This is a genomic window from Shewanella sp. QJM3NY_23 (assembly GCF_056173105.1).
The window spans coordinates 3402615-3460285 of sequence record NZ_CM149657.1; the positions used below are offsets into that span (position 1 = coordinate 3402615).

Sequence of the window (57671 nt, forward strand, 5' to 3'; positions counted from 1 at the left end):
TAACTTTTCATTGACGTATAACTCACATTTATCGGCTGTGCTGCTCTTTGAAGACTGCACCACACTTGCGATAGCACCAAAGGCGCCGCCTTGATTACCTAACACCGAGCCAAAGTAGCAATGACTGCGTACCGCGAAGTCTTGATAATTGGCTTTTAAATTTTGAGTCGGTGTGTAGGGAGGGAAACGGCCTTGCATGATGGGATCGCCGTTCACTGTTAGGATCAAAATGTTTTTCTTGTCGTGATAGCTACCGTTAAACTTCAGTACTTTACCATCGACTTCAACGGTTTTTTCCAGTGCCATACGTGGCCCAGGATCTGAAGCACAACCAGTAAGAACAGCGGCAAGTGTTAACGCAGCAAGTGAAGCATATTTCATTAAAACAATCCTTTATCAAGAGTAATTAATCCCAAGTGCAAGATAGTAATCTAGACAAAATAGCAGCACAACGAGATGTAACAATGAGCAGCGCGAAATGATACTTTTGTTTTACAAGCGCAATCAAAAAGTAACGATTTCAAAGCGAAAATAGTGTTTGTCAAAAATATTTTTACTCCTCGTTAGGCTTGCCTGCCCTTACTTTATCAACCCTATTGCCTATTACATACGTTGCTAAAAGGCGGTTTTACAACGGCCCCATTACCCCTTATCGACATCAACTAGGCAAAAAAAGGGGCTTAAGTGATGACTTAAGCCCCTTTTTCGGTGGCGTGGCGTATTAATCGCGCTGGGTTAATCGCCGGTAATTAATGCACAATTTCCATCTCTTCTAGCAGGTTATCGGCATTATCTAAGTATTTCATGACCCACAGCATATAACGGCTATCGACTTGGATAGAACGGTTGGTGTCAGGATCGTAGCCCCAGTCACCAATGATGCTCTCATACACACCGTCAAACAGCAGACCCACAAGCTCGGCGCGGCCATTTAAGGTTGGCGAGCCAGAGTTGCCGCCAGTGGTGTCTAAGGTCGAAAGGAAGTTAACCGGCACTGAGTCGATAGACTTCATATAGAAATCACCATACTGCTTTTGCTTAATCAGCTCTAACTGCTTTTTAGGGGCGTCAAATGGCGACACGCCAGTGTCTTTAGCTAAGATCCCTTCGAGACGAGTAAAAGGCACCGCCTGTAAACCATCTTGTGGTGAATAGCCCTTCACATGGCCCACGGTAACACGCAAGCTTGAGTTGGCATCGGCGTAAACTGGCTTACCTAACTGCTTGTTATAAGCGATGATGGCGTCCATATATTGTGGGCGCACCTTCATAAGCTTACCAGCCAGCTGCTTCGATTTTTGCTCTTCAGCCATGTCGGTGTCATACATAGCCACCGCAAACTGAATAAAGGGATCGTTGGAGGCTTTAAAGTCGCTTACCGATTTGTCCATCCAGGCCAAACGCGTGGCTTGGTCGTCCAGTTGCGTGTTGGCGTACATCTTGTCTAACGTCTTGCTGAGCTTGGCGGCATCAAAGTTTTTATCGATACCAAAGGCTTTATCGAGTGCGGCAATATGCTCACTCTCTGGCAACGCGGCGTAACGTTTAAGCAGGTCAAATACCACGGCTTTATCGACACTGGCAGCGTAACGTCTGTCGATACGCTCCATGCCTGACTTAAAGCGGGTCATATCACGCTCTTGGTAACCTGGCTCACGTGCCATATCGTCAAGCTGCTTCTCATTGGCTAGGCGATAGAGTTGGCGCGCGGTGGGCAACATAGTGGTGTAACCTAAGTAACCCAAGATGATGTTACGCGCTTGGTGCTCTTGGCTTTGGGCGATCAGGCTGTCTAGCTCGGCAAGGGTCTTACCGTATTTGGCCTGACGCTCGCTATCTTGTGCAATCCACTTCCCGAGTTCGGCCTCACCGACTTGGCGATCGGCCAGCATGGTCGACTTACCGTAAAACTCGATCATTGAGGTGAAGTTTTTCGCGTAGTTGGCCAATCCTGCAATCAGGCTTTCATACTTGATGCGCTCATCGCTGCCCTCTGGCGCAGTCTCTTTGATGATCTCGATAAAGCGCTCACGCAGCATTTTGCCTTCTGGGTATGCCCATTCAAACTGATTTTGGACTTCGTTGGCGGTGCGGTAGCGATTGGTACGACCCGGATAACCGGCCACCATCACAAAATCACCGTCACTGACGCCTTTGGCCGACACTTTCAAGAAGCTCTTTGGCTCGTAAGGCACGTTGTCTTGGCTAAAATCGGCTGGCTTGCCATCTTTAGCCACATAACCACGGTAGAAAGAGAAATCACCCGTATGACGTGGCCACATCCAGTTGTCGATATCGCCGCCATACTTACCCACGCTTGCCGCTGGGTTATAGACTAAGCGTACGTCGCGGATCTCCAGTTGCTTAACCAGGTAATATTCTAGCCCGCCATGAAAACTGTATACCTGACAGCGATAGCCCCCTTCGGCCTCACACTCGGCCACTAAGGCTTTTTCTTTGGCTTCAATCCCTTGATAGAAGTCGTTACCCTCTTTATCCGCCAAGCCCGCTTTAACCTTGTCAGTCACATCGGTCACGGCTTCAGTAACATAGATGCGTGAGCCAGGTGTTGCAGGTAATTCATCGGCAAAGGTTTTGGCTAAAAAGCCATCTTCGAGGAGGTTGTTCTCAGGAGTAGAGTTGTACTGAATCGAGCCATAGGCACAGTGATGGTTCGTCACCACCAGCCCTTTAGGAGACACAAATGACGCCGTACAACCACCAAGACTTATCACGGCATTCATCGGAAATTCGGTCAGTTTAGAGATTGATTTGGCATCAATCTCAAGCCCTTTGGCTTTTAACTCATCCGCCATCGCGGGCAGCTGATGTGGCTGCCACATGCCCTCATCGGCTTGCGCGCCAAAGGCAGCGGCAAACGCCACTGTCATTAATAGTTTTTTCATTTTTTAAGTCCATTTTATCGTTATAGATATCGAGTGATTCAATTGTTGAGCAATACCCAGACAATAAAAAAGTCGGGCAATTACCCGACTTTATCACAAATGGCTAGTATACAAATAGCTTAGAAAATGACTAAAAAAGTAACGAGGTGTGTCGCTAAATAGGTCGTATAACACCCTTAAAAATAACCCACTTGGGCGGCGTCTAAGACTCATTTACCATGAGTTAAGTTATGCCGCCTTAAAGTGATGCTACAAGGTCACCCATAATTGCGAAGCAATGATCATCACCCCTAGCGCGCCCGCCACATATAAGGCTGGCGTACCGCCCATCACTTGGTAACCTCCCAATGCTAGCTTACGCTGACGCATGGCCATCAAGATGGGTAAAATAATGATCATCATCACCAATGGGATAGCCGCAAAGCCCAGTACTTTGACGAAGCCGTCGGGGTAGAAGATCGCACACAACAAAGGCGGAATAAAAGTTAATAACCAAGTCTGTAAGCGGCCACTCGCATTGCTTTTGGCCCGAGTTAACTCGGCAATAAAATCAAACAGGCTCATGGTGACCCCAAGGAACGAGGTGATCAGCGCCAAGTCGGCAAAGAAGGCGATGCTTTGGCTGACAATCGATGATTGCGCCAAGGCTTGCAGCGCATTGATCAGCTGAGGTAACGAGCCATCAAACCCACTAATTCTATCGCCACCCACGGTACCTAAGGTAACCGTCAGCCAAAATATATAGCAGGCCAGTGGAATGGTTGAGCCAATCAACAATACCTTACGCAGTTTAACGCTGTCGCCATCAAGGTAACCCACTAAAGTGGCAATACAGACGTGGAAACCAAACGAGGTAAACACCACAGGCACCGCCGCCATTAAGTAACCAGAAAAACTGCCCTGCTCGACGCCTTCAATAACGGCTGTTGCCGCCATGCTCGACAACGACACATCGGGCAACAAAAACAACACCACCAGCACTAATAACAGCACCATGGCAGAAAAAAGTACCCGCGAGATCTTATCGATCCAGGCGATCCCCACCGCAATCAGACCACCAAAAAACAGGGTAAACAGCATAATCGCAGTGTGTGAGTCGAGCTGTACGCCGAACAAACCATCGAGCTTAGAGACTAATAAGGAGGAGCCACCGAGCAAATAGACCATGGTCAACGCATAAAGCAGGCTTAAAAATGAGCCCCCTTGAACAAGTTGACCCACTTTACCTAAGGTTTTACCTGTGATGGCATGCACATTGTCACCCACCCCAGAGCGAAGATTAATTTCTAACATCAACAGCGATGTATAAGCCGATACGCCCCAAATCACCACCAATAAAGCCATGGCAGCCACGCTACCTAACGCCGCCGTCGCCAGAGGCAAAGCCAACATTCCCCCACCGATTGCCGTCCCTGCAACAATGGCTATAGAACCAAGCATTTTTGAATTCACAAGATTGTCCTGTTTTTAATTTTTATAAGAGTTGGAAGGTCAGATTTGAACGACAATTGAAAGAGGATTTTTAGCAACATGTAGCACCCACTGTAAGCCTCCCCATCGTCTAGTGCATCTGCACCTTACTGCGATATGGTTGGGCCCCAACAACTTAGCTAACATGATCATTTTTACCAATATCTATTTAACTAAGCCGCTGAGGCGGTATAAATCGGTAAAAATATCGATAGGCTTTTTTCATCACTACCTTTACAATTTTAATATGACTGCTAGCGACCTTATCAGAGCCGAACGCAGCGCACAAGCCAACTTCAGCAACAAAAGCAAGTTTATACACCCCGGCAATATCCACTAAACAAGCGTAATACAGCACCATTACAACTATACAGCTTTTTGCAAAAAAACGGCCCGCCTGACTTGCCTAATAAACCTAGATCCGTATAATCTGCCGCCACTGCTTTAGGGGAGTAGCTAACGTGGCTTATATAATGAGTCATGGGTGAGTATCAACATACTTGGCCTTATGCCATGGTGCTCACAGTAATAGGCATAGCCAATATTGGCTAGCGTATTACCCGGCAAGACCTAAGCACGGTTACCGCTCAAATTTAGGGGGCGGCGGACTGTGCTTGGATTTTTTGCCCCCTAAGGAACCCTCATGGAAGCTCTACTTGCGTCAACCTTCACCGTGGCAATTGCTGAAATTGGTGATAAAACTCAACTGCTAGCATTAATCCTAGCCGCCCGCTTTAGAAATAAAACCGCCATCATTTTAGGCATCTTACTCGCGACCCTTGCCAATCACTTTGCTGCTGCGTGGCTGGGCCAATGGGCCATCAACTGGATCAGCCCAGATCTTGCGCGCTATATTGTCGCAGGCTCCTTTTTTGCCATCGCGCTGTGGGTATTAGTGCCCGATAAAGTCGACGCCGAAGAGAGCCGCTTCTATAAGATGGGTCCCTTTATTGCCACCTTTGTGCTGTTTTTCTTAGCCGAGATGGGTGATAAAACTCAGATAGCCACCATAGTACTGTCGGCTAAATATGACGCCCTCGCCTTGGTGGTTGTCGGCACCACACTCGGGATGATGCTAGCCAATGTGCCAGTGGTGATTGCCGGCCACTTTAGCGCCGACAAGCTGCCTATGGTCTGGATCCATCGTGGCTGCGCCGCACTCTTTGCCCTACTAGGATTGGCCACTCTGCTATTTTAAGCGGTGAGCCAACAAAATAATAAAAAAGCCAGTGGCATATGCCACTGGCTTTTTTACTGAGTAGGCCTTATCAGCCTAGCGCGGGATTAAGCAAAGTACTGCACATCCATACGGGCTGCTAAGGTAACCAGCTCAATCACTGGGTATTTGGGGTAACGCTTGGTGGCTTACGATAGAGCTTAACCAAATAATAAGCGTCAATCAGCACAATAAAGAAGTTCACTAAGGCGACGGGATAAGCTTCAATCGCCACACCGTAGGCGACAAACAAGGCGGCGCCAATTAAATTCCACCAGCGTAGCTTTTTAATATTCGCCATCATCAGTGAAATGGCGACCACAACAGAGGCTAAGTAGCCAACCCATTCCCATATCGTTGCATTATCCATACACGCTCCATTGAGGTAACAGTGAATATCCTTATTATGGACACCATAAGCGCAAAGCGATAGCAAGGCGCCAAGACTCGATGCAGTGATTTATCCCAATGCTGACTTAGACTTAACCTCCTTTAGTGCTGCCCGTTATACCAGCCACAATCATACCTGCAATTTGGCGAGTGGGTTTGATATCTCAGAGCACGCCTAACGCTTCCAGACAACGCTACCTGATCTAGGTTACCGAGCGCAAATTAAGCGCTCAAGTTAACGCTTAACGACCGCCGCTGTCATGCGTGAAATACAGCAGAGTTCACCGGCGCTGTTATGAATCAGAATTTCCCACACCGAACTGCGTTTGCCTAAGTGCACAGGCTTAGCGGTGGCGGTAAGTACGCCGTTACGAGACGCCTTAAGATGGTTGGCGTTGATCTCTTGCCCGACGCAGTAATACTGCTCAAAATCGACCGCAAAGTTCGCCGCATAACTGGCGACAGTTTCGGCTAAGGCAACATTAGCCCCGCCATGCACTATCCCCAATGGGTTATGAATTGCGGGGGTCGCAGCCATGGTGGCTGTCATGTAGTCATCGCCTATCTCTGTAATGCTAATGCCCATGGTCTGCATCAAGGTGCCTTTGCCATGCATGCCAGCATCTAATTTGGCGCAATCTTCTAGGGTAATGGGTCTAAACCAAATGCTCATCTGATATTCCATTTCAATGATAATAAACGCTAGTCTACTGCGTCATTGCTAAAGTTTAAACCGCTAACCGAGCGGCTTATCATGTAAAAACTGCGGATATCTCAAATACTTTGGCCTATTGAGTCATCAACATTATCTGCAAGCCAGTAATATCTGGGCACAAAAAAAGGCCTTGTCACAAGGCCTTTTTATGTTTGATAAGCTTAAGTGCTTAGCTGATGTCAGTCGCGACTTAGTCTAAGTGACTAACCGCTTCTAGTGTCAGCTTAATCATCTCATTAAGGGTTTCTTGACGCTCTTCAGCAGTCAGGTGCAACCCTTGGCGAATATGGTCAGTCACTGTCATCATCGCCAGTGCTTTAGCGCCATATTCGGTCGCAACGCCGTATAGACCAGCCGCTTCCATCTCGACACCTAAGATGCCATATTTCTCCATCAAGTCGTAACGCGACTCGTCGCTGCTATAAAACAGATCCGACGAATACAAGTTGCCGACATGATAGTTAGCGCCTTGTTGTTTCGCGGCATCGACGGCAAGGCTCAACAAGTTGAAATCGGCAATCATGGCAAAATCTGTATTGGCAAAACGGCTACGATTGACTGCAGAATCTGTGCTAGCGCCCATCGCGATAACCACATCCATCAGCTTAATCTTGTCACTAATCGCGCCACAAGAGCCGATGCGAATGATGTTTTCGACGCCATATTCGGTGATCAACTCTTTGGCATAGATAGAGATAGAAGGAATGCCCATGCCTGAGCCCATCACTGAAATTGGCTTGCCTTGATACTCGCCGGTATAACCCAACATGTTGCGCACATCAGTCACAAGCTTAGGATTTTCGAGAAAGTTCTCGGCAATGTATTTAGCACGTAGCGGGTCACCAGGCATTAACACGGTTTTCGCAAATGCACCTGTTGGCGCGTTAATATGTGGGGTCATTTGTCTCTCCAATCAATAAATGGCCTGCCGCGCAGCGACAAGCACTCTGAATCATTAGCCCGCTAGGCTGTATAGTAGACCGGCAATGGTGCCGCTCATCAAATTAGCTAATGCCGCGGCGATAAGCGCCTTCATGCCCATGGCGCTGATGTCGTGACGACGTTCAGGGCATAAGGCAGCCAAGCCACCTATCACCATAGCCAGCGAACCAATGTTAGCAAAGCCACATAGGGCAAAGCTGATAATAATTTGGGTTTTAACCGACAGATCATCGGCCACTTTAAGGAAGTCGATATAGGCAACAAACTCATTGATCACCATTTTTTGGCCGATAAATGATGCCGCTTGGATCGCCTCGCTCCAAGGCACACCCATGATCCAAGCTAAAGGCGATAACAAATAGCCCAAGATGGCTTGCATGGTAAGGTCGCCATAACCAAACCAGCTCCCCATGCCACCAATCAAACCATTAAGTAGCGCAATTAACCCAACGAAGGCCATTAATAAGGCAGCCACGTTGAGTACCTGTTGCATCCCCATTGCTGCGCCACTGGCTGCAGCATCGAGTACGTTTGCAGGCTTATCTTCCTGCTCGTCCATCACTTTTTTGATGTCGTTGATCGGCGTTTCTGTTTCTGGCCACATCAACTTGGCAAACAATAGGCCAGCTGGCGCGGTCATAAAGGCAGCGGTCAGTACATATTTAACATCGACACCCATCTGGATATAACCAATCATGGTGCCGCCAGCAACCGAAGCTAGGCCACCTGTCATCACAGCAAACAACTCAGAGCGAGTCATGTGCTTCACAAATGGACGCACCATCGAAGGCGCTTCAATGGGACCAACAAAAATATTCGCGGTGGCCGATAGTGATTCGGCGCGGCTGCTACCCAATAACTTAGACAGGGCACCACCAATTAGGCCAATCACCAACTGCATCACACCTAAGTAGTACAGCACGGCAATCAACGAACTGATAAACACCACAATACACAGCACATTGATAAAGAAGATAAAGCCCACGCTGAATTTGGCCAGATCGCCAAACACAAAGGTTAAGCCTTCATTACCATAGTTGATCACATGCATTACGCCGTTTGAGGCGCTATCGAGCATGCTTTGACCTATAGGGGCATACATTACAAACGCGCCAAATGCGACTTGGAACGCCAGCGCGCCTAGAACGGTGCGCGGGTTAATGGCGCTGCGGCGTTCAGAAAATAATACCGCTAAGCCCATTAAGGCGAGCATCCCCAACAAACTGATGAAAACTTCCATACATTTTTTACCAATAATTTTATTATGTGGTAGCAGTGTATCGAGCAATCTCAGCGTGACAAGCACCCTGCATCATAGAAAAAAACATTATTGGAAATAGGCGGGATAGGTAACCAAAGGTCAGGTAAAAAGCGACTTTTAAACACCAAACTTAAAACAAGATTAAAACCAAAATAACCACAAACAAACCTTAACACAACAAATGAAACCCAAAAAAGAACAATTACACCATCAATAGCGCCTTCTCGTGACAAGTAAAAACCGTCTATAAAAGGCAAAATAACGATCTAAATATTCCTATTTGGTAAATTAATTACGTAATTTTAGCGTTTTTCAGACCATACTCGCGGTAATAGAGTTGTGAATTGCGGCATAAAGAGTGAGCAACAGCCACTCACCATGCATAAAAGAAAGCCCCTTGCCGTTAGTCAACAACACTCAAAATAGGCGGCATTCGCCTGTGACCAACGCAGTAATTCGACGCGGTTGCGCGACTGGGTCTTACGAAAAATCGACGAGATATGCGCTTTCACTGTGTGTTCACTGATAAACAGGTGGGCGGCGATCTCTTTATTGCGGGCGCCACTGGAGACCAATTCGATGATCGTGCGTTCACGACCCGTTAGCTTTTGCAGTGCGCTAACCGTTTCTTGATCTAAAGATTGCGGATTTTGTTGGGGATTGATAAAGCGGCGCAGCACTTTCGATAGCAAGGTTCTGTCGTACCAAAGTTCATGGCGGAGCATTTCATGTAGACCTATGAGTTGCAGATCTTGGCGATCATCGCTAAACAATAACCCTTGCACACCTTGCAATAATGCCACTTCGGCGTCGATAGCATGGCGATCGACCAGATACAATGCCAGCGGCACATAAGGCAGTAAGTGAGGCACAATCAGCGGCATACCATCCTTATCGACAGCGGCGCCTTGTTGACCAATAAAATAGAAACTATTGCGTTGTGGATCGGGCTCAAGCTCATCGACCTGATGTACAATCCGCACCCTTAATCCGAGTGACTGCGCCCATATTCCTAGCTCACATGGACTCGATAATTGATGTAAAAATACTAGCTCGTCAATTTTATCCATCAAATCCTCCTTGATTTAGATTTCGCCAACTCGATTGATATCGAGTAAACATTCCTGAGTAATTACAACATCTCCATTAACCCAGACAGCCACACAGGTAACGTATTCATAGGCTCCAGAAAATTAAGCAAAAAAATAAAATACCAACAAACTAAAATCAAAGCAAAGGCAATCAATACATAGCGCTAGCTTCGGCACATTAATGGCATAGATAACCTTAGTGGCCGACTTAAATCAGATGCGCTAAAACCACCACGACTAACGACTGAGGCCAACACTAGGGTTCAGTCTTAGCCTGTTAAGTTTATCGTTCACCTGAAATATCAAACAGCTTAGCGAGTGGGTTTAAACTGTTGCAGCAGACGATTATGCCAAGGTGATAACAACAACACACTGACAATTGCCCCCAGCAGCGCCATCGCCATATCCGACTGGGTATCCCACACATAACCTTGGGTGCCCAAAAACGCCTCGGCATTTTCACCAGACAAGACCGCCACCCACCATTCGATAAGCTCATAAAATGCCGACAAGGCTAAGGCAAAGCAGCAGACTAAAAAGCCACACCAAGCCCCGGGCTTTAATACTTCATTACGCAGCAGCACTTCTCTGGCCAACAATGCTGGAATAAACCCTTGGGCGAAATGGCCGACTTTGTCATAATTATTACGATCACTGCCCATCACCTCGGCGACCCAATCAAACAGCGGAACTTCGGCATAAGTGTAATGGCCGCCCACCATTAAAATGACCGCATGGATCAGAATCAAACTGTAAGCCAATGATGTTAATGGGAAGCGCTTGCGCGTAAAATACAATACGGGCAGCGCGATCAGTGCTGGCAACACTTCCAAAAACCAGGTAAAGGTATCTTTGGGCTCAATCGCCGACCAGATGAAGACAGCGAAAAAAATGATGAGCCAGATAATACTTTTATTCAAAATTGGAACTCCTTAGATGATATTGTTTTAATATCAAAATAATGACTTTAGCCATCTAGCCCTCCACACTGACTAAAAATAGTGCTATTTTGAGAGGGCTTTAGCTGTCAACAACCAAATAATGACCAATATATAGCAACAACCGATAAAGAGGGTACCCAAATCATGGCGAAACACTCGCTAGACAAGGATAAAATTAAGATCCTGCTGTTGGAAGGCGTCCATCAATCTGCGGTAGATGTGTTCAAACGCGCCGGCTACAGCAACATTGAATACCATAAGGCATCACTAGGAGAAGAGGAGCTATTAGCCTCGATTAAAGATGCTCATTTCGTCGGTATTCGCTCCCGTACCCAACTGACTGAAACCGTACTTAAGCACGCTGATAAATTAGTTAGCATTGGTTGCTTCTGTATCGGAACCAATCAGGTTGATCTCGCCACGGCCGAAAAACTGGGGATCCCGGTTTTTAACGCGCCTTTCTCTAACACGCGCAGCGTCGCAGAGTTGGTATTGGGTGAGATCATCATGCTATTACGTGGTATCCCACAGCGTAATGCTATCGCCCACCGTGGTGGTTGGCTCAAAAGCGCCGCTGGCAGCTATGAAGCCCGCGGTAAAACCTTAGGCGTTATCGGCTACGGCCACATTGGTACTCAGCTGGGCATTTTGGCAGAGACCTTAGGTATGCGCGTCGTGTTCTTCGACATCGAAGATAAATTGCCACTGGGTAATGCGCAGCAAATCCACTCGCTTGAGCAGCTATTGGCCCTAGCCGATGTGGTGAGCTTGCATGTACCAGAAACCCCACAGACCAAAGATATGATCGCCGAAGCAGAGCTTGCTTGTATGCGCCAAGGCAGCATATTGATCAACGCTTCGCGCGGTACTGTTGTCGATATTGATGCCCTAGCTCAAGCAATTCGTAGCGAGCGCCTTGCGGGAGCGGCTATCGACGTGTTCCCGGTTGAACCTAAATCGAATGATGATGAGTTTATCAGCCCATTACGCGGTTTAGACAATGTGTTGCTAACCCCACACGTTGGCGGTAGTACCCAAGAAGCGCAAGAGAATATCGGCATCGAAGTGGCTGGCAAACTGGCCAAGTACTCTGATAACGGTTCAACCATGACCGCAGTTAACTTCCCTGAAGTGTCGCTGGCCCAGCACAAAGATGCATCCCGTCTGTTGCACATTCACCATAACCGTCCCGGTATCTTGATCAAGATTAACCAAGCGTTTGCAGAAAAAGGCATCAACATCGCCGCCCAGTACCTGCAAACCACGGCTGAAATTGGTTACGTGGTAATGGAAGTGAATTCAGATCAAGCCGACGAAGCACTCGAAGAGATGAAGGCGATTGAAGGCACCATCAGAGCACGCTTACTGCACTGATAGCCTTGAGTAACGCACTTAAATGAATAAAGCCCTATGATCAACATCATGGGGCTTTATTGTTTGCTGTAAGTTTCGCTTAACCACCTTTGCGCCAACGATGATTAACGGTACAATCGTGGCTCTTATTCGTTTATTTCTTGGACTATCTCATGACAGTGTCAACTTCTCAGCCAACCTGGCCTTTAAACGGACAATCCCCAGAGCTGTTCTTTTCGCACCTTACCCACCTAGGCTTAATTGCCGTTACGGGTGAGCAAGGCCGCAGCTTTATCCACGGCCAAGTCACCACAGATATTAGCTCGCTGGGCGCTGAACAATGGCGCTGGGGAGCTCACTGCGACCCAAAAGGTAAGATGCTGGCCAGCTTCAGAACCTTCGCCATGGCTGATGCCTTGATCATGATGATGCCTCGCGACACCTTGGCGATGGATCTGCCGCAACTGCAAAAATATGCGGTATTTAGCAAGGCAGAGCTGAGTGATGCTAGTGCAGACTGGTTACTGCTTGGCGTGAGCGGCGAGCAAGCCACTGACTGGTTAAGCCAGCAATTTGGCGCGTTAAATAGCGAACTGACCCCTATCGATAATGGCGTGATTTTACATGATGCTGGCCGTCATATTATCGTACTAAAGCAGAGCGCAGCCGACACATTGCTAAGCCAGTTGCCACAAGCCGTGTATGATGCCAGTGCATGGCAAGCGCTCGAAATCGCCGCGGGTTACCCCAACCTTGGCGCCGCACATCAAGGGCAATTTGTGCCGCAAATGTGTAATCTGCAGGCCATCGACGGCATCAGCTTTAATAAAGGCTGCTACATGGGGCAAGAAACCATTGCCCGCATGAAGTACCGTGGCGGTAATAAGCGCGCCTTATATATTGTCAGCGGCACGGTATCAAGCCCATTAACGGCCGACAGCCAGCTTGAAATCGCCCTTGAAGATGCGCTTTATCGCCGCGCCGGAACCATTATCGAGTGGGTTCAACGCGGCCAAGAGGTGCTAATGACGGCGGTATTGGCTAACGATACCCAGCTCGATGCCAAGTTACGTATCGCAGGCGATGAAGCCTCACAACTGACCTTGCAAGCCCTACCCTATTCACTGGAAGAAGCCGAATAGGCCTTATTGTTCGGCTACCACCTTGGCCGACTCACTGGGGAGCAACATCAAAAAGGCGCATTCAGCGCCTTTTTTAATGTCTCTGTGCCAGCCATATCTTGCGCCACCACTTCACTGCATGGCGGTCATGCTGTCGTCGCAGCTTGGTAAACTTGTCACCTTGCTTCGCTTAAATAATCACCAACAGCATAAAACTCGATATCAGTGCTAGATAAGTGCTAGTTCAATCACAATCAGCGCATAAAGATAGGCGTTATAGCAGATCCTCTACTACAATCCGCTGCCACATAGCATTGTATAGTGCAGCACACTAGTCACGTTCATTAAGCCAATTTCAGGAGAAATCTGTGCACCATGCGTATCAGTGTCATTAAGGCCTTTGCCGCAGCGCTTAGCTTATGGACAGCATCAGTCTCTGCCGATGTGCCACTGTCGTTAGTCACCTTGAGTATGCCGCCGCTTGAATACCAAGAGGACGGTGTGGTTAAAGGGATCTCTACCGACATAGTTAACACAGTCTTTGCCCGCATGGGGATCACCACCGACACCCAGCTCTACCCCTTTGCGCGCGCCATGAAAATGGTCGAGCAGCAAAAAGTCGATGCCATTTTTTCTATCGTCAGCACACCACAACGACAAACCCTGCTGACCTTTAGTGGCGAAAGCCTTATCGACGATGTGACGAGTTTATTTGTGAGGCATGATGCCGACATTGAGTTTAATGGCGATCTCAGCAGCCTCACTCATTACCGTTTTGGCGCACTGCGCGCCGCACACTACGGCAACCGCTGGCAACAAGCACTGCGCAGTGGCGCGATTGAGAAGATAGAAATGGTGTCGGATCAGCGGCAAAATATCTTAAAACTCGCCCACAATCGTATCGATATTATTATCGGGCCGCGGCTGTCGATATTGTATGAGCTCAATATGCTGGGATTGCAGCAACAGATTAAAATACTGCCAGTGCCGGTAGAAGTGGTGCCAACCTATCTTGCCTTCGCTAAGGACAGAGTACCGCTGGTGATTCAATTGCAATTTACTGAGCAGCTGCGTCAACTCAAACAAGAAGACCAGTACCAGCGGATCATCGATAGCTATATCATAACTGCCCCAGCGCGCTAACCCCATCAGCACCTCGCATCGCCCATTAGATGCGCCATTCAATGCTCGCTCTCAAGCCAATGACTCAATTGACGCCAGAGTAAAAAATCCGTTGTGAAAGCTTCATTCAATGGCACTATAGACGGCCGATGGCATATCAAGGAGCGAACGTGTTAACAGACCCATTATTTTGGCTCGTTGCGATACCCGCCGTATTAATGACCGGCATCTCGAAGTCGGGTTTTGCCGGCGGTGCAGGCGGACTGACGGTGCCCTTAATGGCTTTGGTTGTCAGCCCCCTAGCCGCCACGGCGGTGATGCTGCCACTGTTAATTTATATGGATATTTTGAGCGTTCGTTCATGGTGGGGTAAACACAATGCCCGCCAACTGTCCATTTTACTGCCAGCGGCCATTGTCGGCATTGCAATAGGGTATCTGCTGTTTGATCATTTAAACGAGCAATACCTGCGCGGCATTTTAGGGGCAATATCGCTGGGATTTGGGGTGTATGGCTTGCTGCTCAGCGGCCGTTTTGAGCATAAACCGTCTGCCTTTATTGGCCGAGTCTGTGGCACCATCGCCGGCTTTACCAGTTTTGTCGCCCACGCTGGCGGGCCACCGTTAAATGCCTACCTGCTGCCGCAGCGTTTAGTGAAAAGCCAATACCTCGCCACTGCGGTGATGTTTTTTGCCGTGGTCAATGGGGTCAAATTAATCCCTTATAGCCTGCTTGGGCAGATCAACGTTGCCAATTTATGGGTGTCAATGCTACTAGCCCCTGTTGCTTGGCTGGGGGTGAGATTGGGATTACGCCTGCAAGACAAGATCAGTGAACACCTATTTAAACAGATCATTTTAACCTTGATGGTGTTGGTCGGTGTGCGCCTGCTGTGGAGCACCTTGTAGGGTTAACCCACGGTGAACATCAGCATAAGCAAGTTAACGGCCCAACCCACGCATTAACGCAGAGGTTAATCGCCCAATAGATCCCGCAGTTGCTGCTCGGCAAGCTCAACGGCGCTCATGGGCTTATCTTCAGGCTTATCTTTAAGTTGCTCTTTAGGGCGATCTTCTGACTTAGTGGGGATGGTCAACTCATCATTTAACAGCGCATCCAGTTGTGCCTGCGCCCGCGCCTTGGCGTTATCACTATCACTCTGGGCTGCACTTCGCTCAGCGGCGCTGGCCGTTATCGGCTTAAAATAATCGCAAAAATTGGCCCGCTCGCGATCCGATATCCACTCAGCGCGCACTTCATTGCAGTCGCCCCGGCCCGCATCGCCAAAGAACACACACATCTTACACACGTGCTGATCGGCATGACACGCCAAACACTCTTCACGCCGCGACATAGGTAAAATCACCGCCGTTAACGGCTGCTTGCATCGCCAACAGATAAATTGCTCAGACATGGTTACACCTTACTCATGCTACAGATTGAAAACATCACCCCACAGCCAGCATAGAATCGACGCCGCAGCATTGCAACCTAAGCCTTGGGTTCATTCGCCCTATTCTACTCAGCCTGCCGATATGTGATAAAATTAGCGCCTATTTATTTTTACACTTACACAAAGGCATCAAGATGAACCCAATTATTGCCATTTTAAAAGAACACAATGTTAGTGACGAAAAGATCAATGAGCTGTTTCAGACCTTGACCGAAAACCCACTCATGGCGATGGGCACCATTGGTCAGCTAGGTATCGCCCCCGAAAAGCTCCAACAGCTAATGGCGTTGGTGATGCAAAATCCCGCCTTGATCAAAGAAGCCGTAGACGAGCTAGGGCTCGACTTTGCTAAAGTCGAAGCGGCCAAAGCTCAGCTACAAAAATAAGCCATTATCGGTTGCGCTTAACACTCAGCTTAAACGCCAGCGATGATGAAACAAAAAGGCTGCCTATTTAGGCAGCCTTTTTTGAGCTGTGCCAGTGAAACCTCACTGACACTAACTCCTAACTCTCTGATATCACTTAAGCCATATTACTTAAGCCATATTACTTTGCACCAGGCTCGGCAAAACGAGTCATCCAATCTTGTACTTGGTTGTACCAATAGATGGAGTTATTGGGTTTCATGATCCAGTGATTCTCATCGGGAAAATAGATCATGCGCGACTCAACGCCGCGGGTCTGCAGCGTTCTAAACAACTCGAAACCTTGCCCCACAGGTACGCGGTAATCGAGCTGACCGTGGATAACCAAGGTGGGGGTGTTAAAGTTTGCAGCACCATAATGAGGTGAAATCGCCTTGTATATCTCTGGGTTATCCCAGTAATTGCCAAAACGAGGACTATGCACCGCAAAATCTGCCGCCAATTGCGAATACATGTTGTACACCGCGGCGTGGATTAACAAGGCCTTAAACGGATGCTCTTGCCCCAAAATAATCGACGTTAAATAACCGCCATAACTGGCGCCACCCGCCACTAACCGCTCATCATCTATCCACGGCTGCTGCTTAAACCACTCGGTTGCCTTGAGCACATCTTCGAGTGATTTGTTTTTCCAATCGGGATTAATACTGTCGGCAAAGTCTTGCCCAAAACTGCTAGAGCCGTGGAAGTTTGGCCACGCGGTAACATAGCCCCAAGAGGCGAAGGTTTGCGCATTCCAGCGGTAATGAAAGCCATCAGAAATCGCATTATGAGGACCACCATGAATTAACATCATCAGCGGATATTTTTTACTGCGATCAAACCCTGGTGGGTAATGCACCCACATCTGAATATCTTGATTATCATAGCCTTTATAAATCACAGACTCATAGGTGCCCATATCCACATCGGCTAAGATGTCATCGTTGAAATGGTCCAGCCGGGTGCGGTTACCGTTTTTAGGGTTGATGCTGACCAACTGCGCCGGAAACAGGAAGCTGTCGTTGGCCGCAACTAAGGTGCCGTCATTGGCAATTGCTGGCTGGCTAAAGTTGGTGGCATCCGTCACGGCTTTGACATCGCCATTGCTGGCATTAATGTAAAAAATACGTCGCGTCGCCGCATCATCGATGGCAGCATAAAACCCTTTACTGTTTGGCGTCCATACAAAGCGCGCCACCGAGCGATCCCAGTTCTCGGCTAACACTTTTTCCTTGCGCTGCTTAAGATCCAGCAAGATCAGCTTGGCGGTATCGGCATAAAACCCATCAATAGATTGACGAGTAAACGCGAGCGTTTTGCCATCTGGGCTGAAGGTAGGATTGGTATCGGGCGCTTGATTAGTGGCGGTAATATTGTCAGCTTTACCACTGCCAATTTTCGCAAGGAAAATATCGGTTTTAGGATCAACTTGGTTGTCCCAGCCATTGGCGTTAAAGGCTATCCAAGCTTCGCTCACGTCAATATCGTAACTCGCCGCGCTTTGTGAGGAGCGTGGTAGTTGCTTATTTAACGGTTGAGTCACCGCCTCGACGCTACCTCCCTTAGCCGAAATCCGAAAAACATGTGCCTCGCGGTCTTCATCAATCCAATGATCGAAGCTGGAATAGGGCAGCGCATTCCATTGCTGTGCAGAGACTTTATTCTCTTTATCTGCAGTTAATTGCTCCGCCATCTCTTGCCAGTTTTTACCGGGAAACACTGAGCTAATAAAGTAAAGGTGTTCGCCGACCCATTTAAGGCCATATACTCCCGTCGGCACATCGGTCAAGCGCTGGGCTTCACCTGGGCCATCGAGTGGCAGCAAGTAGACTTGGCCTGCTTCATCTTTATCACGCTGACTGATGAAGGCGAGCGTGCTGCTGTCTGGCGAAAATACCGGCTCACTCACGCGCAGCCCTTTAGCCGTAATGGCACGCTGGGTTTTACCGTCTTGATTAAACAACCACAGCTGAGTTGAGCCCTTATCTTCGGGCACATCGTACTGGGTCACTGGCGCAATAATGTATTGGCCATTTGGCGAAATAGTCGGGTTACCTATGCGGCTAAGCTGCCACAACACATCGACCGACAGCGGCTTGCTTGGCTCGGCAAACACACTCGCCACCGGCATCAAGATACACAGCAGCAAAATAGCGACTTTTTTCACGGGTTATCTCCTTCAATTTATTTTAATTTTATCGCTCGCGATTGATAACAAGATATCAAGCATCACACGTTTTTAGCATTATTCTTATCACCTAGCATGATCGGACTTAACACTTAAACCAAGCTTAAACGGGCAAAGTCGCCATCGAGAGAGTAAAGCGAGCAACATGCCCGCCAGCGAGAACGACGAAATCGCCAAAAACAATAACGCCCTAGCAAACATGCTAAGGCGTTATGCGATTAGGCGATCAACAACGCGCCGCCCCTGATATAATCTAAGCGGCCTTCCCCCTATGGGCCGACGCTCACTTGTTGATAGTTAAAACGGCCATTATCTAGCGGCTGCGTTAGCTCCTGCTTGGCTAAAAAATCCAGCTGGTTTAGATCGACCTGTTTAATGGTGCTGTCATGCATGGTTTTATAAAACAGTAAGCCATTACTTTGATCGATTACCGAAGTCCACTGGGTGGCACTGGGTAAGTCTGGGATATGTGCAGGATCGTTAAACTCGCTACCGATTGGAATATCGAAGTTATTCAAAATATGAAAAGCCTGCGACACCGCGTGCTCGGCGCTGTTTAATCTGGGCACGCTATTAACGTAAAACGCCGCACGCACAAACCGCGATGGTGGAGAGACATCCCCAGGTAACCCCACAAAATTGGAGCCCACCCCAAAAGATTGCGCCGTGACATCATTAATTTTTTGCGCCGGGCTGCTACCAGGATGAAGGTTGATATAATTATTAAGATTAGTCACCTGCCAAGGATAATCGGGCGAGTTCGTCAGCACCTTAGCGATGTTTTTATGAATATTGATTTTGCCGTGATCCATGATTTCAATCACTATGCTATTGCCCTGCTTATCGGATACTCGCCAATGCGCGGTGGGAGATGGGTTGCCTTGCTCATCAAAATAGACGGTCACTATTTTTATATTAGCCAATGCCGCCTCGACCTCGGCCACGGTCTCAAATTGACTCAACATCCAGCGCACAAAATCCATGTCGGTGATGTTGTTTGCTGTCTGCTTGGGATCGAACTTGGCTAGTGAGCCATAATTTGGAAAATAGAATAATCCGGCCGCTAAGCCTTTTTCATTAACTCCTTCAGCGATAAAGCGGTCATCACTGACCGATATGCCCGCAAAGCCATATTGGCTCTGCCAACTTAAGCCCGTTGTTTGATTAGGCATCGTCGAGGTATAAAGGTGATTGCGCGGCGATACAATAAGCTTACTATTGAGATCGCTTTCGCCCCATTCGATGGTGCGAGCCTGTATGTGCTCATTGTTTGCGGTGGATAAGGTGATGCCCGTACACGCCCCCGCCTGAAAACTCAATGCGGCGCTAAGCACTAAAGCAAGTAGTGATTTATTCATAATGTAACCCTATAGATTAGTATTTAAGCCAAAGACAAATAGCGACAAGTAATCCCTAATGCTAGACAATCTATGACGATACTGCTCCTCTAAAGCTACACTCGGAAAGTTAAAATAACAAAAACCTTTACTATCCTTATGCCTGCAAAGCTAAAAAACGGGGGCCTGCAAAAATAAGCAACAGCGGCGACCTTGTGAATACTAACAACAAAAAAGGGCCCTAAGGCCCTGCTATTAAAGCTTAACAGCTGATTAACCCACTTAGTAAACGCCTTGCGCCTTCATCGCATCGGCCACTTTGACGAAGCCTGCCACGTTAGCCCCTAACTCATAATTAATATGCTCACCTTCACGGCCATATTGCTGACACGTATCGTGAATCGAATACATAATGTCACAGAGACGCATATCAACCTTTTCACGCGTCCAGCTCAATCGCAGGGCATTTTGGCTCATCTCAAGGCCCGAAGCCGCGACGCCACCGGCATTGGCCGCCTTACCTGGGGCAAACAGTATTTTGGCGTCGTGCAGTAACGCGATAGCTTCTGCAGTGCTAGGCATGTTCGCCCCTTCGGCAACGAGCTGTACGCCGTTATCGATCAGCATTTGGGCATGCTCAGCATTTAATTCGTTTTGTGTCGCACAGGGTAGTGCTATCTCTGTGGCAAACTGCCATGGGGTCGCACCCGTGATATATTCTAATGCCATTTCATGGGCATAATCTGCAACCCGACCACGGCGCTGGTTTTTAATCTCCATCAACTTAGCGAGCTTCTCTGGGGTAAAGCCATCGGGATCGAATACCACACCACTTGAGTCAGACGCTGTAATAACCTTAGCGCCCATCTCCATCGCCTTTTCAATGGCGTACTGTGCCACGTTCCCCGAGCCCGATACCAACACGGTTTTGCCTTCTAGAGTGGTCCCTTTGACCCTGAGCATAGCTTCGACAAAGTAAAGTAGGCCGTAACCCGTGGCCTCGGGACGGATAAGGCTGCCACCAAAAGACAACCCTTTGCCAGTAAACACACACTCTGCACTATTGGTCAGCTTTTTCATCATGCCGTTCATATAGCCCACTTCACGTGCACCGACGCCAATATCACCAGCGGGGACATCTGTGTCTGCCCCCAAGTAACGATGTAACTCAAGCATTAACGCCTGGCAAAAACGCATCACCTCAGCTTCACTTTTCCCTTTGGGGTCAAAGTCGCTACCGCCCTTCCCCCCCCCCATGGGCAATGTAGTGAGGGCGTTTTTGAAGGTTTGCTCAAAAGCCAAAAACTTAAGCACTGACGGAGTGACAGAGGGATGAAAACGCATGCCGCCTTTAAAAGGGCCAATAGCCGAGCTGTGTTGCACCCTATAGGCACGGTTAATCTGTACCTTGCCTTGATCATCGACCCACGCAACCCGAAACTGGATCACCCGCTCGGGCTCAACCAAACGCTCTACAATTCCGGCATCTAAATATTCTGGGTGCGCCGCCAAAAAAGGCCAGATGGAGGTTAACACCTCTGTTACCGCCTGCAAAAACTCAGGTTGATTAGGGTTACGCTCGGCAACGGTTGACAGAAAATGTTCAAGAGTGATGTCAGCGCTCATTTTGGTGCTCCAAGGTACACAAAAAATTAAGATTGCAACGGCTTGGAATACCAACCCAAACCTACAGATTGTAGTGGCTAATATTTATAACAGGAATTGATGGTTAATAAATACAACACCTTACTAATCTTGCGTATTTCCGAAAGAAAATAGAATTTTCTTTATTATTGATGATAATCCCTTAATAAATGACCTATAAAAATAAGAAATCATCAAACTACAAGCCTATTGTAATTCAAGAGGTCATAACATTGTGGCTAGCGACACCATAGAGAGCAGAGGAAAATTGAGCGATGAATTTAATTCGGCAAGCCCTACATCTTAGCGCCTATTGCCACGCTACATTCGATGTCAAGGCCAATTAAAATCGTGTATATTGTTGTTTTAAAATAGAAAAAACAGACTTAGCCTGACCATATATCATCGCTTGGTAAACAGCCACGACTGAGTTTACAACCGATAACCTGGGCGCCTGTTAAGGTGTGCGCCCACGGTTTGATGGCTAATGCGGTATGCTCTCGCAAGATAATGAACAACAACTCACGTAAAGAGCGATGTTACTAGCGCATCCACTGCATTAATTGGTTCGCATTTATCACCCCAAATTGTCTTTTAATGAGGTTGCCCGAAGCATCAAAGAGCAAAAGTTCAGCCGGGCCGGCATTGTGTTTCGCGATTAACTGCTCACCCTCTGGAGTGCCCACTCTAGCAAGAAGAAATAAGACGTTATCACCAAGATGAGCACGCGCTTCATTCATCTGCTCAGTCTGGCTGTTACTCGATGCGAGATTGGGGTCATAGACAAACACCAACGCCGGCTTACCTGTACCTATCTGCTCGTGAGTGGTCTTAAACCCTTTAGGCATGATGGTTAACAACAACCAAAGCAGTAGCCCTATGGATACAACAACACCAATAGCCACCCAAGGCTTACGGCCCTTAGATTGTGAATTTTGTGTCCCCATGATGATAAATCCCCGCAGTTAACTGTCTATGATAGGTAATTGAACCACCAAGTGTAATCAAGCAACCTGAGGTGGAGATTAAAATTGCTACGCTGCGCCCTTAGAGACTAAAAAGCCCCGCTACCATTAAGTAGCGGGGCTTTTTAGTAACAACTGACGCTAAACTCACCTATCTGGATTTATTGGCTTGGGCAGGGATAAGTGATGCCTTACCAAATTGTTGCTCCGCCATTGCTTTAGCCATCTTGGGCGCTTGCCACAATGAAGGTAACAACACAAATGACACCGGCACGGCGGTGATCACAATAAAGGATTGCAAGGCGGAGATCCCGCCAGAGCCCATTGAGATCAATGCGATAGCAACCAGCCCCATTAACAACCCCCAAAACGCACGCATGGCCCCACTTGGCTCGGTAGAGCCCGTCACCACCACACTAATGGTATAAGTCATCGAATCACCCGTAGTGACGATAAAGGTGGTGGTGAGGATTAAAAACAGTATCGCAGTGACTGATGGCATCGGCAGCTGTGAAGTTATCGCCAGCAAGGCTCCAGGCAAATTGCCGCCCTCAAATGCCGCAGAGATAATGCCGGGCTCAGCCAGTTCAAACGCCAGCCCTGAACCACCCACAATGCTAAACCAAAAGCAGGTGATCAACGGGGCAATAATAGAGATGGATAAGATCATTTGGCGAATGGTACGCCCACGAGAAATACGCGCAATGAAGATCGCCATCATAGGGCCATAGCCAATAAACCAACCCCAGAAAAACACTGTCCACCAACTGAGCCAGTTGCTATCGCCTCGATAAAGCGACATAGGCACAAAGTTATTAACCATTCGCGCCACGCCCTGCATGTAGCCATCAATAATAAAGCTGGTAGGGCCAAATAATAGAATGAAAATAATAAGCGCAGCGGCCAGCAAAATATTATAGCGGCTCACCAGTTGAATACCGCGGCTAAGGCCACTTAACGCCGACAAGGTATACATAGCAATGGCAAACAGCACCACCAAACTTTGGGTGATGAGCGTATCTTGCACACCAAATAGCGCATTAAGCGCGTAACTAATTTGTAGGCCAAGAAAACCAATAGGGCCAATGGTGCCCGCAGCTACCGCAATAATACAAAAGGTGTCGGTTAAGGTGCCAATCCAGCCATTAAGGGCTTTATCGCCAAAAATCGGGTACAACAAGGTGCGTGGCTGTAATGGCAAGCCTTTGTCATAATGCAGGTGCATCAAAACGATAGCCGCTAAGCTACCGAGGATCGCCCATGCCAGGAAGCCCCAATGGAGAAATGATTGCGACAAGGCATTGATCGCCAGTCTTCGACCTTGCGCTTCACCGTAAAAAGGGGGGGATGAGACAAAATGAGCAATTGGCTCGGCGGCCGCCCAAAAAACGCCGCCACCGGCTAATAGGGTGCATAGCACAATCGCCAACCATTTAAAGGTATCAATTTCAGGCGTCTCACGATTACCCAGCTTAACGTCACCAGTTCGGGCAAACGCTAAATAAAGACCAATAATAAAGTTAGCCAGCAACAGCACTTGCCAGAATGGGCCAAACCATTGGGTGACTTTTGAAAATCCAACTTGAACAAGGCTGGACAGAGTAGGAGTATCGAAAACAGCAAGCAGTACGAAGAGAACGAGAAAGCCGCCACTTAACCAGAGTACAGGACTGGAAAAGGCGTTTAACGTGGTTGACGTTGCACTTCGTTCGGGGGGATGGGTAGCAAGGTAGTTTTCATCTGTTGATTTACGAGCAGCAGATTGCGTCAAATTCGACATTAAGGATTCGCTTTTGTCATCGTCAGCCATAAAATGGGCCCGTTAAGCGCCACATATTTTGAACTGAACCAGTGAGTTTTCCTCGTCTATTGCAAAGACATGTTAGTGACGTTGTAAAGGCTGAGGCTGTAAAAAAGGGCGGCATTTTAACACATTTGGCCGTAGGAATAAAACCGAAGGCCCAATAGGCCATTGGCCTACACCCCATGTTTACAGCGGGTTGCAAGCTTGTTAGCGGCTCGGTTAAACCTAAAGGCTCAGCCCTTTTGACTCCCCTCACCTTCCCAAGCGCCAAAGCCACACTAGTTGAATGCCGAAACCATAAACACAATACGTTAACTGATAGAAACGTCGCTTGAGCCGACGAACCGTTACATGATGAACACGTTGATTCTGAGTCACTTATTATCTTGATTCATCACAGCTTGATTGCCTTAAAGCAGATCTTCGACCCATGCCTTTGTTAGGCCAACACGCATCCCCCATCTCCCATCAGCATAAAATGTTTACTTCATCACAATAATGACTCAACAACTTGCTCAATACTTGCGCGATTAAAAAACATTTGCCTATTATGCCAAATGACAAAATAAAAATAATATCAAAGCAGCCAACAACGCGGAGATCCATATGACCGAACAAGAACAGCTTAGGCTTAATGCCCGTGCAGCGGTTCTCAAGGCATTAGCACACCCCACTCGACTATGGCTGCTAGAGCAAATACAGCAGCAAGAGCGATGCGTCTGCGAGCTCACCTATGGTATCAACGCCGATATCTCAACCGTCTCAAAACACCTCTCAGTTTTAAAACAGGTGGGTATCGTCAGTAGTCGCCGCGACGGCAAACAGATCTACTACCGACTGGAAACTCCCTGTCTATTGAAGATGGTTGGCTGCGTCGAAACCGTGCTGGAAAAAAATGCCCAAGCACAAACCTCACTGCTTCAATCTTCTCGAACACTCAATAACCCCAAACACACGTAAACAAGGTAACAACATGAAAATTGAAATATTAGGAAGTGGCTGTAAAAAATGTACTAATTTGGCGGCCGACGTAGAGCAGGTCGCGAATCATTTATCGCTAACCATCGAGCTTGAAAAGGTGACCGATATGGCCACCATTTTAGATTATGGTGTGATGTCGACTCCCGCCATCGTCATCGACGGCGTAGTTGTCTGCTCTGGTAATGTGCCTTCTCACGCTGAAATAGAGAAGCTATTAACCCATAACATAGCGGGTTGTATCTAATCCTTTAGCGAGGTCGACCAATGTTAATTTGGTTTTCACTGTTTGCCGATTGGCTAGTCTACGATACGTTTGGTTTATCCAACCAAACCCAAGTAGGACAAGCGCTGCACTTCTTTGTTGAAGACACCAGTAAGATTTTTGCGCTACTTATCGTGATGATTTATGCCATTGGATGGTTACGCGCCTCGCTAAATGTTGAACGGGTAAGAGACTACCTGTCGGGTAAACCCAAAGTGGTCGGCTATGGCCTCGGCGCGGGGTTTGGTGCCATAACGCCTTTTTGCTCTTGCTCCAGTATTCCGGTTTTTTTGGGCTTTACCTCTGCGGGGATCCCCATCGGGATCACCATGGCTTTTTTACTGACTTCGCCGCTGATTAATGAAGTCGCTATTCTATTACTGTTTAGCCTATTAGGTTTAAAAATCACCCTGTTATATGCCTTAACGGGGATCGCTATCGGCATGCTAGGCGGCGCACTACTCGACCTGTTAAAAGCGGAGCGCTGGCTACAACCCCTAGCGGCCAAAGCGTATGCTAGAGGACAACAAGCTAGCTCGACAAACACTGCCACATCGGCAAGCCAGTCTGCTAGCGCGGTAAGTTGGCAGCAGCGGCATCAGTTTGCCAAATCGGAAACCAGTGAGATTTTTGGCCGAGTATGGAAATGGGTCATTATCGGTGTAGGTATTGGCGCCGCGCTGCATGGTTTTGTACCTGCGGGCTGGTTACAAGCTAATCTCGGTGACGGTCAATGGTGGTCTGTCCCTCTTGCGGTATTAATGGGCATTCCGCTCTATGCCAACGCTACTGGCGTCATCCCGGTATTAGAGAGTTTGCTGCTACAAGGCGTGCCATTAGGCACTACACTAGCCTTCTGCATGAGCACGGTTGCCGCCAGCTTTCCGGAATTTGTGATGTTAAAACAGGTGATGCAGTGGCGCTTGCTCGCCCTACTGTTTACCCTGCTGTTAATCTCATTCACCGTCATGGGATGGATATTTAACCTGGTTTCGTTAACCTAGGCCGCAAGAGCGCCCAGCCTCGTAAGCAGAAGTAACGCGTTATCGCTAAGGTGCGAGAAGGTGCGAGCGCGCGTAATACATCTCCTCAGTCAGGGGATGCTCACCGCAAGATTAGGCTCAAACCCCATAGCACCGCAGGCCCGCCATAGCCTATCTGCTCGTCGCCTTAACTCCCTTAGGCATCATTAACGGCAGCCTAATTAAGCTGCGTTAAAACAGATCTTCAAACCACTTCTTCGTTAGGCCAGCACCCATCATCAGGTTAAGCTTTAATAGCGCCATAGAATCACCAGACTCTAGCGCCGTTTCGCCACAACGTGGATCTGAGCGCTGCAAGGCCCCCGTCATTTTATGGTCGATAGGAATCGGTTCGCAGCCGTGGCCTGACTCACAAATAAAGTCCCACTTCTCTTTAGCGGGCACATGACACGCAAAGCAGTTACCATCGAAGCGATTGACCACATCAACAAAACCGCGCTTGGCAATGGTAGAGCCATTTTCATCGACTTCTAACTCAAAAAATTCCCAATCATTGGTGGCCGCAAAGGTACCCGGCTCGCGCTTGACCATCACCTCAGTCGGTACCAGTTGCACCACAGAGCCTGTTGGGTAGATTGCGCCCTCTGGCGAATTAGCCGCGGCCAAGGTGCCGTCAATGTTGCCCAGCAGATTATCAACATAAAAATGGCGCACTGGCGTCATGTCGCGTATGCAAGTAAAGCTGCTAGCATCGACATTAACCACCACAGCGTCTATTTCAGGCGCGGCTGCTTCAGGCACAGCTATTTCAGACACTGTTGCGGCATAGATCGTATTACTGCTAATCAATGCGATGCACAAAAGTATCGCACCTTGGCCAATCATTATTGCTGCTTTCATGGTATTTCCTATTGTTAAAGCTGATTAAAAATCTGACTTAACATCTGTTTTACGACAGATATCCATTGGATCACCTGCGATCTCGACCTGCTGGCACCTTCGGCTATGGCGCAATTAAACCGGTTTACGGCACTATCCCGAACCGGCATGACACTTGCAACTTGCACTCATACAGGCACAGTCACAGGCACAGCCAACCTTACCTCACAAGTAAATTGCACACAACTTATTTGCGCACAATACCATTCACTGTGCACACTCTTTATTAAGTCTATGCGAGATAAACTGATTTGTAAGACTCAACCCTTTCTTCTCCGCAACGGATGCAAAAAAGCCGATACTCAAAGTATCGGCTTTTATCTTTAGGTTCTAAGCTTTTGAGCTAAGACCAACACAATTATCTAGCGCAGGAAAAATCGTTTTAGAGCAAGGCTTCTTGCCACGACGTTTAGCTTTCTGCTTTCAACCATTCGGAGTGGTGAAGCAACGCTGCTCACTCACCAGTCCTTTTTACACAAAAAGCTTTACAACTTCGATGGTAGCAAAACAATTTGTCTAACCGTCATTTGCTAGCAGTCGTAAGCACAGGTCGGTGCTAATTTAGTACTTCTATCTTTACCATGCTCTAATTGACGTTCAGCATCTTGTACTGAAATCTTTTGGAAAAATACTTCCATAATTAGATTTAATCTTGCTTCTGCGTTTCCAAACTTATCAATACCACCATACCTTACTGAATCGAAATCAAGTTCAGCCACTTTCCTTCCTTTACTATCAGTAACATCTAAGTTTACGTAACGCATATAAGTTGCCATGTCCCACCACCAGTTAGCATTGAATTCAAACATCACTTGATCATCGTCTAACTGAGCATTTGGGCTTGCTGTTACCTTAGATACATTGTAACCATTATCGACCATCCAGTTAGTAACAATGCTCCTAACTTTTGCGGTTTGATCAGGATCGTTTGTCATCACGATTTCTTTTTCAAAGTTAGGATCCATTTGCTTTAGCGTTGTTAGACCATTGCTTGAACAACCCGTCACAGCAATCAAAACCAAACCCAGTATTATTTTTCTCATGTGAATGTCTCTTTAGGTTACGTGGGGTTTTACACCACCAAGTATAAAATTATTCATCTATTTAGATAGTTACAATGATAACCTGACTTCAGCAATATACAAACGATTAGCTATCCCCATATAGGTATGGTCAAACTGAGTGTCATGGCCAACTAAAATTGCCCACCACCTTAGAGTTTAACCAGAACAAAGGCTCTAGTTCATTGGGCGTCAACCCGCCTTTATACCAAATAGAGGTAGAGGGCGAAGCGCCACGACTTTTCGTCAAACGAAGTTTGCAATAAGCACATAAAACAAAACCCCGATACTGTTAACAGTATCGGGGTTTCTTTTTAGGTGTAATTCTTAGCGAACTAAGAACTAAGGCCTATGGAACAGATGTTCTAGCGCAGGAAAAATCGCTCTAGAGCAAGGCTTCTTGCCACGACGTTTAGTTCTCTTAAACGAGTGGTAAGGTAACACCGCTATAGACGATTTTAACCAGCTAGGATCACATCATACCGCCCATACCGCCCATACCACCCATACCACCCATGCCGCCCATGTCAGCACCAGCGTCTTGTGGCAATTCGCCAACCATAGCTTCGGTGGTGATCATTAGGCCTGCGATAGATGACGCAAACTGTAGCGCACTACGAGTTACTTTAGTTGGGTCAAGAATACCCATCTCTAGCATGTCACCGTAAGTGTCGTTACCTGCGTTGTAACCGTAGTTACCAGTACCGTTTTTCACGTTGTTAGCCACAACTGACGCTTCTTCACCTGCGTTAGTCGCGATTTGACGTAGTGGCGCTTCCATAGCACGTAGGGCGATAACCACGCCGTGCTTTTGGTCTTCGTTAGCCACTTCTACGTCGCCAATCTTGCTAGCAACACGTACTAGTGCAACACCACCACCTGCTACTACGCCTTCTTCAACAGCGGCGCGGGTCGCGTGTAGTGCATCTTCTACGCGGGCTTTTTTCTCTTTCATTTCAACTTCAGTGGCTGCGCCCACTTTGATCACTGCAACACCGCCGGCCAATTTAGCCATGCGCTCTTGTAGTTTCTCTTTGTCGTAGTCAGAAGTTGATTCTTCAGCTTGAATTTTAATTTGTGCTACGCGAGCTTGGATCTGCTCTTGCTCACCGTTACCGTCGATAATGGTGGTGTCATCTTTAGTGATAACAACGCGCTTAGCTGTACCTAGGTCTTCTAGGGTGGCTTTTTCAAGCTCTAGGCCAATCTCTTCAGCAATAACAGTACCGCCAGTTAGGATAGCGATATCTTGTAACATTGCTTTACGACGGTCGCCAAAACCTGGTGCTTTAACAGCAGCCACTTTAACGATGCCGCGCATGTTGTTTACAACCAATGTGGCTAGTGCTTCGCCTTCAACATCTTCTGCAACGATAAGCAGAGGCTTACCCGTTTTAGCTAAACCTTCAAGGATAGGTAGCAATTCACGGATGTTAGAGATCTTCTTATCAACCAACAAGATGTATGGGCTTTCTAGCTCTACGCTGCCGGTTTCTGGCTTGTTGATGAAGTATGGAGATAGGTAGCCACGGTCGAACTGCATACCTTCAACGACGTCAAGTTCGTTTTCGAGTGCTTGACCTTCTTCAACAGTGATAACGCCTTCTTTACCTACGCGCTCCATCGCTGTTGCGATGATTTCACCAATTGACTCGTCAGAGTTAGCAGAGATGGTACCTACTTGTGCAATCGCTTTAGTGTCGCTGCACTCTTGAGATAGGTTTTTAAGCTCGGCAACGGCTGCGATAACCGCTTTGTCGATACCACGCTTAAGATCCATTGGGTTCATGCCCGCTGCAACGGCTTTTAGGCCTTCAGTGACAATCGCTTGCGCTAGTACTGTTGCAGTGGTGGTACCGTCACCGGCAGCATCGTTGGCTTTAGAAGCAACTTCTTTCACCATTTGTGCGCCCATGTTTTCGAACTTGTCTTCTAGTTCGATCTCTTTTGCTACTGACACACCGTCTTTAGTGATAAGTGGTGAACCGAAGCTCTTATCTAAAACAACGTTACGACCTTTAGGGCCTAGGGTAACTTTAACTGCGTTAGCTAGTACGTTTACGCCGGCTAGCATTTTTACGCGCGCGTCATTACCAAAAAGTACTTCTTTAGCTGCCATGTTAATATCCTTTAATAAAATTTTTGTTTAACTGGGATAGTGAGTAACTTAGTGGATTATTCCACTACAGCCATTAAATCTGCTTCAGATAGGATCAAGACTTCTTCGCCGTCGATCTTCTCTTTTTTCACGCCATAACCTTCGTTGAAAATAACTGTGTCGCCGACTTTTACGTCAAGTGGCTGAACAGTACCGTTTTCAAGAATTCGGCCATTGCCTACTGCAAGTACAACACCGCGAGTTGATTGCTCGGCTGCACTACCTGTGAGTACGATGCCACCGGCGGATTTTGCTTCAACTTCTGAACGCTTAACGATGACACGGTCATGTAATGGACGAATATTCATCTATGGACTCTCCTAATGATTTTCTTGCCCAACAAACGTTGGCGGTTTACAAATAAAGACGACACAAAGTAGTTATGCCGAGTGATGATTGGTTATATGGGGGTAGGTGTGACAAGATCCAAGGGCTTTACAAAAAAAAATCTGATTTTTTTAACTGGGTTTTATTAAAAATCGGTCAATCCTGCTAGAATTGCCCTCCTTCTGTAATCTAGGCAATCCACCGTAATGAGAGACAGACACGGGCTGCTCAGCCAGCCTATCGGTCGTGTACTGCTAAATATGAGCCTCCCGAACCTGATTGGTATCTTAACCATTCTGGGGTTTAGTCTGGTGGACACCTTTTTTATCAGCCAGTTAGGCACAGAAGCCTTGGCAGCGATCAGTTTTACCTTTCCGGTCACCTTAGTCATTTCCAGTATCGCCATCGGCATTGGTGCTGGGGTGTCGACCAATTTAGGCCGCCTAATTGGCAGCGGTAACAGCCATAAAGCCAAGGTGTTTTTGCACGATGCCTTAATGCTTACTTTCTGGTTAATCGCCGCGGTATCCTTAGTGGGCAGCCTGTGTATCGGGCCGCTGTTTACCTTGCTTGGCGCTAATGACTCCAGCCTACCGCTTATTCGCGACTATATGTTTTTGTGGTACTTAGGCGCACCACTGCTAGTGCTATTAATGGTGGGCAATCAAGGACTGCGCGCCACAGGTGATACCAAATCTCCGGCTAAAATAATGGCGCTGGCGGCATTAATCAACCTGATCCTCGATCCGCTGCTGATCTTCGGCCTAGGGCCATTTCCACGCTTAGAAATACAAGGCGCGGCGATTGCGACCTTAGTGTCGTGGATAGTGGCGCTGTCGCTATCGGGCTATCTACTTATCATCAAACGTAATTTGGTTGAATTTGCCGAGCTAAACATAGCTCGCATGCGCCTAAACTGGAAACAACTGGCGCATATTGCTCAGCCAGCGGCGCTGATGAACCTGCTTAACCCGGTCGCCAATGCGCTGATTATGGCGATGCTAGCGCGTATCGACCATAGCGCCGTGGCCGCCTTTGGCGCGGGCACACGTTTAGAGTCGGTACTGTTAATTGCGGTAATGGCACTGTCATCGAGCCTAGTGCCGTTTGTGGCGCAAAACTTAGGGGCGGGTCAACGCGAGCGAGCGCGTGAAGCGTTGATGCTATCGCTTAAGTTTGTGTTGGTGTTTCAAACGTTACTCTATTTACCGCTGCTGTTTTTGGCCACCCCCATTGCGCAGTTGTTTAGCGGCGACCCACAAGTAATTGAATGGCTAACGTTTTATATTATCGCCCTGCCCGCCGCCTATGGCCCGCTGGGAATGGTGATTTTAACCGCCACCACACTCAACGCTTACCACAGGCCGATAAGCTCTTTGCTACTAAACCTGAGCCGCCTGTTTTTGTTACTCTTGCCCTTTGCGGCAGTAGGCTCATATTTAGGTGGCGTAAAAGGCTTATTACTGGCGCTGCCGATCACCAATGCCATCATGGGGATCGCCTGTTATATTTTGGCTCGCCAAATCACCGAGCCAGCAAAAAGTCGGGCGAACAATATCCCAAACCCAAGCTGAGTTACACCTAACTAACCCCATGCCTAGGATGGAAAATGACTGCGATTTGCGAGCAATGGTTTATCGAGCACGATTTTAGCGGCGAAGATTTACAAGCACAGCACTATCAAGATTGCCACTTCTATCGCTGCCGCTTTAACCATGCTGATCTTAGCGATTGCCTGTTTGAGCGCTGTCAGTTTGTGGAAAGTGGCGACCTACTTGGCTGTGATTTTAGTTACGCCACCCTGACCAATGCCAATTTTAAACAATGCAACTTAAGCATGAGTCTGTTTAGAGGCAGCCGCTGTTTTGGCGCTGAGTATCGTGACAGTAACCTGCAGGGAGCCGACTTTCATCGCGCCAGTTTTACCAATTACATCACCCAGAAAAGCTACTTCTGCAGTGGCTATATCACGGGCTGCAATCTGGCCTATAGCAATTTTGATGGTGTACTGCTCGAAGAGTGTGAGCTATTTGATAACCGCTGGCGCGGCGCGAATTTAAACGGCGCCTCGATGCGCGGCGCCGATTTGAGTGGTGGTGAGTTTTCTGCCGAGCAATGGGGCAGCTTTGATCTGCGCGGCGCTAATCTTACCCGCGTGGAGCTGGATGGCCTCGACCCCAGAATAGTGCCGCTAGAAGGGGTGATCATCAACCCATGCCAGCAAGAACAGTTGCTTGCGCCCTTTGGCCTGATTATTAGTGCCGATTAATGCCATGATTTACATCCGAGGTCATGGTTTACATCAAGGGCCATAGTTTAGCTCAGAGGCTTGATGGCACCTTTGGTTTTGGCTTCGCGATCGCAGGCACCATTTGAATACACGCTTCTAACACCGCCTCTAAACAGGTGTCCAAACTGTTCACACACAAGTTGCCGGTCACCGATAGGGTTTTCTCTTTACCAAACGGCACCTCGTTAAAAATGCGACCATTGGGGTAGCGAAACAGAATTGAATTGTGCTTGGGTAACTCTTCTGGCGATCAGTCGTGTCAGACCCGTCTTGATGGCGGCTATCACTACGATGCTGGGGATGATACCTCTATTATCGCACGCCTTCTTCGGCTCAATGGCGATCACCATTATCTTTGGTCTTGGCTTTGCGTCTGTGTTAACACTAATCGTATTACCAGTGATCTACACCTTGTTATTTGGCATCGTCTACCCAGAAAATAACGGGAGGTCCCTAGCACAAAATTAATCCAAACAACGCTTCCCAGCGCGCCCAGTTCGATAGGAACTGGGCTTCCTATAACGGCAAGCAAAATTTACGATGACGATACACAACTCACGAGTGTCATTCATTAACCCCACTCCAGCTTCAGAGAGCTATACTTAAAACGTATCGTTACCAAGGCTACTGGAGGATGTTATGTGTAGTGATCGCCCCCTCAAATTTCGCCTAGCACTCACCGCTGTCGTATCTGTGTTCGTATTAGGCTGTGAACGTCCTGTCAGTTTTTCATCTCAGGTTCAACCTATTTTGAACAACGCTTGTATTAGCTGCCACTCAGGCTCAGGTGAAGGCGTAACCCAAACTAAGCTGGCACTAGACAACTATGAATCAGTCATGCAAGGCACAAAGCTTGGCCCTGTTGTCGTGCCTGGAAGTGCCGTATCCAGTTCGCTCTATTTAGTCATTAACCACCTTGTCGATACTAAAATCCAGATGCCACCCCACCATGACAACAAGTTGGCCCAAGGAGAAGGTAGAGCGTTAACAACGGAGCAAATTGAGGTTATTAAAAATTGGATAGATCAAGGAGCCAATAACAACTAACTTCAAATCTAGGCCACTGATAACACCTAATACCTATTCGTATCAAGTGGCCTATCTTCGCTCGACAATACTGCACTATCTTCAGCTCTTGCTTTAGGGTAGATTCGGCATGTCCGCGCCAATAAGGAATCATGATGAAGTCTGTATTACTCCTGATATTAACCTTAAGCATTAATGTGGCATGGGGGTGTGAAGGTAGCTTGCAGCACCAACAACAGACACAACAACAGCTTGGGATCATGGTGCAATCGATTGCGAACGCAATAGACTCGCCCTCTTTGACATCGGTTGAAACCCTTGTTCGCTATGGTACAGATTCGCGCTATTATGTGATGATCCGCGGCTGGATAGTACAAGAGCTAACGGGTGTAGAAAGCCAACTGGCGGCGCAGGGTGACAATGCCGATCCTATGCTAGTGAACAAAGCCAAACACTTAAAAATCAGCCTTAGACGTATCGACTTAGAATAGTTAACCTGAGCTCGGGTTAGTTAATCCCCCAAAAAAGAGAACAACATGAATAACGCTGTTATTGCCGCCCTAATGTCAGCCTTTGTCTGCCCTGGCAGTGGCCACTTTTATTTAAAGCGCTATAACACAGGCACGCTGCTGTCCGTTGTGAGCTTATCTGGGCTGGTGTATCTGCTTTACCGCGCCGTTGAGCGGGCACAAGCCATAAGTGATCGCATTTTATCGGGAGAACTACCGCTGGATTTTGGGGTGATTTTTCAAGAGATAAATCAAGCCGGTGCCCATGGTGACGATATAGCTATTACCTTGGCGACCCTCGCCTTTGTCATAAGCTGGTTTATAGGCGTGATTGACGCATATCGCATCGGAAAAAACCTGCCCCAAGCTAAATAAGTCGCTAACGAGCAAGTAATAGCATTCAATCACCAACACTCGTTGGGTGCCCCTCTTTAGATGAGGTGATCACCCAACACATTATGTGAATATTGGCTTATTTAACCGCTTCTGTCTTAGAAAAATCATGGGGGGTTGAGAGACTCGGCGCTTCACAATCGGTACAACGCTTGTTGTCGGCAAAGTCATAATCGGCGTACGCGGCTGTGGTCTTAGAAAAATCATGACGACTGGTACGTTTAAGGATAAAGCTGACCTTGGCCGGCGGGTTTTTAGCAAAATCATAATCTGATTTTGCGGCGGTAGTTGAAAATTCGGGGCGCTGCGCTAACGCACAACAAGAGAATAACGACGCCGCAATGACAAGTCCTTTAGCCAGTGGTAATCGCATGACACACTCCATTTTTGATTAACAAAAAGTAAATGAAGTCAACATGCTACCAGCAAACCCAAAAACAAACAAATAATCAACAAATCAGCAAAATCTGTCCACTTAACCACCGTCACGCCAAGGCGATGAGTATCAAGGTATCCAGACTAACTTGGGCAAGGCGCTCAGATCGAGGCAATTCGCATACGCGGCAATGGCCGACTCGATAGGCGCCGACTCACCCAGCTGTTGCAGGGTAGCGAGCAACACTTTTTGCGCCTCTGATTCACCGTGTACCAGCACCACAGATGGCGACCCCGAAAAGTGGCGATACCAGTTAAGCAGTTCGGCTTGATCCGCATGGGCCGATAAGCCGCCGATGGTATGTAACTTGGCTTTAACGGGCACGGGATTGCCGTGTATCGTCAGGCTATCGGCACCATCGACCAACAAACGCCCTGGCGTACCCATGGCTTGATAACCACAGATGATCACATCACACAGGCTGTTAGCTAAATTATGGGCTAGATGACAACGAATACGCCCACCATTACACATGCCACTGCCGGCAATAATAATTAAGCCTTCGTGGATCTCATTTAGCTCCATCGACTCCTCGGTGCTGTCGATAAAATCGACATTAGACAACAGGGGATGCTGCCCCGGAGAAAGGCGAGTAAAACGTTTAAAGTCCTCATCCATTAAGTTGTAGTTTTCGACATAGACTCGAGTCGCCTTTATCGCCATCGGGCTGTCTAAGCAGATACGCCAGCGTGATAGATCCCATTCTTTAGCGTACAAATGGAACAGATATAGCAGCTCTTGCGCACGCCCCACCGAAAACGCAGGCAGTAAAATATTGCCACGACTACGCCTAATGGTGCTGGCAAATATCGCCTTGAGTTCCTCTAGAGTATCAGGCCAACTCCGGTGTAGGCGATCACCATAGGTGCTTTCCATTAAGACTAAATCGGCGCTGTCGATAAAGCTGGGATCATGCAAAATAGGCATGCCGGCGCGACCTAAATCGCCACTGAATACCAGTTTTTTTTGCTCAGCTGCCTGCCCTACCCACAGCTCGACAATGGCTGAGCCTAAAATATGGCCTGCATCAGCTAAACTGATGCGCACATGGGGTGCCACCTCACAAGGCTCGCCATAATCTAGCGCCACAAATTGCTGCATCACCAAGGCGACATCCTCCTCGGTAAACAAGGGCTCAATGGGATCGAGTTGATTTTTAGCACGGCGTTTATTAATGCGCTCGGCATCGCGAAATTGCAGCATCGCCGCATCTCTTAACATGATGTCACACAGCTCTACCGTGGCCTTGTGGGTAAAGATAGGGCCTTTGAAGCCGGACTTAACTAATAAAGGCAGGCGACCAGAATGGTCAATATGGGCGTGGCTTAATACGACGGCGTGGATCTGGCTGGCATCGAAGGCAAAGGGGTCATGGTTACGCAGCGAATCTTGCTTGCCCCCTTGGATCATACCGCAATCGAGTAACACTTGGCGTCCATCGATGGTGAGTAGGTGGCAAGAGCCGGTTACCTCTTGGGTCGCACCTAAAAACTCTAGTGTCATCTGCATAACAATCCCTTAAATAGCGAGTACTTAGGAAGAAGTGAGGCGGTGACACGCTATGTTGCCGCCCTTATTGATATGCTTAAAGTATAGCTGGCAAGCGGCACAATAATGTATGCAGCATAGTTAAAATAACAGGCTTTGGCATAGCTGGGCCCATACCGGTTTTAAGGAGCAGTCAGCCAAGACAAAGCCCTGAATTGCATATACGGCTCGAACATCAGAGATCGCAAGTGAGTCACTAAGGCTCAAACTGAGTCAACCACTGCTTAAAAAGCAGGTTCAATGCGGTACGTTCTTGGGGAGATAAACCTTGCATCAATTGCTGCTGCAGTGCCACATGGGCCTCTATGGCAATATCGATGAGATTGAGCCCCGCATCGGTAAGCGCCACCGTCACACTGCGGCGATCTTGCTGGCTATGAACTCGGCTGATCAGCCCTTTGCGCTCAAGCTTATCGAGTCGATTTGTCATGGCACCAGAGGTGAGCATCATGGAGTCTAATAATGCCGACGGCGTGAGGCTAAAAGGTGCCCCGCTGCGACGCAAGGTAGCCAACACATCAAACTCGCCCTGGGTTAAGCCAAAGCCTTTGTGACAGGCGGTTATCTGTGCCTCTAGGTGTTTATATAAGCGCATCATACGCCCTATAATGGCCATGGGCATGGTCTCTAACTGCGGTTTTTCACAGGCCCATTGTGCTACGACTTTGTCGACGCCGTCGGTAACAATATTATTCATCTTTGGCTCCCAAGGTATTGCTTATTATCAGGGTTCGCACGGCGGCAGTGGAGGCAAAATCAGCCGTAACGATAGCGATTGTTGCCAAGATAACCACAAAACTAACTTAACGCAAAGATATTTAACGGTAAGGTACTTTACAAGCGAACCGTTTAGTCGCACACTAATATCTTAACGTAAAGATACTTTAACTGGAGATAATGATGAATGTGCTGCTTGCGATGATCCCAGCGTTTTTCTGGGGCACCACTTATGCGGTTACCCAATTTAGCCTGCCAGATTGGCCGCCGCTATTATTGGGTGCGATACGTGCATTGCCAGCGGGGCTTATCTTACTGGCGATAAAACCTAGCCTACCGCAAAGGCAAGATTGGACTATTTTGTTCAAGCTGGGTCTGATCAATATTGCGCTATTTTTCAGCTTAATCTTCGTTATGGCACTCACTTTGCCCTCGGCCATTTCAGGGGTGGGCATGGTCAGTGTTCCGGTATTTGCCATGCTGTTTCACTGGGTGGTCAATAAACACCGTCCCAGTAAAATACAGGCCTTGTTTGGCTCAATCTTAATTGGCTTAGCCTGGCTGCTATTTGACCCTAACGCCATTAACTTAAACCCTATCGGCCTTGGGGCTATGCTCGCGGCAATTAGCTGTATTGTGGTGGGGAGCACCATCACTAAGGCTCTGGGCGGACGCATTCATTGGTGGACCATTTTAACCTGGCAACTACTATTGGGCGGCGTAATACTCTCTTTGATCACTGCGGTGCATGCGTTTATGGTGCCCCAAAGCTATGCCTTAGCGCTGAGCCAACTGACCAGCAATAATGTGCTGGGACTCGTTTGGATAGTGTTACTCAATACCGTACTGGGTTACAGCATGTATGTCTGGTTGCTGCAACGCATGAGCGTAGTCGATTTTACCTTTGGCGGCATTGCCAATCCGATAGCGGGGATTGTGGCGGGTATGTTTTTGCTGGGCGAGCGCTTTACCCCGTACCAATATCTATTGATGCTGGGGATGATTGTGGCCTCTTTGATGCCGCAGATCATCTATTTGGTGCGTAGCCGAGTGAAGGCTAAGCCTGATAAAAGTTAAATTTTACCAATATTTAGGTATGTTTTGCGGTTAACAACACTCGTTAAACACGTTAGAATCTGCCTCTTTCGTATGAGTTAAAGGAATAATAATTAATGAAAATCAGTGCACGCAACACACTCTCAGGCAAAATCAAATCGATCGATGTAGGCTCTGTTAACAATGAAGTGGTGATCGAGTTGGCACCGGGTGTTGAAATCACATCTGTGGTCACTAAGCGATCTTGCGAGCAATTGGGCCTAATCGTTGGCGGTGAGGCTTATGCCGTGATCAAGGCGAGCAACGTTATGGTTGCTGTTGACTAACGCTTTAGTCGATCACGCTTCAGTCAGTGATGTTGGTGAATAAACCTTAAGCTTATTCACTAACATCAACCACAGCGGCAGACTCAAGTTATGCCACTGTTTTGACCGTAAGTCGCCAAAGCTCCTGATATAGCAGTACAAATATGCCAGCACCTGCATAGCAGCGCGGGTTAATTGTAACCCAGGACGAAACACACCTCCTCTTCGTTGTCACCCTCATGCCCTTCTGGCATCGCAGGTAAAAACTGACACTGCTGCGCACTAAAGCCCTCTGTTTGCGTGTCTAGCGGGTAAAATCTGTTATTACGTTCATTTTCCATGATGCATACCAATATTGTCATAACTCAATTAGAAGATGCCTAACGCTAATTAAGCATTTGGCAGCACAATAAAACCAACAAGGCGTTTTATTTATCAAACACCTTAAGTCGATTAAAGGCGTGTTCAGTTCGACTGTCAAGCCTATTTATTGGTCATATCAATAGACCGCAAATAATTACCCACCAGCAAAAATCCAACCTAAAATACTGATTAACAACAATATACCGTAAGCATGCTGACATAAAATCGATAAACCACAGCCATAAATCCGGCGTAAAAAAGTCAAAATTAATATCACTTTCTGCTAAATAACATCGACAGCAGGCGCTCAATAAAACAAACAGTCGTTTGAATCGCTGAGTTCATCACCTGCGCATACCCCATAAGACAAGCACTGGTGCAGCACATAATTAAGCGGACCCTTCCCTGCATCCACGCTAACTGCGACACCTTGTCGCACTCTGGCCATTTCCCTTTGTCAGCCTCTATGCCCACTGACACAATGCCGCCACAACGATAAATAACCAGTGAATATCAACATTATATGATCACCTTACGACACTCTTATTTAGCCCTCGCCATTAGCAGTTTGTTGGCAACTCCGGTAGCGGCAAACCAAGCGGCGTTTGAGATTATTGAAGTCAGTGGCCGTCACCTACAAGATGACAGCACCATCTCCCGTGAAGCTAACGTGCCAGTTGCCGACATTAGTAGTTTGTTGAGCAAGCTGCCCGGCGCAGCCGTCAATGGCAACGGGCCATTAACAGGTATTGCCCAGTATCGCGGCCTATTTGGCGATAGGGTCAATACCCAGGTTAACGGCGTCACACTGGCAGGAGCTGGGCCTAACGCCATGGATACTCCTTTGAGCTATGCGAGCCTAGTCAATAGTGAACGGCTGGAGATGAGTCGTGGTATTGCCCCGGTGTCGGCTGGTACCAATACCCTTGGGGGCAGCGTTAAGGTAATTGAATCACAGGCGCGCTTCGATGAGTTCAGCGGTAAAGTCGCCGCCAGATATCAACATAATGGTGAACAAGCGCACCTTGGGGCGAAAACCAACTTCGGCGCTGAGCAGCAGGCGCTACTGCTGTATGGCGATGTTATGCAAGCCAATGCTAATCAACAAACCGGCGCGGGTATCGATATCGCCCCAACCACCTACGATAAGGCGATTGTGGGCGGCCAATATCGCTTTAACCTTAGCGATAAGGGCTTTGACGATGAGTCGATAGCCATCGGCTATCAACATCTCGAAACCACCAATGCCGGAACCCCAGCCTTGCCTATGGATATCGATTTTATCCGCACCGACAGGGTCAAACTGGAAGGGCAACACCTAATCAAGGATTGGCACATCAACTGGCATCTCGCTTACAGCGATGCGCGTCATGGCATGGACAACTTTAGCGAGCGGGTGAAAAATGACACCGCCAGTGCCCGCTATAACAATGCCGACAGCAAAAGTATCGACAGCTCAGTGTCGATGGCCAAAGCCGCTTGGCTATTCGGCCTCGATACGCAATGGAGCCAGCATGACTCGGTGATCACCGATCCCACCAAGCCGATGTTCAAGGTCGATAACTTCAATGGCGTTACCGATAACACCGTCAGCGCCTTTGCCCAGTGGCAGCAAGATATCGAGCAGTGGAACTGGCAACTGGGATTACGAGTCAAGCACTACCAAACCGATGCCGATGCGGTTGATCACTCTATGGCGGCGAATATGCCTGCCATCAAGGTGTTGATGGACAGATACAATGCAGCCGATCGCTCTCACGCGCAAACCGGTGTCGATCTAGTGGTTAATGGCCGCTATCAAGTGGATGAGTCGCTGAGCTGGATTGTTGCAACGGCGCGTAAGCAAGACAGTGCCAGCTATCAACAGCGTTATTTATGGGTGCCGATGCAATCAACAGGTGGACTCGCCGATGGGCGCACCTATGTCGGCCAGATGGATTTATCCTTAGAAACCGCCTATCAATTGGAGCTTGGCGCCGACTATCAAGACAACCGTCTGCAACTGAGTCCAAGGCTATTTTGGCAACGTATCGATGATTATATTCAAGGGGTTAATGCCACCGATAAGGCGGTGATCATGGCCGCGCAGATGATGGGCGACAGCCACCCATTGCAATTTGCCAACGTCGATGCCCAGCTCTACGGTATGGACATTAGCGCCCGCTACCAGCTCAATGACCAGCTTCAACTCGATATGTTAGCCAGCTATGTTAGAGGAGAGCGCCGCGATATCGACGATAACCTGTATCGCATCGCCCCGCCAACCATCACGGTTGGCCTAAACTACCAACGAGGAGCATGGTTGGCTCGCGTTGAGGCGCAAGGAGTAAGCGCGCAACATAAGGTGTCTAGCACCCAGCAGGAGCTGCAAACCTCTGGTTATGGTTTAGTCAACTTATCGCTGGCTTATGATGCCGATCTCTGGCTGGTTAAAGCGGGCGTAAACAACCTGTTTGACACAGAGTACCAAGAACACCTTGGTGGCTATAACCGAGTAGCCAACAGTCAGTTGGCACTGGGTGAACGTATGCCGGGCACAGGGATCAACGCTTGGCTGATAGGTGAATATCGCTTCTAAGAGGCAATGCTAGCAATCGGTCATCGTTGCAGATCTGCACTTTTTAACATCGTTATTATCATTTTAGGGACCATTCCACTGCACTTCCCTTCCCCGCCATCGCAAGATGCCGGGGATTTTTTTGCATGAGGACAAATCACCAACTTCAGCCAGCCTTACAAGATGCCGCGCACCAGCGGGGAGAGGATCAGCTGTTCACCGGCTTTTTGAGTAACTTACGTTGCAAGGTACGTCGATGCATGCCTAGCTGTCTCGCCGTGGCCGACACATTGCCCTTGTTGGCCGTGAGCACTTGCTGAATATGTTCCCACTCCACCCGTTTCGTGCTCAAAGGCGCCTCATCGACCCCCTCATCGGTGAGCAATGACGCGCAATTATTGAGTACATTCAGCAAGGTTTGGGTGTCCGTTGGCTTGGCTAAATAGTTATCGGCGCCTAAGCGAATAGCTTCCACTGCGGTAGCGATACTGGCGTACCCCGTTAACAACACCATCACCACATCGGGTAAGGAGCGCCTTAACGGCAAGATTAAGGCCAAACCATTGTCTTCGGCCAATTTCATATCGAGCAAGATATGACTAGGTTTAAACTCACGGGCACACAACAGGGCTTCGGTCGCATCATGAGACTGGCGACATTCAAACTCATGCTTACTCATGCGCCGCGCTAAAATGGCCGCCAAGCTGCGGTCATCTTCGATAATTAATAAGCGTTTCATTGCGCCTCCGGTAGCGGAAGATACACCTGAGCGACAGCCCCGCCATCAAGATGGCTGCCGAAAATCAAGCGGCCACCGAGGCGCTCAAAACTGGCATGACTGAGCAGCAAAGCCACGCCCATCCCTTTGGGTTTATCGATAATCTTATGCCCTAATTGGGTGAGCAACGAGCTGGGGATCCCGGGGCCAAAGTCACGTACCGCCACCACAAGTTCATCACATTGGTATTGCAGTGACAGCGCAACGCGCGCTGGGCCACCTACCTCTTCGCTGGCTCGCGCGCCATTTTCTATTAATGCCAGCAGCGCTGGCAGCAAGCTGGCATCGGCGCGCAGTTGCTCGTCGCCGCGACAATCTAAGGTTGAGATGCTCAGTTCGATACTGGGTAACAGTAAGCGCACTTGTTGTTGTAAGCTTTCAATTAACGTATTGATTGAGATGTAGTTAAATTCACCAGCACGTATCGACTCGGTCGCCAAACGAAGCTCGGCTAGGGTGGTATCACACACATTAAGCGCCGCTTGCATCTCATCAAGTGTCACCTGGCTGCCAGTGGATTCTTCATCTAATTCGTCGACCAACAGCCGCAGACTCGCCAGAGGTGTGGCGAGCTGGTGCGCCATTTGCGCCGAGGCGGTACCCAGTGCCAGCAGCCGCTCTTGGCGCAGCTGCGCCTCTCGCATATAGGCCAGCTCGGCATCTTGGCGCCGCAAACGTTTAGCCAAAAATGCCACACTGGTAGTGAGTACCAGTGAAGAGATCACAAAATTAAACCACATCCCCAAGTAGTGTGAGCTCATGTCCATACCATGGTGCTGCATCTCCCCCTGAGGCAGAGTGAATAACATGGCGCTATACGCTAAGGTCGATAATAAGGCCAGCGCCCAAGGCGCCCATTTGGGTAATAAGACCGCGGCTATCGCGATGGGGAGCAGCAATAGCGAGATAAAGGCATTGGTCGCACCACCGGAAAAATAGAGCCAAGTGATCCACAGTAAGGTGTCGATAAGTAAAGCGATAAACAGCCCTGCATCACTATTAAACAATTGTTTTCTTAGGTAGAAGGTAAAGCCGAGGTAGAGCCCCTCAATGATCAACGCCAAATTAAGCGCCGGACTGTGCAGCGATAATCCAAAGGTGTCGGCCAAAGCGAAGGTTAAACATAGTTTGAGTACGAGACCCATCAGTCGCAGCAGCGCCAGTTGATCGGCGGCGCGGTATCGTGAACTGGCTAGAGAGGGCACTTGAGTTCCTTAGCTGAGGTGGCCGCTGCGCGGCGACATTGCATCAATCCGTAAGGGCTATTTTAACGCGTTTAGGCCACTTATCGCACCGTTTATCCTCAAAGATGTGAGCTTAACAGCCCCCTTCACGGCCAAAAAACACCTCATATCAGCGAGCCGCATCAAGCGGGCTAGGCATTCACCCGTTAAAGCTAACTTAAGCGGGCTCACTACCGGGTTTAAGCATAGGGCAGTCGGCGCCGAGCACCATTTTGATGGCATTAGGCACTACCTCAAAACGAATGTCAGTGGTGGTGATCGGCTCGCCATCGAGGTTAATTGGCATAGGTGACTTTGCGCGCCAACGGGCCGCCGTGTTTTGAGCATATATTGCATATTGATTATCGTCTTTGGGTTGACGAAACTCATCAATCACCTGTGATAAGGCCTCTAGCGGAAAATCATGCAGGGCGACTAAATCGAGTAAACCATCGTTAATATAGGCATTGGGCGCTAACACCTGGCCGCCGCCCGCCTGACGGCCGTTACACACGGCGCCCAGTAACAACTGCTGTGAAGCGCTCTGACCATCAATAATAAATTCACCTTCATAGGGTTTAAAACTCAGCGCTTGGATCAGCCCAGATAAGGTATAGGCTCCGCCACCGAGAAAGTTTTTTAACGCCGCTGGCGTCGTCGAAGTCACCTGCGCACCAAAACCGCCACTGGCGATATTGATCAAATGGGTATCGTTAGCTTTAATCGCATCGATCCAAAAGGCATCGGCGCTTAATGCCAGTTGCAGCGCGGTCTCTGGTTCATCAGGAATGGCGCAGGCGGCGGCAAAATCATTGGCGGTGCCTAAAGGCAAAATCGCCAGTGCTGGACGTGAGGTTTTAGGGTGGGTTAACAGCGCATCGACCACCTCATTGACCGTGCCATCACCACCGGCAGCCACCAGTCGCTGGCAATTATCACCAATGGCGTCATCGACTAAGCGTGCCATATCGCCGGCCTCATAAGTCACGCGCACCTCAATATCATGCTGCTCGCGTAAGTTATCTATCGCCAATCGCAATGGCGCTAACTGGGCTTTTTTACCATTTAATAAGATACGGATCTTCACTTTGGCCTCCACCACTTACCTATAAGCACTCATTGTATGATGCCCAATTTAACGAAAAGATAAAACACGCCAGCTAAACATGTACGGTGAAACAAGGTTAATGTTAAACATTTGCTGGGTTGCTACTGACGCGATATTCTCAAGCCTCAATCTGATATTAGGCATTAGCTCAAGCGCGCTCAACACCCTCTGATACTCAAGACCGAGCAAGGCGGTTTTATCAAAGGTCGTAATGATTGCTGTAAAAGTGCCAATAAAAAACAATGTGTTATCGACAACAACCAGACTCGCATGGTAGAACTACAAGCAAGATATCGCTTAGTTGAGTCTACAGGGCCGGTGTTTTATCACTGTGATGCTCCCCCAGCCAAAGAGGTGCTGGTCACCTATTTTGACACTGAGCCCAATAGTCTGATTGCCCAATGGGGTGATAGCTCATTGATGACCATTGAGCCTAGCGGCAGCGGAGCTCGCTACCAAGGGGGTAATGAGCAATTTGGGGAACATCATGGCCAAGCCAGTATCACATGGGGCTACAACGCCACACCGATGCAGTGCACCTTGATAAAATAATGCCGCTCGATAAAAACATTAACCTAATAACACAAGCCGATTAAGAGGTGAAATGCGCACAGCTAAAGGTCACAATCGATTGAGGCAAGCTTAACATGGCAGTCACGCTCCCCTTACTCTTGGCCGGTCCGATGCTGCGCCACTGCGATAGCGATAATATCTGTTTACTGTTTGTCGCCAGCAAGCCCTTATCCGCACTGACGCTGACATTGGCAGAGGTGGAATATCCGCTTGGAGCCGACGAGGTCACTCAATTTAAATTGGGCGAACACGCCTATCAATATATAATCCACCTCTGCAGACCTGAGCTCAATCCCAGCGAACAGCTGATTGAATATGGTGTTTCCACCCCTACCGATGGCGACCTATTTGGTGTGGTTGAGCAGCTATATTATCCGCAGCAGCAAGCGCCGCAATTTGTGGTAAAACCTGCAATAGATAAGCTATTACACGGCTCTTGTCGCAACCCCCATCACCATAGTGGTGACAGCTTAGTGGCTGCCGATACTTTGATGGCAGCAGACAACAGCGTGACCTCGCGACCCGCACTGTTAATGCTCAGTGGCGATCAAGTCTACCTCGATGATGTCGCAGGCCCCATGTTATATGCCATCGGCAAGACCATCGAGCTGCTGGGGCTGCGCGATGAGCAGTTCCAGCAAGCTTCGCTGACTGACAGCAAGCACATAAGCTACCAGCCGGCGTCTATGTATCAACGCCACAAAAACATATTGCCGCGCACCGAATATCCTGCGGCGACCGCCATCAGCCGTTGGTATATTAATCACCCCATTTTTACCTCGTCGATCGCCGAAAATCACCTCACCAGCTTGGCCGAAGTGATCGCTATCTATCTGCTGTCTTGGTCACCCGAATTATGGGAGTTAATGGATATTCCTAAGCAGGTTAACGGCTTGTCACCAGCCAATAGCGCTAGATGGCAACGAGAATGGCTTCACCTACTCGAGTTTAAAGCGGGCTTAACCCAAGTCAGGCGCCTGCTGGCACACCTGCCCACTTATATGATCTTCGATGATCATGACATCACCGACGACTGGAACCTCACCGCCAAATGGGAGCAAGCAGCCTATGGCCACCCTTTCTCTAAGCGGATCATCGGCAACGGCTTAATTGGCTACACCCTGTTTCAGGGGATAGGCAATCAACCGGATAAATTTAAAGCCGACATAGTGCCTCAACTGAGTGCATTTTTAGCCTCTCCCACAGAGAGTCAACACGATGAGCTCATCGATACACTACTGCACTTTGACCAATGGCATTACCACCTCAATACCAGCCCTAAACTCATGGTACTCGATACCCGCACCCAACGCTGGCGCAGCGAGTCAAACCTAGCCAAGCCTTCAGGCTTAATGGACTGGGAAGCCCTGATGGAGATGCAGCAGCAACTGGTGGGGCAAGACAAGGTGATTATTGTATCGGCCGCCCCGATCTTCGGGGTTAAATTGATTGAAGCCGTGCAACGCACCGCCACCTGGATAGGCGCGTCGCTGCTGGTCGATGCCGAAAACTGGATGGCCCACCCAGGCACAGCCAACACCTTGCTGAGCATCTTTTTGCACCGCAAAACACCCGAGCAGTTTGTGATCCTATCGGGCGATGTGCACTACTCTTTTGCCTACGATATTGGCATTCGCTTTCGCTCGATGAGCCCTAATATTTATCAAATCACCTGCAGTGGCATTAAAAATCAGTTTCCTGAGAAGCTATTGCCCCTGTTTGATAAATTCAATGGTTGGTTGTATGGCCACTTTTCACCTTTAAACTGGCTGACAAAACGCAAACGCATGTCGATTCGCGGTAGGCGCCCTAATGGCGTTAATAGCCAACGACTGGTGAATAAAAGCGGCATAGGCTTAGTGACATTTACTGATAATGGCGCACCAGAGCGTATTAGCGTGCTGCATGCCGACATGAGCGAAACCGAATTTAAACCACCAAAGCAGACAAAATAAACGGATTGCAGCACCGCAGCTAACAGCCCTGTGACCTTGTTATCATCCTTTGATAATGGGTTCGCTAAAGGGTAAATCGGCCAATTGAATATCGATATGCCGGCCACTAATAGGATCGCTAAATTGCAGCCGCTGAGCCAGCAACTTTAACGGCTGAGCAAAGTTATCCGCCGCCTTTGGCAATAAAGTGGGATAACATCTGTCATTACAAATGGGCATGCCTAAGCTGTGCATATGCACTCTAAGCTGATGGGTTTTACCCGTAATGGGCGACAGTTCAAATCGGCCCATCCCCTTTTGCACCTCAACCAAGGCCACCTCTGAATGGCTATTGGCCTCTCCATCAGTCACCTGCATCATAAATGATGGCTCACTTTTCACCAGACGATTTTTTACCGTCCAGCGCAAGGGGCTCGCTAACTTACCATCGCTATATTGGCGCGCCAATACTGGGGTTAAGGGCGCTAAGGCTTGGTAGGTTTTAGTGATCGCGCCATCACGAAATAGGCCATGGTAGGCGTCGCGATACTCTGGCTGCTTAATCAATAGCACTATGCCCGCTGTAGCCCTATCAAGCCTGTGAGCTGGGACTAACTGCGGCTCATGGGTAGCGATTCGCAGCCGATTGACTAAACATTCATTGATAAACTGCCCACTGGGATGCAGCGCTAAAAAGTGCGGTTTATGGGCGATGATAATACGTTCATCTTGATACAGTATCGACTCGCTAAAAGGGATGCAGGGCTCTTCGGCCACCTCGCGATAATAATACACACGTTGCTTGGGCCGATAGGCGCTATCGAGTTCGATAGGTTGACCATCTTGCCAATGCACCTTCCCTTGACGCACCCGTGATTGCCATTCTTGGGCCGAAACTTGCGAAAAATGCGCGATTAAAAACGCCACCACAGTGGCGGGCGCCAAAGGATGGTCAGGGAGTACGATATATGAGGCTTGGGATGCGCGAATCATGATGCTGGCCAATAAATCAAAATGGGCGTCATAATAACAAAGATAGCGCCAAGGGGCGCTATCTAAGCCAATTGCAGATTAAATGTTGTGATTGACATGAGATTTAATCAGCTCAAGCACAAAGTCCATGGTTTTGTGACAATCGGGTTGATTAACTAACACTTGCTTGTCGCGGTTATACAGAGGCAGCACCTCTAACCAACGCTGACTCACCCAGCTGGCATCTTCGAGGTGCAGATCTGAGTAGAGTTCAAATAGGGCAGGATTGACCTGATAAAATTGCGCTAATGCGGCACTGATCAGCTCAAATTCGCCTTCAATTGGCTCCTGTTGCCAATTATTACAGCCTAAAGTACGCGCTATCCAGTTGCCATCTTTACGCTGGCTGGCCGATAAGATTTTTACTCTTTGCTGGCCTTCGAGTACAACGCCCAAACAACCGTCATCGAGTAGGTTAAAGTCGATAATCTCACATTGAGTCGCGATGGTGTAACAAGGGGGGATGCTGTCGGTTTTTGCCATGCCAAAGGCTAAAGCATAATGCCCTTTAAGTACCTCAGCTATCAGGCTTAATCCAGATGGCCCTGCCACTCGGATCTCGACTCTGCCAGCGGGTAATAACAGTTCATCACGAATGATAAGTGCCATTTCTTGCATTAACATAGCAGCCTCCTCGCCCTTGGTCGATGTTTGCAAAACCGAGCATAATGAAGGCTGCAAACGATTGACTAGGAACAATAATAATAAAGTGTAGCAGTTGTTGCCATTACTGCTTTATACGTCATTATTGCATTGGCTAGACCATGCCAATCTCACTATTTCTTCCGTTAATGATTAGACCTGACTTGAACAGATTTGGTTTCACGCCCCTTAAAACTAATCATTAAAATGGCTCAATAAACCGCATAATATCACCACTTTTCAACACATTATTGAAGTCGTCGGCTAACACCTCACTGGCCGCTAAAACCTGTTGCCAATACCGAATTCGCTCATCACTCGGCAGGCGAGCAAAGTCATTTCTGTCGGGCAATTTGCCATAGGGCAGTTGACGGATATAGGCCTCACTTGGCACTAAGATCAGCGCATTATGGTAGTTTTGCCGAGCACGGCGCCAGGGCAAAGATTTATCAAACCACCCAGGTAATATCTGGCTGTAAAAATGGGGATACAAGGTTAGTCCCTCACTATCTTCTATCGCCAAATCAAAATGATAATCTGTAATACCGCCATCGTAATAATGCCCTTGTGGCGCGCCCTCTATTTGAGTCACAGGTGCTAACACCCAGGGAATCGATCCTGTAGCCTGCAGCACTTGCGCTAAGTTAGTTTCGGTCAATGCTAGGTGCTCTGTTGGGAGATCGGTTAAGTGTAAAAAGGGCGATTTCGCCGCCGCGTTACCAAATACCATGCGCTGAAAATGCAGCCCTAAGGTCTTGCGACTGACCAGATTACTCAGCGCCGTGGTCGCAAGACCAGCCCCTAGGGCCAATCGACTGGGCAGGCGATTTAAATGCCGCGCCTTACAGGCGATAAAATGGCTTTTAATCATCGGATTATCGACAATATCTTGCCCAGCATTATCGCCTAAAATCGCCTTAATAATGGTTTGTATCTGGCGGGATACCTCAACAGGCGTCGGCTTAACATCATAACGCTGCTCAATATAATGTTGTTCGAGCCGAGCATAGGCCGCGAGCGGGTCGTGCTGTGCCATGCAGGCCAGACGCCACGCCCCTGACGAAGCGCCTAGGGTGTATAGCGGTGTCTGTCTGGCCTTAAAAAATTGCGTGAACAGGGTTTTGTCTAGCCCAGTAATCCCAATCCATTTGGGGCCGCCAGACGCCGCTAGCACACGAGTAAACAGCGCGGGATCAAGCCCATGTTTGGCAATCGTGCGATAGGCACTGGGGCCGGCTAAAAACCGTAATTGAGACAAGTTATTTTCCTTGTTTAATGTCATCAACTCACTCCTTATCCTAAGGAGCCTATGAAGTTGGCTATGATAATAAAATATAGCGGCAGTGGGCAGCCAGCATTTGTCTAAAATGGCCTGTAAATAAGAGATAGAATATAGCGTATATTAACAGCCCTAAGCTAAGCCTTATGCTAACCACTGGCAAAACAAGAGATTATCGTTACGAGTAAACCCTTTGTGCTAAGGCAACGTATTGCCATGGCATGATAAACCATCAGCGCAGCAACAAAAAAGGAAGCGACCCAAGTGACAGCCAAGCACGAGCCCACAACCTCATTCACCGCCGGCCTAAACAGATGTTGTTTTTAACGCAGCGCGTCAGTATGCCCGCCAGAATCACAGGCTTACTGGCGTTACTTAGTCTGTTCACTCTGGGCTGCCAGCCCAGGCAAGATGCCGATGCCGTATGGCAAGATTACAGCAAACGGCTCGAGACCGTGCTCAATCAGCCCTATCCAAGCGCACCATTGAATCCCATGGCCTTACCCAAGACTGCAGCTTATCAAGCAGACACCAAAACCCTCTCTATTTTACAAACACTTAAGCTTAATCACTGCGCGCTTGGCCAACTGATTGCCGAGCGCAATAGCGCTTTAGGTAAAGTGGCACCGGCGAGTCAGCGGCTGATCTACCATATTCGTTTTATCCAACTTGCCCCCAAGTGCATTGATACATTAGACGATGCTGACCTCATCGACACACTGACATTAGGGCTTGAACAAAAACAGCAACAGGCACTCACAGTGTTTAGGCAGATGCTAACGCGCGATATCAGCGTTAAGAAAAGGCTGTTTATCGGTTACGACTCACTGACCCTAAATGAGATGCATAGCGGACGAGTGGAGTTTGAAAGTGCACTGAGCCAGCTCAACAACATCAAAGAGCAGATCATCGCTCACTCGTGGCAACAGATCGAGATAGATAATTTAGAGCAAACACTAGCGATTTTTCATCGCCAACCACTGCTCAACCAATATCTGCGCTCACTTGCATTGAGCGTATCTCAACTAACAGCAATCAATGACTACCTATTTAACTATCAAACGCTCGCCGCCTGCCGCCTTGGCCACGCCAATCGGCAACAAGAGATATTGCAAAACTTGTTTCACAAATATTATCTAGGGCAAACCCAGGCTTATCTATCCCAACTAAACCAACTGCATTACCGCTTAAGTCAGCCGATGCAACGCCTGTTTGATGGCAGTGTTTATCAAGACTACATCGAGCATCATTTCTCCGAACAGCGCCATGCCCTGCCCGCACAACTCAAGCAGCAGATGCGCCGACATGTGCAGTGGTGGCAAGATTTTAGGGCCTCGTGCGATATCCCACCGCCCGAGCCACAACAAACGCTATCCCACTAACAGCCAAGCTTGCTAAACTAGCGCTTCAATTAACTTGTTTGCGTAACCGTCATGATAGTAGATAGCCTAAATAACATTGCCCTGTACGCCTCACTGAGCCCAAGATTGGCCAAAGCGCTGCAACACTTAGTCGAGACCGACTTTACTCAAGCCGAGGTGGGCACCTATGAGCTCGAGGGCAAAGATCTGTTTGTCATCGTTAATGACTATGAAACTACCCCTAGAGAACAAGAATCTTTTGAGGTGCACCGCCGTTACATCGACGTGCAATATGTGGTCAGTGGTGAAGAGGAGTTTGGCTATCTACCACTGGCGGATCAGACTCCATCAAAACCCTACTTCGACAAACATGATTACGCCCAGTTTGATTATGAGTCCAATAAAGCTAATGCTGCCTTTATCCCCTTAAAAGCGGGGATGTTTGCGCTGTTTTTTCCGCAAGATATTCATATGCCGGGCACGCTAGCCACACCTAAAGCGGTAAGGAAAGTGGTTATAAAAGTCGGTATTTAATCTCGCAGCGACAGGCATAAAATAAAGCCACAAAAAAGGGCACAGATGATGCGATCCTGTGCCCTTATTATCGAGATCCCACAAGACTGATTATGAGTCTTCGGGTAAGCCTATATGCATATGGCCCGACTTATAGTCTATGGTTAACACAAAGTGTTTCAGTACATCATAGCCCACCAGCCCCTTGATATTCTTACCCTTGATACGAGACCCTCCACTGTTACTGCGACCCGAAACCGATGCTGTTTGTCCCTCTCCTGGTACTGTCACTAAGACATTTTCAACTGTGTATGGCCCAAACTTCATCTTAGGCAACCGAAAGCTATCGACCAGAGCAATGCTATTGGCACCACCTGTGACCCCCGACTGAGAACCGTAAAGCTCAAGCCAGTTATTGTCCGTTACTAACATGCGCTTTAAAAATAGTCCGCCTGCATTACCGGTATCGAGGACAAGCCAAGGGTTTTCATCGCCATCACCATTAAGCTCAACTCGAACAATTGGTTGCCCCGTCCCTCTGTCTATCTGCATCGGTATATTTTCGAGTTTAGCTAAATCCACACTGCCTCTTTCGAATAATCTCATCCGGCTATTGGGGTAATCAATCTGAAATATAAACTTATCTAATAGACCAGCACCGAGTAACAACTGCACCTCATGATGGCCAATACGCAGACTCGCTAACTGATCAAACTCGATGGTTGCCCCAAACAAGGTCACAGGGACATTATTATAGAGCTGGCGTTTCTCAGTGCTGAACACCCCTTGAATATTAATCTTGCCACCTTTATCGAATTCAAAACCATGGCGATTAATAAAGCTTGTGTTAATCGCATTGCCTTGAGCGCCACTATCCAAAATGGCGCGACCTTCTATGCCATTAATGCTCACTGGCAAATTGATGTGGCCATTGATAAGTTCAAAATCAACCCATTGGGTGACGGCAAAGGTATTAAAAGAGGCAATCAAACAGAGCATACCAGCGAGTTGTCGAAGCGAGGCGTACATCAATCATCCTTAATTTAGTATAGTTATTAACCAGATAACCTATTCAATAATACTATAACTGTCAACGCCACCTTTTATTCAAGGTGACTCAGTAAACGCCTATACCAATCGGGCCATCCTTGGCCCGATTAAAACCATAAGGTTTACTCACACTAGCATAACGTTATTACGCCTTATCATCTTTAGGTCTGCGATCTTGATACAGCCAGCGATAGAGGGTCGGCAATACCAGCAGTGTCAGTGCTGTTGAGCTAAATAGGCCACCGATGATCACCACAGCGAGTGGCTGTTGAATCTCACTGCCCACACCAGTCGAGAGCAGAATAGGAATAAGGCCTAACGCGGAAGTGAGCGCCGTCATCAATACCGGGCGAAGCCGCCCGACAGTGCCTTCGTACACGCAGGCATAAAGCGGCTCACCCGCTGCGCGGCGCTGATTAATCGAATCCACCAATACCACACCATTAAGCACTGCCACCCCAAACAGGGTGATAAACCCAATCGAGCTTGGCACCGACAGATAAGTGCCGCTGAGATAGAGCGCGACAATACCGCCAATCAAGGCCAGGGGTACATTGGCCATAATCAGCGCGACCTGCTTAATAGAGCCAAATGAGAAGTAGAGCAGCAAGGCGATCAACCCAATAGAGATAGGCACCACCAGCATCAGTTTTTGCTGCGCGCGCTGCTGGTTTTCATACTGCCCACCCACCACGACGGTGTAGCCTGGTGGCAACTCGGCTTGGGGCACTATGGCATAAATATCATCGACCACTGACCCCATATCGCGTCCCGATACGTTAGCTTGTACCACGACGCGGCGCTGCACATCATCGCGGCGGATATTGGGCGGCGCCATCTCAACCAACACATCGGCCACCTCGCCAAGCCGCACGGTCGCACCATTCACCCCATTAAGCAGCAGATCCCGCAGCGCATCAGGCGCACTACGGTACTCTGATGCCAAACGCACATTGATATCATATCTGGCGTTGCCATCGATCACCTGCCCAGCACTCGCGCCGCCCACTCCTTGGCTCACAAGGCTCATCACCTCATCGACACTGATGCCATAACGGGCTAACACGTCACGCTTAGGACGCACCACCAACTGCGCCTCACCAGAGACTTGCTCCAGCGACACATCAACCGCGCCGGGGATCTGCATCACCAAATCACTCAGTTGTTGGCCTTTTTGCGACAATACCGCTAAATCTGGGCCGAACAGCTTAATGGCAAGCTGCGCCTTCACCCCAGACAGCAACTCATCTACGCGAGTGGCAATAGGCTGAGAGAAGGTAAACAGCAGGCCCGGATAGACACTCAGCTTTTGCTCCATTAGCCGCTGCAGGGCAAAGCGATCGCTCGCCGATTGCCACTCCTCCAGCGGCTTGAGACCAATATAGATCTCAATATTACTCACAGGCTCAGGGTCGCCGCCCAGCTCCGCCGCGCCAATGCGGCTTAGCGCATATTCCACCTCAGGAAATTGCATTAAGATTTTTTCAAGCTTAGGCGCGACCTCAAGCGAAGTGCCAAGGCTGGCGGTGGGTGCTAAGGTAACGCGCAGATTGATGGTGCCCTCCTCTAATTCGGGCACAAACTCTGTGCCTAGCCTAGGCAGCAGCGCCATGCTTAAGGCAAACATCAGTATCGCGGTTAATCCCACCACTTTAGGGCGCGCCATGGTGACGGTGAGCAGCTTGCGATAGAGGGATTCAATCGGTTTAAGCAACACGCTTTGTCTCAGTTTCACCCCCCGTTTGAACACTCCCGGTTGAAACAAGATTACCGCCAGAGCTGGCACCACAATCAAGGCCACCAACAAGGCCGATATCATAGCTAAGATGATGCTGACCGCCATCGGCTGAAACAGCTTGCCCTCAACCCCTTCTAAGGCAAACAGCGGCGCAAACACCACAATAATAATGGCGGTCGCAAAAAAGATAGGCCGACACACCTCTTTTGCCGCCAACATGACCCTAATGGCAATACCGCTATCCGCGCCTTCACTATCTCGGCCTTTACTAAGATCGTCTTGATTGGCATGGTACGGATCACGCTCACCTCCTGCTCTAGCCTGTGCTTTGGCTAAATGACCTCTATCTGGCTGGGTAAGATGTTTAAAGATGTTTTCCACCATCACCACCGAGCCATCGACCAGCATACCAATCGCCACGGCGAGGCCGCCTAGTGACATTAAATTGGCCGACATGCCAAAGTAAGCCATCACCATCAGCGCCAAACCAATCGACACAGGAATAGACAACAACACCAGCAAGGTAGCGCGCAGATTGACCAGAAACAGCGCTAAAATCACCACAATAAACACGAAGGCCATTAGCAGGGCATCGCGCACTGTGGTGACCGCTTGCGCCACTAAATCAGCCTGATCGTAAAACACCTCAAACGACACGCCATCGGGCAAAGCTTGCTCGATTAGCGCGCGTCGCGAGGCAATATCATCTATGGTCGCCTTGGTATTGGCTCCCATGCGTTTTAACACCACGCCAGCCACCACTTCGCCTAAGTGTTGCGCTTGCCCAGCGTCATCGCGGCGCGTCATGGTGACCGCCCCCACACGAATTTCACTGCCGTAATCCACTTTGGCAATATCACTTATCCGAACTGGGGTTCCCGCCACTTCGGTCAGGGGGATTTGCGCAATGGCTTTGAGACCCGCATCGCCCGCGGGCAACATACCGTAACCGCGCACCACCAGTTGCTCTTGGCCTTGTGCCATAAACCAGCCACCGGCATTGCGGTTGTTGCTCTCAAGCGCAGCGGTTACCTGTGCCATATCAAGGCCGTAACTGCGCAGTTTGTTGGGCTCTATCTGCACTTGATATTGCCGCACTTCACCGCCAAAGGAGAGCACATCGGTCACCCCAGCCACGGGCATCATCAGCAGCTTCACTAAGTAATCATTCAGGCTTCTCAGCTCATAGGCATCGATGCCAGAACCGGGTTCGGCGCGTAAAATATATTGATAAATTTGCCCTAATCCCGAGGTGTTGGGGCCAATTTCGGGCACTCCGACTCCGCTAGGGATCATCTCTCTGGCCGCTTGCAACTGCTCAAACACTTGCTGGCGAGCAAAATAGATATCCGTGCCTTCATCAAACACCACAGTCACAATAGACAAGCCCGTACGCGACAATGAGCGCACCTCTGTGACCGCAGGCAAGGCGTACATCGCCGACTCGACGGGGTAACTTATTAGCTTTTCCACCTCTTCGGCGGCTAAGCCTTCAGCTGCGGTATTGACCGTCACCTGCACATTGGTCACATCGGGAAAGGCGTCGAGATTGAGCTTAGGCAGTACCACCACACTGGCGACAATGGTCCCTAGCAGGGCCAACACCACCAGCAGACGATTGGCTATCGCCGTATCGATTAATTTTTGTAGCATAGCGAGGATCCCTTAATGATTGTGGATATCAAAGCCCGACTTGGCCTGTTCGGACGCTAAGAAAAAGGCCCCCGAAATCACCACCTGAGTCTCAGGACTCAAGCCACGCACTAAGTTCATGCCCCGTTGACGCTCAACCACCTCAACTTCTCGCGCCTCGAACCCCTCATCAGTGGCGACAAACACTTGCCAGTCACCATCACCGCCCCGGGTCAGGGCTGCATCGGGCAGCACCACGCCGGTAACGCTATTGTCGGCCAGATAAATTTCGGCAAATTGCCCGGCATGCAGTACATGACCAGGATTATCGAACGCCACCAAAATTTGCTCGGTGCGCGTGACGCTATTGAGCTCATGGGAGCGGCCGATGATCTGCGCCTCTATGCTATGGGGGCCCACTTTCACCAGCACATTGCTGCCCACCGTCACTTTTTCAGCCTGAGTCGGTGTCACTTGAGCCTCAACCCAGAGGTGTGACTCATCGGTAAGCTGCATCAAGGCGGTGCCGCCAGCAAAAACTTGACCTAACATGGCCACATCTTGCTGTACT

At 48.6% G+C, this 57671-nt stretch carries 53 protein-coding genes and 1 pseudogene (2 of these 54 cut by a window edge); 22 read left to right on the top strand and 32 right to left on the bottom strand.

Annotated features, from left to right (window positions below):
• From AC0VXX_RS15065 to AC0VXX_RS15075, 3 genes are all read right to left on the bottom strand, one after another.
• Window positions 1–381: the 5' portion of a hypothetical protein gene (locus tag AC0VXX_RS15065; protein WP_110457121.1), read on the bottom strand. Its footprint begins 21 nt before the window's first position; 381 of the gene's 402 nt are visible here — the first part of the coding sequence; the start codon lies at window positions 379–381; its stop codon lies beyond the left edge, outside the window.
• A 368-nt stretch (window positions 382–749) separates the two neighbouring features.
• Window positions 750–2906 (bottom strand): S46 family peptidase, encoded by a 2157-nt coding sequence (locus AC0VXX_RS15070; RefSeq protein WP_475514921.1) that lies wholly within the window; start codon window positions 2904–2906, stop codon window positions 750–752.
• Between the two features lie 249 nt (window positions 2907–3155).
• On the bottom strand, window positions 3156–4358 hold the full coding sequence (locus tag AC0VXX_RS15075; protein ID WP_475514922.1) for an aromatic amino acid transport family protein: 1203 nt from the start codon (window positions 4356–4358) through the stop codon (window positions 3156–3158).
• A gap of 661 nt (window positions 4359–5019) precedes the next feature.
• Between AC0VXX_RS15075 and AC0VXX_RS15080 the strand changes: the two genes are divergently transcribed.
• A complete protein-coding gene (locus AC0VXX_RS15080; protein WP_475514923.1) occupies window positions 5020–5574 on the top strand; it encodes a TMEM165/GDT1 family protein in 555 nt (184 codons plus the stop codon).
• A 136-nt stretch (window positions 5575–5710) separates the two neighbouring features.
• On the opposite strand, the gene AC0VXX_RS15085 is transcribed toward AC0VXX_RS15080, so the two are convergent.
• From AC0VXX_RS15085 to AC0VXX_RS15110, 6 genes are all read right to left on the bottom strand, one after another.
• Window positions 5711–5962 (bottom strand): YgjV family protein, encoded by a 252-nt coding sequence (locus AC0VXX_RS15085; RefSeq protein ID WP_110457116.1) that lies wholly within the window; start codon window positions 5960–5962, stop codon window positions 5711–5713.
• Window positions 5963–6217: 255 nt separating this feature from the next.
• A complete protein-coding gene (locus tag AC0VXX_RS15090; RefSeq protein WP_475514924.1) occupies window positions 6218–6655 on the bottom strand; it encodes a PaaI family thioesterase in 438 nt (145 codons plus the stop codon).
• 232 nt (window positions 6656–6887) lie between these two features.
• Window positions 6888–7598: a purine-nucleoside phosphorylase gene (gene deoD / locus AC0VXX_RS15095; RefSeq protein ID WP_475514925.1), complete on the bottom strand. Its 711-nt coding sequence runs from the start codon at window positions 7596–7598 to the stop codon at window positions 6888–6890.
• A 54-nt stretch (window positions 7599–7652) separates the two neighbouring features.
• A complete protein-coding gene (locus tag AC0VXX_RS15100; protein ID WP_475514926.1) occupies window positions 7653–8879 on the bottom strand; it encodes a NupC/NupG family nucleoside CNT transporter in 1227 nt (408 codons plus the stop codon).
• A gap of 428 nt (window positions 8880–9307) precedes the next feature.
• Window positions 9308–9970: a helix-turn-helix transcriptional regulator gene (locus tag AC0VXX_RS15105; protein ID WP_475514927.1), complete on the bottom strand. Its 663-nt coding sequence runs from the start codon at window positions 9968–9970 to the stop codon at window positions 9308–9310.
• Between the two features lie 332 nt (window positions 9971–10302).
• On the bottom strand, window positions 10303–10911 hold the full coding sequence (locus AC0VXX_RS15110; RefSeq protein ID WP_475514928.1) for a DUF2238 domain-containing protein: 609 nt from the start codon (window positions 10909–10911) through the stop codon (window positions 10303–10305).
• Window positions 10912–11076: 165 nt separating this feature from the next.
• Here AC0VXX_RS15110 and serA point away from each other — a divergent pair, with 165 nt between their 5' ends.
• The 4 genes from serA to AC0VXX_RS15130 all read left to right on the top strand — a co-directional run bounded on the left by serA (window position 11077) and on the right by AC0VXX_RS15130 (window position 15436).
• Complete coding sequence (gene serA, locus AC0VXX_RS15115) at window positions 11077–12306, top strand: phosphoglycerate dehydrogenase (protein WP_475514929.1); 1230 nt, start codon at window positions 11077–11079, stop codon at window positions 12304–12306.
• A 152-nt stretch (window positions 12307–12458) separates the two neighbouring features.
• A complete protein-coding gene (gene ygfZ / locus AC0VXX_RS15120) occupies window positions 12459–13427 on the top strand; it encodes a tRNA-modifying protein YgfZ (RefSeq protein ID WP_475514930.1) in 969 nt (322 codons plus the stop codon).
• A 354-nt stretch (window positions 13428–13781) separates the two neighbouring features.
• The gene (locus AC0VXX_RS15125) at window positions 13782–14549 is read left to right on the top strand and encodes a substrate-binding periplasmic protein (protein WP_475514931.1); all 768 of its coding nucleotides are present in this window, start codon (window positions 13782–13784) and stop codon (window positions 14547–14549) included.
• 149 nt (window positions 14550–14698) lie between these two features.
• Window positions 14699–15436 carry a sulfite exporter TauE/SafE family protein gene (locus AC0VXX_RS15130; protein WP_475514932.1) on the top strand — a complete coding sequence of 246 codons (738 nt, stop codon included), beginning with the start codon at window positions 14699–14701 and terminating at the stop codon, window positions 15434–15436.
• 65 nt (window positions 15437–15501) lie between these two features.
• On the opposite strand, the gene AC0VXX_RS15135 is transcribed toward AC0VXX_RS15130, so the two are convergent.
• Window positions 15502–15942: a hypothetical protein gene (locus AC0VXX_RS15135; RefSeq protein ID WP_475514933.1), complete on the bottom strand. Its 441-nt coding sequence runs from the start codon at window positions 15940–15942 to the stop codon at window positions 15502–15504.
• A gap of 173 nt (window positions 15943–16115) precedes the next feature.
• Here AC0VXX_RS15135 and AC0VXX_RS15140 point away from each other — a divergent pair, with 173 nt between their 5' ends.
• Window positions 16116–16367 carry a DUF2999 family protein gene (locus AC0VXX_RS15140; RefSeq protein WP_475514934.1) on the top strand — a complete coding sequence of 84 codons (252 nt, stop codon included), beginning with the start codon at window positions 16116–16118 and terminating at the stop codon, window positions 16365–16367.
• Between the two features lie 160 nt (window positions 16368–16527).
• Here the strand turns inward: AC0VXX_RS15140 and AC0VXX_RS15145 are convergent, their stop codons facing one another.
• The 5 genes from AC0VXX_RS15145 to AC0VXX_RS15165 all read right to left on the bottom strand — a co-directional run bounded on the left by AC0VXX_RS15145 (window position 16528) and on the right by AC0VXX_RS15165 (window position 24302).
• Window positions 16528–18555, bottom strand: a complete 2028-nt coding sequence (locus AC0VXX_RS15145; protein ID WP_475514935.1) for a S9 family peptidase — start codon at window positions 18553–18555, stop codon at window positions 16528–16530.
• Window positions 18556–18845: 290 nt separating this feature from the next.
• The gene (locus AC0VXX_RS15150; RefSeq protein WP_475514936.1) at window positions 18846–19934 is read right to left on the bottom strand and encodes a linear amide C-N hydrolase; all 1089 of its coding nucleotides are present in this window, start codon (window positions 19932–19934) and stop codon (window positions 18846–18848) included.
• A gap of 261 nt (window positions 19935–20195) precedes the next feature.
• Window positions 20196–21539: an NADP-specific glutamate dehydrogenase gene (gene gdhA / locus AC0VXX_RS15155; RefSeq protein ID WP_475514937.1), complete on the bottom strand. Its 1344-nt coding sequence runs from the start codon at window positions 21537–21539 to the stop codon at window positions 20196–20198.
• A 560-nt stretch (window positions 21540–22099) separates the two neighbouring features.
• On the bottom strand, window positions 22100–22504 hold the full coding sequence (locus tag AC0VXX_RS15160) for a hypothetical protein (RefSeq protein WP_475514938.1): 405 nt from the start codon (window positions 22502–22504) through the stop codon (window positions 22100–22102).
• A 169-nt stretch (window positions 22505–22673) separates the two neighbouring features.
• Window positions 22674–24302 (bottom strand): BCCT family transporter, encoded by a 1629-nt coding sequence (locus AC0VXX_RS15165; protein WP_475514939.1) that lies wholly within the window; start codon window positions 24300–24302, stop codon window positions 22674–22676.
• A gap of 630 nt (window positions 24303–24932) precedes the next feature.
• Between AC0VXX_RS15165 and AC0VXX_RS15170 the strand changes: the two genes are divergently transcribed.
• From AC0VXX_RS15170 to AC0VXX_RS15180, 3 genes are read left to right on the top strand one after another with little or no spacing between them, the layout of a single operon-like run.
• Complete coding sequence (locus AC0VXX_RS15170) at window positions 24933–25286, top strand: ArsR/SmtB family transcription factor (RefSeq protein ID WP_475514940.1); 354 nt, start codon at window positions 24933–24935, stop codon at window positions 25284–25286.
• Window positions 25287–25299: 13 nt separating this feature from the next.
• Entirely contained in the window at window positions 25300–25551 is a 252-nt protein-coding gene (locus AC0VXX_RS15175; protein ID WP_475514941.1) for a thioredoxin family protein, read from the top strand.
• A gap of 20 nt (window positions 25552–25571) precedes the next feature.
• Window positions 25572–26573 carry a permease gene (locus tag AC0VXX_RS15180; protein WP_475514942.1) on the top strand — a complete coding sequence of 334 codons (1002 nt, stop codon included), beginning with the start codon at window positions 25572–25574 and terminating at the stop codon, window positions 26571–26573.
• Between the two features lie 210 nt (window positions 26574–26783).
• Here AC0VXX_RS15180 and AC0VXX_RS15185 read toward each other — a convergent pair whose 3' ends face one another.
• The 4 genes from AC0VXX_RS15185 to AC0VXX_RS15200 all read right to left on the bottom strand — a co-directional run bounded on the left by AC0VXX_RS15185 (window position 26784) and on the right by AC0VXX_RS15200 (window position 31018).
• A complete protein-coding gene (locus tag AC0VXX_RS15185) occupies window positions 26784–27452 on the bottom strand; it encodes a hypothetical protein (RefSeq protein ID WP_475514943.1) in 669 nt (222 codons plus the stop codon).
• A gap of 569 nt (window positions 27453–28021) precedes the next feature.
• A complete protein-coding gene (locus AC0VXX_RS15190) occupies window positions 28022–28534 on the bottom strand; it encodes an Sbal_3080 family lipoprotein (protein WP_475514944.1) in 513 nt (170 codons plus the stop codon).
• A 490-nt stretch (window positions 28535–29024) separates the two neighbouring features.
• The gene (gene groL / locus AC0VXX_RS15195) at window positions 29025–30671 is read right to left on the bottom strand and encodes a chaperonin GroEL (protein ID WP_475514945.1); all 1647 of its coding nucleotides are present in this window, start codon (window positions 30669–30671) and stop codon (window positions 29025–29027) included.
• 56 nt (window positions 30672–30727) lie between these two features.
• The gene (locus AC0VXX_RS15200) at window positions 30728–31018 is read right to left on the bottom strand and encodes a co-chaperone GroES (RefSeq protein ID WP_110457094.1); all 291 of its coding nucleotides are present in this window, start codon (window positions 31016–31018) and stop codon (window positions 30728–30730) included.
• Between the two features lie 225 nt (window positions 31019–31243).
• Between AC0VXX_RS15200 and AC0VXX_RS15205 the strand changes: the two genes are divergently transcribed.
• The 6 genes and pseudogenes from AC0VXX_RS15205 to AC0VXX_RS15230 all read left to right on the top strand — a co-directional run bounded on the left by AC0VXX_RS15205 (window position 31244) and on the right by AC0VXX_RS15230 (window position 35237).
• Complete coding sequence (locus tag AC0VXX_RS15205; protein ID WP_475514946.1) at window positions 31244–32611, top strand: MATE family efflux transporter; 1368 nt, start codon at window positions 31244–31246, stop codon at window positions 32609–32611.
• Between the two features lie 35 nt (window positions 32612–32646).
• Complete coding sequence (locus AC0VXX_RS15210) at window positions 32647–33306, top strand: Qnr family pentapeptide repeat protein (RefSeq protein WP_475514947.1); 660 nt, start codon at window positions 32647–32649, stop codon at window positions 33304–33306.
• 267 nt (window positions 33307–33573) lie between these two features.
• Window positions 33574–33795 (top strand): annotated as a pseudogene (locus tag AC0VXX_RS15215) (efflux RND transporter permease subunit); the annotation flags it as partial.
• A gap of 171 nt (window positions 33796–33966) precedes the next feature.
• Window positions 33967–34374 (top strand): c-type cytochrome domain-containing protein, encoded by a 408-nt coding sequence (locus tag AC0VXX_RS15220; RefSeq protein ID WP_475514948.1) that lies wholly within the window; start codon window positions 33967–33969, stop codon window positions 34372–34374.
• A gap of 131 nt (window positions 34375–34505) precedes the next feature.
• Complete coding sequence (locus AC0VXX_RS15225) at window positions 34506–34844, top strand: hypothetical protein (RefSeq protein WP_475514949.1); 339 nt, start codon at window positions 34506–34508, stop codon at window positions 34842–34844.
• Between the two features lie 45 nt (window positions 34845–34889).
• A complete protein-coding gene (locus AC0VXX_RS15230) occupies window positions 34890–35237 on the top strand; it encodes a hypothetical protein (protein ID WP_475514950.1) in 348 nt (115 codons plus the stop codon).
• A 97-nt stretch (window positions 35238–35334) separates the two neighbouring features.
• On the opposite strand, the gene AC0VXX_RS15235 is transcribed toward AC0VXX_RS15230, so the two are convergent.
• The 3 genes from AC0VXX_RS15235 to AC0VXX_RS15245 all read right to left on the bottom strand — a co-directional run bounded on the left by AC0VXX_RS15235 (window position 35335) and on the right by AC0VXX_RS15245 (window position 37936).
• Complete coding sequence (locus tag AC0VXX_RS15235) at window positions 35335–35628, bottom strand: hypothetical protein (RefSeq protein WP_475514951.1); 294 nt, start codon at window positions 35626–35628, stop codon at window positions 35335–35337.
• Window positions 35629–35760: 132 nt separating this feature from the next.
• On the bottom strand, window positions 35761–37200 hold the full coding sequence (locus AC0VXX_RS15240; protein WP_475514952.1) for an MBL fold metallo-hydrolase RNA specificity domain-containing protein: 1440 nt from the start codon (window positions 37198–37200) through the stop codon (window positions 35761–35763).
• A gap of 235 nt (window positions 37201–37435) precedes the next feature.
• Window positions 37436–37936, bottom strand: coding sequence for a MarR family winged helix-turn-helix transcriptional regulator (locus AC0VXX_RS15245; RefSeq protein WP_475514953.1), 501 nt, complete (start codon window positions 37934–37936; stop codon window positions 37436–37438).
• A gap of 203 nt (window positions 37937–38139) precedes the next feature.
• On the opposite strand from AC0VXX_RS15245, the gene AC0VXX_RS15250 reads away from it, so the two are divergent.
• Together AC0VXX_RS15250 and AC0VXX_RS15255 are read left to right on the top strand one after the other, a co-directional pair.
• Window positions 38140–39033: a DMT family transporter gene (locus tag AC0VXX_RS15250; protein WP_475517049.1), complete on the top strand. Its 894-nt coding sequence runs from the start codon at window positions 38140–38142 to the stop codon at window positions 39031–39033.
• Between the two features lie 95 nt (window positions 39034–39128).
• Complete coding sequence (locus AC0VXX_RS15255) at window positions 39129–39338, top strand: TOBE domain-containing protein (protein WP_475514954.1); 210 nt, start codon at window positions 39129–39131, stop codon at window positions 39336–39338.
• A gap of 170 nt (window positions 39339–39508) precedes the next feature.
• Here AC0VXX_RS15255 and AC0VXX_RS15260 read toward each other — a convergent pair whose 3' ends face one another.
• A complete protein-coding gene (locus tag AC0VXX_RS15260) occupies window positions 39509–39658 on the bottom strand; it encodes a hypothetical protein (RefSeq protein ID WP_475514955.1) in 150 nt (49 codons plus the stop codon).
• Window positions 39659–40203: 545 nt separating this feature from the next.
• On the opposite strand from AC0VXX_RS15260, the gene AC0VXX_RS15265 reads away from it, so the two are divergent.
• Window positions 40204–42258 carry a TonB-dependent receptor gene (locus AC0VXX_RS15265; protein WP_475514956.1) on the top strand — a complete coding sequence of 685 codons (2055 nt, stop codon included), beginning with the start codon at window positions 40204–40206 and terminating at the stop codon, window positions 42256–42258.
• A 187-nt stretch (window positions 42259–42445) separates the two neighbouring features.
• Here the strand turns inward: AC0VXX_RS15265 and AC0VXX_RS15270 are convergent, their stop codons facing one another.
• The 3 genes from AC0VXX_RS15270 to yegS all read right to left on the bottom strand — a co-directional run bounded on the left by AC0VXX_RS15270 (window position 42446) and on the right by yegS (window position 45325).
• Window positions 42446–42976, bottom strand: a complete 531-nt coding sequence (locus AC0VXX_RS15270) for a response regulator transcription factor (protein ID WP_475514957.1) — start codon at window positions 42974–42976, stop codon at window positions 42446–42448.
• Window positions 42973–44220, bottom strand: a complete 1248-nt coding sequence (locus AC0VXX_RS15275; RefSeq protein ID WP_475514958.1) for a sensor histidine kinase — start codon at window positions 44218–44220, stop codon at window positions 42973–42975. The genes AC0VXX_RS15270 and AC0VXX_RS15275 overlap by 4 nt, the downstream gene beginning before the upstream one ends.
• 196 nt (window positions 44221–44416) lie before the next feature.
• Window positions 44417–45325, bottom strand: a complete 909-nt coding sequence (gene yegS, locus AC0VXX_RS15280; RefSeq protein ID WP_475514959.1) for a lipid kinase YegS — start codon at window positions 45323–45325, stop codon at window positions 44417–44419.
• Window positions 45326–45616: 291 nt separating this feature from the next.
• Between yegS and AC0VXX_RS15285 the strand changes: the two genes are divergently transcribed.
• Complete coding sequence (locus AC0VXX_RS15285) at window positions 45617–45898, top strand: MliC family protein (protein WP_475514960.1); 282 nt, start codon at window positions 45617–45619, stop codon at window positions 45896–45898.
• A 95-nt stretch (window positions 45899–45993) separates the two neighbouring features.
• The gene (locus AC0VXX_RS15290) at window positions 45994–47874 is read left to right on the top strand and encodes an alkaline phosphatase D family protein (RefSeq protein WP_475514961.1); all 1881 of its coding nucleotides are present in this window, start codon (window positions 45994–45996) and stop codon (window positions 47872–47874) included.
• Between the two features lie 42 nt (window positions 47875–47916).
• On the opposite strand, the gene AC0VXX_RS15295 is transcribed toward AC0VXX_RS15290, so the two are convergent.
• The 3 genes from AC0VXX_RS15295 to AC0VXX_RS15305 all read right to left on the bottom strand — a co-directional run bounded on the left by AC0VXX_RS15295 (window position 47917) and on the right by AC0VXX_RS15305 (window position 50785).
• Entirely contained in the window at window positions 47917–48846 is a 930-nt protein-coding gene (locus AC0VXX_RS15295; protein WP_475514962.1) for a pseudouridine synthase, read from the bottom strand.
• Window positions 48847–48924: 78 nt separating this feature from the next.
• Window positions 48925–49509, bottom strand: a complete 585-nt coding sequence (locus AC0VXX_RS15300; RefSeq protein ID WP_475514963.1) for an LON peptidase substrate-binding domain-containing protein — start codon at window positions 49507–49509, stop codon at window positions 48925–48927.
• A gap of 220 nt (window positions 49510–49729) precedes the next feature.
• A complete protein-coding gene (locus tag AC0VXX_RS15305) occupies window positions 49730–50785 on the bottom strand; it encodes a patatin-like phospholipase family protein (protein WP_475517050.1) in 1056 nt (351 codons plus the stop codon).
• A 242-nt stretch (window positions 50786–51027) separates the two neighbouring features.
• Between AC0VXX_RS15305 and AC0VXX_RS15310 the strand changes: the two genes are divergently transcribed.
• Together AC0VXX_RS15310 and AC0VXX_RS15315 are read left to right on the top strand one after the other, a co-directional pair.
• On the top strand, window positions 51028–52188 hold the full coding sequence (locus AC0VXX_RS15310; RefSeq protein ID WP_475514964.1) for a DUF3080 family protein: 1161 nt from the start codon (window positions 51028–51030) through the stop codon (window positions 52186–52188).
• Window positions 52189–52239: 51 nt separating this feature from the next.
• Window positions 52240–52701: a NanQ anomerase/TabA/YiaL family protein gene (locus AC0VXX_RS15315; RefSeq protein WP_475514965.1), complete on the top strand. Its 462-nt coding sequence runs from the start codon at window positions 52240–52242 to the stop codon at window positions 52699–52701.
• A gap of 90 nt (window positions 52702–52791) precedes the next feature.
• On the opposite strand, the gene AC0VXX_RS15320 is transcribed toward AC0VXX_RS15315, so the two are convergent.
• The 3 genes from AC0VXX_RS15320 to AC0VXX_RS15330 all read right to left on the bottom strand — a co-directional run.
• Complete coding sequence (locus tag AC0VXX_RS15320) at window positions 52792–53709, bottom strand: aspartyl protease family protein (protein WP_475514966.1); 918 nt, start codon at window positions 53707–53709, stop codon at window positions 52792–52794.
• Window positions 53710–53875: 166 nt separating this feature from the next.
• Window positions 53876–57121, bottom strand: coding sequence for an efflux RND transporter permease subunit (locus tag AC0VXX_RS15325; protein ID WP_475514967.1), 3246 nt, complete (start codon window positions 57119–57121; stop codon window positions 53876–53878).
• A gap of 12 nt (window positions 57122–57133) precedes the next feature.
• Window positions 57134–57671: the 3' portion of an efflux RND transporter periplasmic adaptor subunit gene (locus AC0VXX_RS15330; protein ID WP_475514968.1), read on the bottom strand. Its footprint extends 722 nt past the window's final position; 538 of the gene's 1260 nt are visible here — the last part of the coding sequence; the start codon falls outside the window, past its right edge; it ends in the stop codon at window positions 57134–57136.

Bases quoted from the DNA above. Each gene is read 5' to 3' on its own strand.
- AC0VXX_RS15150 (WP_475514936.1), bottom strand. From the start codon at position 19,934: ATGAATAAATCACTACTTGCTTTAGTGCTTAGCGCCGCATTGAGTTTT.
- AC0VXX_RS15090 (WP_475514924.1), bottom strand. From the start codon at position 6,655: ATGAGCATTTGGTTTAGACCCATTACCCTAGAAGATTGCGCCAAATTA.
- gdhA (WP_475514937.1), bottom strand. From the start codon at position 21,539: ATGAGCGCTGACATCACTCTTGAACATTTTCTGTCAACCGTTGCCGAG.
- AC0VXX_RS15295 (WP_475514962.1), bottom strand. From the start codon at position 48,846: ATGATTCGCGCATCCCAAGCCTCATATATCGTACTCCCTGACCATCCT.
- AC0VXX_RS15170 (WP_475514940.1), top strand. From the start codon at position 24,933: ATGACCGAACAAGAACAGCTTAGGCTTAATGCCCGTGCAGCGGTTCTC.
- AC0VXX_RS15165 (WP_475514939.1), bottom strand. From the start codon at position 24,302: ATGTCGAATTTGACGCAATCTGCTGCTCGTAAATCAACAGATGAAAAC.
- AC0VXX_RS15085 (WP_110457116.1), bottom strand. From the start codon at position 5,962: ATGGATAATGCAACGATATGGGAATGGGTTGGCTACTTAGCCTCTGTT.
- AC0VXX_RS15185 (WP_475514943.1), bottom strand. From the start codon at position 27,452: ATGAAAGCAGCAATAATGATTGGCCAAGGTGCGATACTTTTGTGCATC.
- AC0VXX_RS15205 (WP_475514946.1), top strand. From the start codon at position 31,244: ATGAGAGACAGACACGGGCTGCTCAGCCAGCCTATCGGTCGTGTACTG.
- AC0VXX_RS15320 (WP_475514966.1), bottom strand. From the start codon at position 53,709: ATGTACGCCTCGCTTCGACAACTCGCTGGTATGCTCTGTTTGATTGCC.
- AC0VXX_RS15240 (WP_475514952.1), bottom strand. From the start codon at position 37,200: ATGCAGATGACACTAGAGTTTTTAGGTGCGACCCAAGAGGTAACCGGC.
- AC0VXX_RS15325 (WP_475514967.1), bottom strand. From the start codon at position 57,121: ATGCTACAAAAATTAATCGATACGGCGATAGCCAATCGTCTGCTGGTG.
- AC0VXX_RS15290 (WP_475514961.1), top strand. From the start codon at position 45,994: ATGGCAGTCACGCTCCCCTTACTCTTGGCCGGTCCGATGCTGCGCCAC.
- AC0VXX_RS15255 (WP_475514954.1), top strand. From the start codon at position 39,129: ATGAAAATCAGTGCACGCAACACACTCTCAGGCAAAATCAAATCGATC.
- AC0VXX_RS15105 (WP_475514927.1), bottom strand. From the start codon at position 9,970: ATGGATAAAATTGACGAGCTAGTATTTTTACATCAATTATCGAGTCCA.
- AC0VXX_RS15315 (WP_475514965.1), top strand. From the start codon at position 52,240: ATGATAGTAGATAGCCTAAATAACATTGCCCTGTACGCCTCACTGAGC.
- AC0VXX_RS15300 (WP_475514963.1), bottom strand. From the start codon at position 49,509: ATGTTAATGCAAGAAATGGCACTTATCATTCGTGATGAACTGTTATTA.
- AC0VXX_RS15160 (WP_475514938.1), bottom strand. From the start codon at position 22,504: ATGGGGACACAAAATTCACAATCTAAGGGCCGTAAGCCTTGGGTGGCT.
- AC0VXX_RS15070 (WP_475514921.1), bottom strand. From the start codon at position 2,906: ATGAAAAAACTATTAATGACAGTGGCGTTTGCCGCTGCCTTTGGCGCG.
- serA (WP_475514929.1), top strand. From the start codon at position 11,077: ATGGCGAAACACTCGCTAGACAAGGATAAAATTAAGATCCTGCTGTTG.
- AC0VXX_RS15180 (WP_475514942.1), top strand. From the start codon at position 25,572: ATGTTAATTTGGTTTTCACTGTTTGCCGATTGGCTAGTCTACGATACG.
- AC0VXX_RS15100 (WP_475514926.1), bottom strand. From the start codon at position 8,879: ATGGAAGTTTTCATCAGTTTGTTGGGGATGCTCGCCTTAATGGGCTTA.
- AC0VXX_RS15250 (WP_475517049.1), top strand. From the start codon at position 38,140: ATGAATGTGCTGCTTGCGATGATCCCAGCGTTTTTCTGGGGCACCACT.
- AC0VXX_RS15125 (WP_475514931.1), top strand. From the start codon at position 13,782: ATGCGTATCAGTGTCATTAAGGCCTTTGCCGCAGCGCTTAGCTTATGG.
- AC0VXX_RS15270 (WP_475514957.1), bottom strand. From the start codon at position 42,976: ATGAAACGCTTATTAATTATCGAAGATGACCGCAGCTTGGCGGCCATT.
- AC0VXX_RS15140 (WP_475514934.1), top strand. From the start codon at position 16,116: ATGAACCCAATTATTGCCATTTTAAAAGAACACAATGTTAGTGACGAA.
- ygfZ (WP_475514930.1), top strand. From the start codon at position 12,459: ATGACAGTGTCAACTTCTCAGCCAACCTGGCCTTTAAACGGACAATCC.
- AC0VXX_RS15310 (WP_475514964.1), top strand. From the start codon at position 51,028: ATGATAAACCATCAGCGCAGCAACAAAAAAGGAAGCGACCCAAGTGAC.
- AC0VXX_RS15225 (WP_475514949.1), top strand. From the start codon at position 34,506: ATGATGAAGTCTGTATTACTCCTGATATTAACCTTAAGCATTAATGTG.
- AC0VXX_RS15200 (WP_110457094.1), bottom strand. From the start codon at position 31,018: ATGAATATTCGTCCATTACATGACCGTGTCATCGTTAAGCGTTCAGAA.
- AC0VXX_RS15230 (WP_475514950.1), top strand. From the start codon at position 34,890: ATGAATAACGCTGTTATTGCCGCCCTAATGTCAGCCTTTGTCTGCCCT.
- AC0VXX_RS15235 (WP_475514951.1), bottom strand. From the start codon at position 35,628: ATGCGATTACCACTGGCTAAAGGACTTGTCATTGCGGCGTCGTTATTC.
- deoD (WP_475514925.1), bottom strand. From the start codon at position 7,598: ATGACCCCACATATTAACGCGCCAACAGGTGCATTTGCGAAAACCGTG.
- AC0VXX_RS15285 (WP_475514960.1), top strand. From the start codon at position 45,617: ATGGTAGAACTACAAGCAAGATATCGCTTAGTTGAGTCTACAGGGCCG.
- AC0VXX_RS15190 (WP_475514944.1), bottom strand. From the start codon at position 28,534: ATGAGAAAAATAATACTGGGTTTGGTTTTGATTGCTGTGACGGGTTGT.
- AC0VXX_RS15260 (WP_475514955.1), bottom strand. From the start codon at position 39,658: ATGGAAAATGAACGTAATAACAGATTTTACCCGCTAGACACGCAAACA.
- AC0VXX_RS15080 (WP_475514923.1), top strand. From the start codon at position 5,020: ATGGAAGCTCTACTTGCGTCAACCTTCACCGTGGCAATTGCTGAAATT.
- AC0VXX_RS15220 (WP_475514948.1), top strand. From the start codon at position 33,967: ATGTGTAGTGATCGCCCCCTCAAATTTCGCCTAGCACTCACCGCTGTC.
- AC0VXX_RS15135 (WP_475514933.1), bottom strand. From the start codon at position 15,942: ATGTCTGAGCAATTTATCTGTTGGCGATGCAAGCAGCCGTTAACGGCG.
- groL (WP_475514945.1), bottom strand. From the start codon at position 30,671: ATGGCAGCTAAAGAAGTACTTTTTGGTAATGACGCGCGCGTAAAAATG.
- AC0VXX_RS15245 (WP_475514953.1), bottom strand. From the start codon at position 37,936: ATGAATAATATTGTTACCGACGGCGTCGACAAAGTCGTAGCACAATGG.
- AC0VXX_RS15265 (WP_475514956.1), top strand. From the start codon at position 40,204: ATGATCACCTTACGACACTCTTATTTAGCCCTCGCCATTAGCAGTTTG.
- AC0VXX_RS15210 (WP_475514947.1), top strand. From the start codon at position 32,647: ATGACTGCGATTTGCGAGCAATGGTTTATCGAGCACGATTTTAGCGGC.
- AC0VXX_RS15175 (WP_475514941.1), top strand. From the start codon at position 25,300: ATGAAAATTGAAATATTAGGAAGTGGCTGTAAAAAATGTACTAATTTG.